We start from the raw sequence: 57671 nt of genomic DNA on the forward strand, positions 1-57671 counted from the left end.
TTACCGAAATATATGATTACCTGCGCTTAATGTATGCCCGTGTCGGTGAACCGCGTTGCCCTACTCACGATTTGCCACTCGCTGCACAAACTGTTAGCCAAATGGTCGACACTGTGCTGGCGTTCTCACCGAGTTCACCGAGAAGTAAATAAAAGTCCAAAAATTTTTACTCGGTGCAGCGCTAAGCGCCTTTGTGGTAAATAAAAAAGATAACTTGTACCTGTTAGGTAACAAGTAAATACAGATTGCGATTTTTCCGATAGCTTTATTCACCGTTGTTTTGTTGCAAAATTACAAGCCATAATTCCAGTTAGTTTAATTAACTGTTTACAAAAGCAGTTATTACTGGAATTATCACGATTTATAATAATTGCCGTTTTAGTGTATTATCAATTACTCAAATAGGAAGGCTGAGTCGCTATGCTATCTAAGGAATGGTGTTAAATTCAATTATGGTGTTAAATTCAATTATGGTGTTACCTCGAAATCGAGATTATTTTCAGATATTTTTAGCCTCTCTATCACCAATGATTTTTGTGGTACTTTTACTTGCAGAGCTTGGGTTGGAATGGGTGTATTCATTATCAATTATTACTCTTTGCTACTTAGCTTCATTCATATTTTGGTTTAAGAACGGAACTAAACCAGCTGCGTGGATTAGCAAAGGGAAACTACATATTCGAGATGGTGTGTTCGGTACTGATGTTATTTATAAAGACCGACTAGAATCCATGCGTTATGAAATTGGCCATAAGCGTGCTGTCGCAGGTAGTAATGCAGAGGAAGCTGAGATGCACATATTGGTTATTAAAATGAAAGGTTTTGATGAATGGACTTTACCTATTAAAGATTTAATAGAACATGGGCCAAATTTAAGGCTTTATAAGTTTATCAGAGATAATTTTTATAATTTGAAACTGGTGAAAAAGTAGTTATAACAAGCTTTTAAACACAACACAGAATAAATATAACGCTTATTAATTAATGCAGTTTTTTAGTTCAGGTTTACAGAGGATTTTTCGTTGGGTTTCGCTGCACTCTACCCAACCTACGCAGTCAAGTTTAACTCCGGACATACAACTTAAAGCCTACCGACCCTAGCAAGTTTATACATTTTTTACAAAGCAAAGCGCGAGATAAACTCGCGCTTTCTGTAAACGCCCTAGTACCTAATTACCTAGAGCCTAGCACCTAATTACTTATTAAATCGCTGGGTAACCAATGCGATCAGACAAGTAACCAACACTGGTGGCAAAGTAATATGAGCGATTCCAATGCATTAACGCTTTGTAATTATCATAAGCTAAATACATACGGCCATTCATATCATCAGGCATAACCAATGCCGCCGTTACATCTACGGCTGGTAAATCAGTACCATCCATTTTACGTACACCTAAAGCTTGCCAATCAGCTAACGAACGCTCTGAATCAGCCCAAAACTCTAACCATTGAGTACGTGTTTTAGTTCCACGTTGCAATACATAGCTAGGTTCGAAGCTCTGTGGTAACTTAATTTGACGACCCCAAGTAAGATCGCTATTCCAGCCAGCTTGCTTTAAATAGTTAGCTATTGATGCAAAGGCATCAACTTGGGTGGTCCAAATATCTTTTCGACCATCTTTATCATAATCTACCGCGTAGGCATTAAATGAGGTTGGCATAAATTGCGTTTGCCCCATTGCACCTGCCCATGAACCATTGAATTTATCTAAAGTAATGTGCCCTTCCTTTAAAATATCAAGCGCGGCCCATAGTTGGTTTTTATACATAGTTTCGCGACGGCCATCAAAAGCCAGCGTGACTACCGATGAAATAACGTTGTGACCACCTTGGATTTTACCAAAATTACTTTCAAGGCCCCATAACGCAACAATAAAGCGAGCTTGCACGCCGTACTCGGCTGCAATTTGTTCTAAAATATCTTTATTTTCAGCGTATAGTTTACGTGCGCGGTCAATTTTCCATTGTGGCACACGCTTTGGTAAGTAAGTCTCTAAGGTTTCTTTAACTTCAGGCTGATTTTTATCAGCAGAAATTACCTTTTCTTTAAAGTGTGCTGTAGCGAAGGCATCTTCAATTAATTGACTATCGTAGCCTTTTTGTGCTGCTTCTTGTTTTAAACCTGCAACATATTCATCAAATTGTGCTTGGGTCTTGGCCAGTGCCGATGTACTGATACAGGCACTACATAAAATTGCAGCCAATTTAGTCATTATATGTTTAGTCACTATCAACTCCATTTTGTTTTCTATGCTCAGCTAGTAAGTTAGCTTCAGGTGGCGGTAACTGGAGATAAAACCCGACATCAGTTAATGATTCCTCAACCAAACTTAAATCAGCCCCGCCTAAATGCGTTCGTTTTGCTAAATTAATTAACATTACGTAATGAGGTTGACCGAACATAGCCATTAAAGGTTCCGGTACCTTGCTAAAATCATCTCTTTTTTCTACGAAAAGGAAGGTATCCGCTTTTTTCTTACTTTTATATACCGCAGTCAGCATTATGACCCTATAAAATCTTGCTTAACAGTGCTGCACACTATAACATGAGAGTCATAATAAGTTAGAAAAATTAGATTAGAAATTTCACCTTATCCATATAAACACAGGCCTTATTCAGCCTGCGTTTATCTAAAATTGATTTCTGATCACACTATTCAATTGAGCGTGTATGTCGGACCAAACTTTTGAGCTAAAAGGGAATCTTTTTACGTTATCAGTTTTACATCTTTATAGTACTGATATAAACCTGTTAGCTGAGCAACTGTATATAAAAATTGCCCAAGCCCCTCGTTTTTTTGAGGGTGCTCCTATTGTTGTTAATTTAATTGAGATAAAAAATAATCTTGTTGATTTTGTTCATCTAAAGTCTTTATTAGAACGAATGAACTTTAATGCTGTTGGAGTCTGTAATGGCTCTGATGAGCAACATACGCAAGCCAAAGCCGCTGGGCTCTCAGTTTTAAATTATTCACAAGACGTTAAGAGTGAACCTATTACAAAGCAGAGTAATACTTCAATTGTTGAGAAAACAGTTTACTTACCTGCCCAAGTTATCAATGGCACAGTGCGCTCTGGTCAACAAGTGTATGCTAAAGACCGTGACTTAATCGTCATTGGTGCGGTAAGCCATGGTGCAGAAGTCATTGCTGATGGCAATGTACATATTTATGGCACGTTACGTGGTCGCGCAATAGCAGGCGCACAAGGTTACAACGAAGCACGTATTTTTTGCCAAAAATTAGAAGCAGAACTTGTTTCTATCAATGGCAACTACTGGATCAGCGATTCTCTGCAAGGTGAGTTCTGGGGCAACGCTGCACAAATCCAACAAAAAAATGAATCATTAGAAATTTCAGCTTTGGTTAAAGGATAAATCTTATGGCAAAAGTCATTGTCGTTACGTCAGGTAAAGGTGGTGTAGGTAAAACTACATCAAGTGCTGCAATTGGCACAGGTTTAGCACTTAAGGGCTATAAAACAGTCATTATAGATTTTGATATCGGTTTACGTAACCTTGATTTGATCATGGGCTGTGAACGTCGCGTTGTCTATGATTTTGTTAACGTTATAAACGGTGAAGCAAATTTAAATCAAGCACTTATCAAAGATAAACGGGTAGATAAATTATTTTTATTACCTGCTTCACAAACCCGAGATAAAGATGCTTTAACTCGCGAAGGTGTTGAACGCGTATTAAACGAGCTGAAAAAAGACTTTGATTATATCGTCTGTGATTCGCCAGCAGGGATTGAAGCCGGCGCTATGATGGCGATGTACTTTGCTGATGAAGCAATTGTTACAACGAACCCTGAAGTATCATCAGTTCGCGATTCAGACCGTATTTTAGGTATTTTGCATAGCAAATCTAAACGTGCTGAAGAAGGACTTGAAAACATAAAAGAACATTTATTACTGACTCGCTATAACCCAGAGCGAGTAGCTAAAGGTGAAATGCTGTCAGTTGAAGATGTGCAAGATATTCTTTCTATCGAATTGTTAGGTGTAATACCTGAATCACAAGCGGTATTAAGTGCATCAAACTCAGGCCAGCCAGTTATATTAGATACAGAGTCTGATGCTGGGCAAGCTTATGCCGATGCAATTAATCGCTTATTAGGTGAAACAGTCGAATTTCGCTTCTTAGATGTAGAAAAGAAAGGTTTGTTCAAACGGATATTTGGAGGTTAACGTGTCACTACTTGACTACTTCCGCTCAGAAAAGAAAAATACAGCGTCACTAGCAAAAGAGCGATTGCAGATCATTGTTGCGCATGAGCGCTCACAGCGTGGTACACCTGATTACTTACCACAATTAAAACAGGATATTCTTGATGTTATCCGTAAATACGTCAACATCAGTAATGACGCCGTTCAAGTCCAATTCGATCAAAACGAAGATGACTTAGCGGTATTAGAGCTCAACGTCACTTTACCTGACGAAGAGAAAGAAAAGAAATAACTAAAAGGGCGCTATTACAGCGCCCTTTTCACATTTTATTACTTTATTTAATGTTCAAATTACTCCTGTTCAACATCATTGCCTGTTACAAAAAGCTCAGTCGTTGATTGTTAGTCTAGCTATAGGTATCAATCAAAGGACATTATGATAAATAAAGTTCTATAGTTTGCTGCACATATTTAAAAAATACCACGCATTATTTAAACTCTTTAATTCGGCACTTAAAGAATACTCGCCGAATCAAGTAATTTACTTCCTGCCTTTGAGGTAACTGCATAATTAAAACCAGGTTGAATACAATAAGAGCCATATTCACCAGATTTACTCAAGGCTAAAAAACCGACTTGAAACTGTTTATAATCACCCAGCTTATGGGCAATTCGCTCAACTGCGGCCTTACACGCTTGAGTAGGTGTCATACCTTGGCGCATCATTTCAACTACTAAATGGCAGCCTACCGTTTTTATCATTAACTCGCCCATGCCCGTTGCCGTTGCAGCACCGACTTCATTATCAACGTACAAACCGGCACCTATAATGGGCGAATCACCTACTCTGCCTGACATTTTAAAGGCCGCGCCACTAGTGGTACACGCCCCAGATAAATCGCCATTACTATCAAGCGCTAACATGCCGATTGTGTCGTGGTTTTCAATATTGATCACGGGCGCATATTTTGATTCCACCAGCCAATCTTGCCAGGCCTTTTTGGCTTGCGGAGTTAATAAGTTTTCTTCTATAAACCCTTGTGATTTAGCAAATTGCAGCGCCCCCTCACCTACTAACATCACATGCGGGGTGTTATCCATCACTAACCGGGCAACCGAGATGGGATGCTTAATGTGTTGTAAAAATGCAACTGCGCCACAGTTTTGATTTTCATCCATAATGCAGGCATCGAGAGTAACGTTGCCTTCTCTGTCAGGGTAACCACCATATCCTACTGTCATCACATTTGGGTCTGCTTCAGGAATTCGCACACCGGCTTCCACAGCATCAATGGCTTTACCATGCTCAGCAAGTACCTGCCACGCGGCTTTATTAGCCGCTATACCATGTTGCCACGTTGAGACCACTATGGGTTTAAGTTGCGAATTTAAGCTTTTAATTGATTTATTAACGACCTGTTTTTGAGCCAATACTTTTGCCGTCAGTGTACTCGCTCCTACGGCTAGTACAGCGGTTATCGATTGTCTTAAAAATTGTCTTTTACTATTCATGACTAAATCCTAGTTATTCATTTTAGTAATATCGTTGCAGCTTTATTTAAAGTCCCACTCAGAATCATTAAAAATAAGGCCAGAGGGATAGCCCTCTGACCTGTAAGTAATTAAAATTATTTTTCTAATCCGAGTAACTCGATTTCGGCAATTTGTAGTAATCCGTCATTATTTGCATTTTTGCTAATGCTAAGACGATAGCTTAAAAAAGCAAAACCATTATTGAATTCAAATGAACGACGTTGTAAACGCTCATCCCAGCTTTCGCCTAACCATGATGAAACAACAGTCCAGGTTTGGCCTCCATCATTTGAACCTAATAAACTAAAGTTCTCAGGGTCTCGTTCAGGTGCATCATTGGCGCTGGTTATTGCAAGACCGCTGACCGTTTGCGGATCACTAAAATCAACTTGGATCCATGCTGGATTTTCTTCTGTTGGCGCTCCTTGCCAATCATTATGATCCAACCATTTGGTCTGTATATCACCATCAAATGCTTTATCTGCACTTTCTGCATCACCAATACTAAAGCGGGCACTAAATACACTACCGGTAAGTGAAGTTAGATCTTTAAAAGCATAGTCAGGACCAATTAAACCAACTTCGGCAATTTGAACTAAACCATCATTATTGGCATTTTTAGTTACAGCAAGTCGGTAGTGGCTATACGCGAGTGTATTTGCCACAGGAAACGTTCTTTTTTCTAGGCGCTGATCAAAACTTTCGCCGACCCATGCACCGATATCCAACCAGTTTTCACCATCCATCGATGCCATTAAAGTAAATGATTCAGGATCGCGCTCAGGGGCATCGCTTGCACTTGTGAGTGTCAGTGTATTAACTGCTTTTGCTTGCGGTAAAATAACTTGCAACCAAGCTGGATCAGCATTAGTTGGTGGTCCCTGCCAATCGTTATGATCAAGCCATTTGGTATTTACATTATTATCAAATGCTTGCGCTGCACCTTCACTATCACTGATACTATTACGTGCGCTGTAGCTTGCTCCTGCAACTTTACTATGATCTTCTCCTGGCAATTCAGGGCCAATTAAATCGATATCAGCTATTTGTAATAAACCATCATTATTCTTATTTTTGGTCACTTCTAAACGATAACTACTAAATGCTAGTTGATTAGAAAAAGAAAACGCTCTGCGCTGTGCTCTAGAGTCGAATGATTCTCCTACCCAAGTTGCAAGTTTTTGCCACGTGGTGCCATCATCGTTAGAAGCTAGTAAAGCAAAGTTTTCTGGGTCACGTTCAGGCGCATCATTAGCACTGACAATTACTAACTGATCCACGGCTACAGGACTTACAAAGTCCATCTGTATCCATGATGGCTTGTCTTCAGTTGGAGCCCCCTGCCAATCATTGTGATCTAACCACTTTGTTGTAGGGTCATTATCAAATGCTTTATCTGCATTTTCTGCATCCCCAATACTATTACTAGCACTGGTAGTACCGCTGGTAATATCAGTATGATCAACACTTGTAAAAACAGGGCCTACCATCTGAATGTCCGAAACTTGCACTAACCCATCATTGTTTTTATTTTTTGTAATATTAACTCGATAACTAAGGTACTTTTGTCCATTAACGAAGCTAAATTCTTGGCGAGAAAGCCGATCCTCGAATGATGCACCAATAATATTTGCAAGCTCAAACCAACTTTTTCCACCATCATTAGACCCCAATATGGTAAAATTCTCTGGGTCTCGCTCTGGCGCATCGTTAGCACTGGTAATGAATACACTATTTACAGCCTGTGGCTTTGCAAAATCAACTTGTATCCATGAAGGTGATGCTTCACTTGGTGCCCCCAACCAATCATTATGATCAAGCCATTTAGTATCTAGGTTATTATCAAAGGCTTTAGCTGCACTTTCAGCATCACTAATTGCGTTTCTAGCTGTAAATACTGCACCAGTTAAGTTCTCTTGTGTGGTGATTTCTTGAAGTGGGCCTGTTGATAATGCTTCATCAAAAAGCGGTAATGACAGATCAACTATCGAATCTGCAGTTAAGCCTAGTTCAGTGGTTAGAGGATGACTGCTAATGGCATCATAAATACGCTGACGAAAGGCAGCTAGCGCATCTGCGTCATCGTTTAGTGCAGCCCTAATATTCTGCTGCGCATTATCCATCACTGATTTTAAATTATCAGATTCACTAAACTGTGCAAAAGAAGCATTTAACAACGATAGTTTAATTATTGCCTCATCTGCATATTGCGTTGAGCATACTTGTTCTGCGCTATCATTTTCTTCACAACTTTCACCTAGTATGAAGTTGTCGAGCTTGTCAGCACTTATCACTGCCATGTTAAAAACATTAGTATTGCCCGTTTGCCAACCCATAGTTCGCAACAACAACGCAGACATTTGCGCCTGTGCTAATGCCATTAACTCTGCAGTTGATACATTTCGACCATCAGCAATTTGTTGCTCTACAAGTTGAGTCGCCAAAGTTGTTAATGCGTTGGCTTGCAAAGTTGTGTCTGCAACACCATCGGCATCATTGCCATAAGGTACCGTTAATTGCCCTAACGTTGAAAATACACTCCCAGCAATTGCTGCACCACTGGTTAATTGTGTAAATTCAGCATCACCACAGCGCAGCGCATCACATTGCATTGTAGAACTATCCGTGGTTGAAATATTAAGTTTTACGGTGGAATTGATCCCAAAACCTGCCTCACTGCTTAATTCAATAAAAAAGCGGCCCTCTTGATCGGTATTGCTGGCACTGTTTATTGTTAAATTACTACCATTGAGCGCAGTAACGGCGATATCTGCATTTGATAAAACACCTTTGATTATTGTCCCTGCAATTTCAGCATGTGTAACATCAGGTGTTACTGGTACATTATCTACTTTTGGGTCATTACTTGATCCACCACATGCGCTAAGTAAACTTGCAGTTAAAAGTGAGGTCCCTACAAGTTTAAATATATTTAGTGTATTCATAATTTTGCCTTTTAAAATCAGCTGTTGATAACACGCTAACTAACCGTATTCATTTTGTTTTATTAAACGGTTATAACTTGTCACTGAGTACGTAAAAACTCTTTTTAACAAGTGCTTAGTTAGCCTGTTGATAAAACGTTTTAGCCAAACCTTAACAATTAAAACCGATAGGTTAGTCCAGCATAATACCGGCGACCGCTATAGCTGCTACTGCGAAGTCGCGCTTTACTATCATCACCATAGAATGTTCGTGACTCTTCTTTTGTTAAATTAATAACCGATGCCGAGAGCACTAAATTTTCCATCACGCTGTATGACGCATTTAAATCAACTTGTTGATAAGGTTCTTGGGATACAGTTAAGCCATCAGCTAATCCTAAGGCCATTTTCCCACGGCGGTTATAAGATGCCCGAACACTGTAGTTATCGTCTTCAAAGTAAGCTGAAAAGTTGAATTGATCATCGGCACTGCCCACTAAGGCTGATTCACCTACTTTTTCACCATCAACACTGACATCAGCTTGATTAGTATCATTGAGGGTATAGTTAGCATTGATACCAAAACCATTATCAAAAGCATGTTGAGCAAATAATTCGATTCCGCGAGAAGTGGCATTAGTACCATTTGCAGTGGTGGTAAATGGTGTTACTGTGATGTCTCCAGCTGGAACAATTTCAACGCCAGTAAAAGGATTTGTAAAACCATCGAATGGACGTTCTGAAGTAATGATCAAAGGCACTATGAAATTATCAACGTCCTTATTAAATAATGCGATGCCAACCGCTGAACCATTTCCATAATAATATTCAGCTGATAAATCGAGTTGCACAGATTCAAATGGCTGTAATGCTTTATTACCACCCGATCCACTCCAACCTTGATCAACTGGGTTACCTCTAAATTCGAGTCGGTCGTCAGCCCACTCTTGTGATATGAAGGTTAATTGTTCCGGTGCACCTAAATCATTAAAAGGTGCGCGTGACATAGTTTTGGCAGCTGCGGCTCTGATAACCAGAGAATCACTCGCTTCCCAGACTAAATTTAAGCTAGGTAGGAATCTGTCATCTTTGACAGTGCGTAATGTGGTAGTTTCAACATCAACCAAACGCTCATCACCAAGAATATCTTCACCGGTCGCATCATTTATATCATCTAAAAAGTAGTTTATTTTGTCTGAAGACATAATTTGTGTTTGCGTTTCTACATAACGAACGCCGACATTGCCGCGAAAATCACCAAACGAAAAATCAGCTTGAAGATAAGCAGCTGTTATTTTTTCTTCAATATCAAAAACAAAATCGGGTTCACGGCGTGTATATTTAACATATTCATTAGTAACAATATCCCGATATTGCTGCCAATTAATACTCGGCATAGTATTAACTTCAAACCCACCCGCAATATTTTGTTCCGATTCTTTATTTAATACATCCTCAAGGTTTGGCATGCCACCAATCCACTGATAGGCAACTTCATCTATTGCACCTTGACTGAATGGATCAAGTTCCCCACTAGCAATGCGATCGGCACCATCTTGAGTAATAAAAAATGTATTATTGGTTTCCCGATGCAGACTTGCTTTTCGATGCTTAACTCCCACACGCAATGTATCAACTATGCCATAAGCAACATGGTAATCTAAATCAAGTTGACCATAGTCTTCTTTTAAGTCACTGACAATGAAACTTGAGCCTGTTGAACCTGGATCAGGATCACCTGCAATACCTGCTTGTAAATTCGCAAGTAATGCTGGATCTGCATATAAAGAAACACGTTCACCTAAGCGCCAACCTGCAAACGATGCCGCATTTTCATTTTTTCCTGAATCACTACGACTGCCAGGCTGACCGCTTTTATACGCTGCATTAAATGACTCCGATGGCCCACCGCTTGCCTTCGTACGACCAAATTTGCCTTTAAGGTCAAAGACATCACCTGCATATTCAAATGCAAAGTCATACGTATCTGAAGTATCTTTTTCTTTTGTATAACTACCTATGATCCAAGGAAACTCTAAATTGCCTTCACTACCGCCTGCACCACTGGTGAAATCCATTCCAGTAACAATAGAGCCCGTTTCATCAAGTATTACACCGGTTAAATAGTCAGGGTTATATTTCCATTCAGGGATCATCAGTTGTGAAGTAGTTCTATCTTGACCTAATTCAAAGTGAAAGTGATTAAATGTCAGCTCTAAATTATCTGTTGGTCGCCATTGCATTGTCGCTTGCACACCAACACGTTCGCGCTTTTCCTCAGTAATGCCCACACCGGCAACTTGCGGTGCCCATACACCATCATAGGAATTACCATACGCATCTTCTAACGCCCCAAAACGCCGAGTACTGTCAGTAATTTCATTGCCATTTACATCAGTTGCTGGCTGCTCGCTCCCCGTTGCCCATCGCCAACCACCTCCGCCTGACATATCTCCAGTCAGAGAGCGGTTAGTACGATCTTGCTTAGTATAACCGAGTAAAAAGCCAACGTTTTCATCTTCATTTTTCCAAGAATACACACCGCTAAAATTAGGCTCATACTCTTTTGTTACATCAGCATAAGTGTATTCAACATTAAATGCACCAGAGTTTGCATCCATATCCAATGGCGTACGACTATTTAGAATAACCGTACCACCTACACCGCCTTCATCTAAGCGAGCTTCTGATGATTTAAAAACTTCAACCGATTGCACCATAGTCGAAGGCAGTAAAGAATAGCTAAAAGAACGAGATGGAGAACCCGGTGATGAAGCAATAAAATTACCGTTAAGTTGAGTGAGGGTTAAATCAGATGACAACCCACGAATACTAACATTCTCGCCTTCACCACCACTGCGAGATATCACAACACCAGGTACTCGTTGTAAAGAATCGGCCACATTCTTATCTGGAAATTTACCTATATCTTCTGCGGTGATTGCATCAACAATCGAATTGGACAGTCGCTTAATCGCTAAATTTTCTGCCATCGAGGCGCGAATCCCCCTGACTTCTATTACTTCTAGATCGCTTTCTTGTTCATTTTGTTGATCTTGTGCGTATGCGCCATTACAGCTTGCCATCACCGCTAGAAGCAATGCAGATTTCTTAAATCGCCGAGCAAGACCCGCCGATTCACGACTGTTATTATTATTGGTCATGTTTATCTCCAGTATTATTGTGTGCTATTGATTGTATTTAGTAACTTAAAACCCACGATAATCCGTGCCAATAAACTTTAAGGCGTTTCATATCTGAGTTAATAGCTTGTTAAACTGCTTTTCAAGAATAGGGTTCTGTCGAAGAAAGTGATAATAGAAATTCGGTTGCCTCTAGAACAAAATCGGCGTTAAGGTTAAAAAAAGATCCAATTAGTGCTGAGCTAGTTTATAGTCGTCAACTTAAATTAATGGCATATAAAAACACTTCCCATATTCATGAAAAGTAAAAAAACAAAAATAAGAACATGATTTACAAATGAATTTTATTTATTCTATTATAATCTAATATAATTAAATATTTTATTGTTAACAACATCGCTGGTATTTTGGAACGAAACAATGCGTAAAAATTTAGAAGTCTGTTTAAACGCAGATAGTCATATTCAGTTAGCTGATAATGTAAAAACCGCATTTACAGCTGGCGCCTCTAGAATTGAACTTTGCAGCACAATGCAACTTGAAGGTCTCACTCCTAGTGAAACAGCAATGACTATTGCAGCTCATGCAATGCCCTCAGAAGGCGAGTTGCTTATCATGATACGACCTGTTGCGAATCAATTTATTGTTGATGCAACAATACTGAAGCTAATGCTTACACAAATAGCACACGCGGCGCACGCAGGTGCTACCGGTGTTGTTTTTGGTGCGCTAAACGCCAATGACGTTGATATCGCAGCTACCACAGCGCTTATTGCCTGCGCACATAAATATAATTTAGCAACGACATTTCATCGCGCTTTTGATTGTATAGAAGACAGCGAAAAGGCAATTGACCTATTAACTGAACTGGGCATTGATCGTATCCTCACAAATGGCACTAAATGGACTGATGATAAAGGTGTTATGCAAGGTCTTAATCATATACAAACAATCATTAGCCACGCCAATGATCATATAGAAATTGTTATTGGTGGTGGCGTAACCACTGATAATGCAAGTACACTTTGGCAACTTGCCAACAATAATTTAGTGTCACTACATGCCTACTCTGGTGTACACAACAAGGATGGCTGGGTGGATCCGTTATTAATTAACGCAATTTTAAATCAACGAACTAACGAGCAGGCTAAAAATGACTAACCACTCTCAACCTCCCCTGTATTTAGGTATTGATGGCGGCGGTACAAAATGCCGAGTCAGGCTTGAAAACGCACAAGGCACCCTACTTGCTGAGGCAGTAAGCGGTGCAGCAAATATTGCAACCTCCGTTGAAGTGGCGCAGCAATCCATTATTGATGCAACAAAACACGCATTACAACAGGCTGGTTTAGGGCTATCAACACTTGGGGCAATTTATGCCTATGCAGGACTCGCTGGCGCTGGCATTGCCGGTGCAAATAAAAAGATGGCACAGTGGCAGCATCCATTTGCACAATTTAACTTTTCAACTGACTTACACATAGCCTGTCAAGGTGCCCATGGTGATAACAGTGGTGCGATTATTATTTTAGGCACTGGCTTTTGTGCTGGAGCAATAAAAAACGGTAACGTTATTGAATTAGGAGGCCATGGATTATTATTAAGTGATGGCGCAAGCGGAGGCTGGATTGGTTTAACTTTATTTCGTTATGCATTAGAGGTTTTAGATGGCTTATCCCCCTCAAGCCCATTAATAAATACCTTATTGGCACAGCTTAGTTGTGATACAAGTAACCAGCTGACAGAATTAGCACTCAATGCCAAACCCGCTTTTTTTGCCGGTTTTGCGCCTTTAGTTTTCGCAATGCAAGATGATCCTTGGGCCATTATTATTTTAGAGCAAGCAGCGCGCTATATTACCCGTTATATCGATCATTTAGTTAGCCATGGCTATTACAACATTACATTAATGGGAGGCACAGCCGAGAAAATTACTCCTTGGTTATCTACCAAAGCACAAGGTTATCTATGTGATGCGCATTACCTGCCCGAGCAAGGCGCTATTCAATTAGCTAAACGGCTGGCTTAGGGCTCAATTTGGTCGCGCATTTGCGAAGGGATCTCACCAAATAAGCGTCTGAATTGTTTACTGAAATAGCTAGGCTCAGAAAAACCGCATTGATAGGCTATTTGTGAAATAGGTAAACGAGTTTCAACAAGTAGCTTACGTGCGTTTTCTAAACGTATTTCATTAATAAATTGATTAGGTGTTTTTGCTAAATGTTTTTTAAAACGCCGCTCTAACGCACTTACCGATAAATGAGCAAGCTCGGCAAGTTCTTCAATACAGATATTACGATGATAGTGTTCACGTATATAATTTACTGGCCCTTCAATCGCTCTTACATGCGACAAAGCCTTTGATGTTTTTTGTAAATGCCGTGTAACGCCATAGGTGCCCAGTATCTGACCATCGTCAGTTAAAATCGCTTTTTTGGACGTTGAAAACCAGGCCAATTCACCATTTGAGGTTTGGTTTAGCTCCAAACGATCAATAACCACATAGCCATTCATTACGCGTTTATCGTCATTGACATATTGAAATGCTAAGTGCTTGGATGAAAAGTCAAAATCAGTTTTAAGTAAAATCTGCTCTAATGACTTATACCCTTGATGCTCAATAAAGTGTTGATTTGCGTATAAAATTCGGCTATCAGAATCCTTAACCCAAAACAAAATATCAGGTAATAAATCAAATGCCGCGATCAGTTGATTTACGCCCGCTTTATTTATAATCCCTTGTACTTCCATAATAATATATTCTATAAATATCAATTCGCAATAATATATAAAACGCCGATTTTGTTGCATTGTCAACCGAATTTTTATTATCCCTTACGCTGTTCATTCCTTATTATCAATAACATGATATTAACTAAACTCAGTAGACGATTACTGACATGGAGCTTTTTCATGAATAATGCCAAAATCCGCATGGGGATGGTCGGTGGTGCACAAGGTGCATTTATCGGTGCAATCCATCGCATTGCTGCACGCTTAGATGGCTTAATTGAGTTAGTCGCAGGCTCCTTTAGTTCAGATCCATCACGCAGCCAAGCTACAGCTGCAATGCTAGGAATAAATCCAGATCGTTGCTATGACAGCTACCAACAAATGTTTAGCGAAGAAGCTAAGTTACCTGCCGATCAACGAATTGATTTTGTGGCAATAGTGACGCCAAATCATTTGCATTTCCCAATTGCAAAGTGTGCAATTGAAGCAGGTTTTCACGTTTTATCAGATAAGCCAGCCACCCTAAATTTAGAACAAGCGCTGTTATTAGAAAAAACTCTGCAAGCCAGTGATTGTTTATATGGATTAACTCATACCTACACTGGTTACCCGATGATTAAAGAAGCGCGCCAACGTATTACTGATGGCGAGCTGGGCGCTATTCGTAAAATTATTGTTGAGTACAGCCAAGGTTGGCTTGCCACCAGCGAAGATGAAAATGCCAAACAAGCCAAATGGCGTTTAGATGCTGATAAGGCCGGTATTAGTTGTTGTATAGCTGATATAGGAGTGCATGCTGCAAATCTAGCTGAATACGTGAGCGGCCTAGAAATCACCGCACTATGCGCTGACTTAAATCATGTTGTTGCAGGCAGAACACTCGATGATGATGGCACCGTTTTACTGCGCTTTAACAACGACTCTAAGGGAGTTCTTCTTGCTAGCCAAGTTGCATTAGGAGAAGAAAACAATCTTAATTTGCGTATTTATGGCGATCAAGCAAGTCTTGAGTGGTCACAAATGGAACCAAATAGTTTGTGGCTCAAAAGTCATAACGCGCCAACCACCCTATTACGTGCAGGTGTTGGCCTAAAAAGTACTGCGGCACAAAATTCACTGAGAACACCTGCAGGCCATCCAGAAGGATACCTTGAAGCATTTGCCAATATCTATGTCAATTTTGCAAAACAAATTCACGCAAAAAAAGCCGGATACTCAGCATCTAACAGTGACTTCGACGTGCCTGGTATTAAAGAAGCAATTCGCGGAATGGCATTTATAGAAAATGCTGTAGCAGCGTCGAGCAAAGACACTAAGTGGCAACCATTTAAAATTGGATAAAAAATGAAACAAATTAAAGGTCCAGCGATCTTCTTAGCACAATTCATCAGCGATGAAGCTCCTTTCAACAGCTTTGCCACTATTTGTCAGTGGGCAGCAAATTTAGGCTACAAAGCAATTCAGCTACCGACTGCAAATTCTCGTATTTTCGATTTAGAAAAAGCAGCCCAAAGCCAAGATTATTGCGATGAAGTGACTAGTATTGCTGCACAGGCAGGGCTTACAATTTCAGAGTTATCAACTCATTTACAAGGGCAGCTCGTAGCCGTTCATCCGGCTTATGATGAAATGTTTGACAATTTTGCCCCTCAAGCACTACGCGGTGACCCTATAGCCAGAACGAAATGGGCCATCAATCAGTTAATGATGGCCGCTAAAGCCAGTAAAAATTTGGGCTTGAAAAGCCATGTGACTTTTTCAGGAGCACTACTTTGGCATACTTTTTATCCTTGGCCGCAGCGTCCAAAAGGACTGGTAGAGCAAGGATTCCAAGAACTTGCGAAACGCTGGCTACCAATCCTCAACTACTTTGATGAAATGGATGTGGATGTTTGCTATGAACTTCACCCAGGGGAAGATTTACATGATGGCGTAACGTTTGAGCGCTTTTTAGCTGCGACAAATAATCATCCTCGGGTAAATATTCTTTATGATCCCAGCCATTTCATCTTACAACAACTTGATTACTTATCATTTATTGATATTTATCACCATCGTATTAAAGCATTTCACGTCAAAGATGCAGAGTTTAATCCAAATGGTCGCGGCGGTATTTATGGTGGCTATCAAGATTGGCAAGACCGCCCTGGTCGGTTTCGCTCCTTAGGTGATGGCCAAATTGATTTCAAAAGTATCTTCAGCAAATTAACGCAATATGGTTTTGATGGCTGGGCAGTTCTAGAGTGGGAGTGTTGCATTAAACATCCTGAAGATGGGGCGAAAGAAGGCGCACAATTTATAAAAGAGCATTTGATCCGCCCTACGGCTAAAGCATTTGATGACTTTAGCGCAATGGACACAAATGATCAGCGAAATAAGCGGATATTAGGTATTTAATAAACAGGGTCACACACAATGAATAACAACAATAATCGTATTATTTTTCGGCTTTGCTGCATTGCATTAATTGTCACATCAATGACTTTCGCAATAAGGGCTGGCGTTTTAGGACAACTAGGCGAGCAGTTCGGCCTCACTGGTACACAGCTAGGCTGGGTAAATGCCATGGCATTTTTAGGGTTTCCGGTTGCAACCATGCTCGGGGGCATCATTTATAACGCGATTGGTGCTAAAAAGTTGGTTGCATTAGCGTTTATTTGCCACCTAGGCGGACTTATTTTAACTATCACTGCAGATGGTTTTTGGGGATTATTGATCTCTACCTTTTTAATTGGCTTTGCCAATGGATCGGTTGAAGCCGGTTGTAATCCACTGATCGCCCAAATGTATCCTAAAAACACCACCACTATGTTAAACCGCTTTCATGTTTGGTTTCCTGGCGGGATCGTAATTGGTGCATTAGCTTCAAATGCAATGACATCCGCTGGCTTCAGCTGGCAATGGCAAGTTTCGCTGATCCTTGTGCCCACCATTATTTATGGTGTGATGATGCTTAAAGCGAAATTTCCACAGTTTGATACACAGCAAAATTCAACCACCAGCAACTTAAAACACTTACTCTCGCCGCTGTATTTGTTTCTCATTATTTGCATGACACTGACAGCAGTCACCGAATTTGGCACACAGCAATGGATTGAGCAAATCCTTGGCTCGTCAGGCGCTTCGCCTATGGTTATTTTAGCTTTGATCACCGGATTGATGGCATTAGGTCGGTTTTTTGCGGGCCCGATTGTGCACCGCTTTAGTCCATCGGGTGTCCTACTGGGCTCAGCCATTTTTTCAACACTAGGGATATTTTTAATGAGCCAAGCGCAAGGTAATACCATCTACCTTGCCGCAGCACTATTTGCCGTTGGCGTTACTTATTTTTGGCCAACCATGATCGGTTGTGTCGCTGAGTATGCCCCAAAAACAGGTGCACTTGGCATGTCGTTAATTGGTGGAGCTGGCATGTTTGCAATGAGTATCTGGAACCCCGTCATAGGCCATTGGATTGATAATGCGCGAACACAAGCACAAACAACTAGTGTCAGTGTAGAACAAGTTGAAGTGCTCGCAGGACAAGCTGTATTACAAAATCTACTGGTTTTTCCGATTGTACTGATCATTGTATTTATTGGTCTTCATCTGTTTATAACAAAAAATAAAAACGTTGAGAAATACGTTTAGTCATAACAAGTAACACACAAAAAATAAGGGGTATTATATGCTTAAATCAATCTCGATGTTGTCAATTGCACTGGCTTTTAGTAGCAGTGCTTTTGCTAAGACACCCGATAACCAACTTTCTAAAGAAGAACAATCAGCTGGCTGGCAATTACTGTTCGATGGCAAAGATATGTCGCACTGGCGCAATTTTAAAAGTGAGACACTCAGCCCAAAATGGACCATAGACAATGGCGCAATGTTACTCACTAAAGGCGGCGGCGACATACTCACGAAAAAAGTCTATCGCAATTTTGATTTACAAATAGATTGGAAAATTTCAACTAAAGGGAATAGCGGTATTTTTGTGCTGGCAGATGAAACTGGCAGTATGATTTATTCTCACGCCCCTGAAATTCAAATAATTGATAACGAAGAGCACCCAGATAACAAAATAGACTCACACTTGGCTGGCTCTCTTTACGATCTGTTTGCAGCCCCGACAACAGCGCATAAACCAGCCAATAATTGGAATAGTGTTCGTATTCGTATGCAAGATAAACACTTGCAGGTTTGGCAAAATGGCATAAGTACATTAAGCATAGTAATCGGCAGCACAACATGGAATACCCTTGTCGCAAATAGCAAATTTGCTACTTGGAGTAACTTTGCTGCGGCAGAGCAAGGACATATAGGTCTTCAAGACCATGGTGACAAAGTGTGGTTTAAAAATATAAAAATTAAGGAACTATAAGCATGTCTACATTTGATCATAAAGTACTGGTTGTTGGCTCCGGCGCAGGTGGCGCAATGGCCGCTTATACCTTAACTAAACTAGGCCATAAAGTATTATTACTTGAAGCGGGGCGTGATTACGATCCAAAAAAAGAAAGCCCAATGTTTCGCCGTAACAGTGAAGCTCCTTTAATGGGCGCAGGAAATAAAGACAAAAACTTTGGCTTTTACGATGCAACCGTCGATGGTGGCTGGCAAGTTCCTGATGAGCCTTACAGTAACGCCAAAGGCACTGATTTTTACTGGTGGCGTGCGCGCATGCTAGGTGGAAGAACTAATCACTGGGGACGTTACTCATTACGCTTTAGTGAACATGATTTTAAAGGTAAGAGCCAAGATGGCAACGGCGCAGATTGGCCTTTCACTTATGATGATATCGCACCATGGTACGACATCACGGAAGAACTAGTGGGTATTTGCGGCACCAATACCGGCCTTGATGATATGCCGCCATCTGCACCTGGGGTATTACAGCCACCACCAACGCCGCGAATTCCTGAGTTACTTATTGCTGCCAGTGCGAAAAAACTGGGTATCGCAGCCGTGCCTATGCACAGAGCAGTATTAACTCGGCCAAAAGATGATCGTATGGCATGCTTTTATGCAACACCTTGTGGCCATGGTTGCTCAATCGGCGCGGCGTTTCAAACTACAACCTCATTATTACCTATGGCAAAAGCAACTGGGAATTTAGAAATAATTACTGATGCAATGGTTAAATCAGTGGCTGTTAATGATGACGGTAAAGTAACGGGTGTTACTTATATAGATAAGCAAACCGTAGCTGAAAAAACACTAACAGCAGATATCGTGATCCTTGCCGCTAGTGCCTGCGAATCCGCACGTATTTTGCTAAATTCAAAACACGCCAAGCATCCCAAAGGTTTAGCTAACTCAAGTGGCCAAGTAGGTCGTAACTTAATGGATTCAACCGGTGCTTGGCTTGGTGCGCAAGTTCCAGCATTAAAAGGTCGCCCACGTTATAACGAAGATGGCCACACTGGGAACCATTTATTTATTCCTTGGTGGGGACACAAAGCACATGCCAAAGGTGAGCTTGATTTTCCTCGTGGTTATCACTTTGAGATCAGTAGCGGTTTTAATCAACCTGGCTCTGGAGTCTCTGGCGATAAACGTGGTTATGGTATTGAACTAAAACAACAAGTTCGTGATGCCTATGGATCTTATGTTGGCTTTGCGCTGCGCGGAGAAATGCTCCCCAACGATGATACCTACATGGAAATTGATGAAAATGTTAAAGATAAATGGGGCATTCCGGTTTCGAAATTTCATTTCAAATGGTCAGATCGTGAGCTAAAACAAATTGAGCACGGCTTAAAAACAGCGAAACAGATCCTTGAAAATCTAGGAGCTACTGTGGGCAAATTACCTGCTGCTGAAAAAGCAATTTCAAAAGGTGGCGAGATCATTCATGAAGTAGGCACCACTCGCATGGGTAGCTCAGCAAAGGATTCAGTGACCAATCAATGGGGCCAAACATGGGATTGCGACAACTTATTTGTGATGGATGCAGGGGTATTTGCCTCTAATCCACATAAAAATTGCACATTAACCATCATGACATTGGCAATGCGTAATTCAACCTGGATAGCCAAACAAATAGAACAAGGAGCGCTGTAACATGCATAATGAAGATCGTGTTGACTCATACAAATATATTTCCGGCATGACACGTCGTGAATCGTTAAAGTGGCTTGGTTTATTAGCCGCAGGTTCCGCCGTATCACTTTCAGCAGGGTGTAGTAAAGCGTTAGAAGAGAAAATTAGTGATAAAGGACATTGGCCTGACTTAGATTTACAACCTATAACAGCTAAAGGTTATGGCACTGATCCCAATATGGTTATGCCACCACAATCACCTTGGCCATTGACATTAACTCAAGCACAATTAAATTTAGTTGCGGTGTTAGCCGATTATATCGTGCCTAGCGAAGGTAACAACCCAAGTGCAACTGAGGTAAATGTACCGAGTGTGATTGATGAGTGGGTAAGCTCACCTTATAACGGTCAACAAAAAGACCGCGTTACTATTTTACACGGATTAGCATGGATCGATGATGAGGCTGTGCTGCGTTATAAAGCACCATTTGTCGCATTGAAAAAAGAGCAACAAACAGCCATCTTAAATGATATTGCTTATTTTGATGATGAAACCCCTGCGCAGTTTCAACGCATTGGTAATGCTTTTTTACGCTTTAAAAACCTTGTACTTGGTGCCTACTTTTGTACACCGCAAGGTTGTAAAGATATTGGCTATTTAGGCAATGTGCCTATTGCAGGCGATTACCCAGGACCTACTGACGAAGCAAAAGCCCATTTAGATAGCGTTTTAGCTGAACTGGGTTTGACCGAGTATGCTTATCAAGATTCAGTTGCCAGTTAACGCTAAGTTATTTTTTTAGCTAGCCCAGCCCTAAGCAGGGAGCAATTCCCTGCTTTTCCTCCTAGGTGTTTTTTATGTTCAAAATCAAATCATTATTTAATTATGTTATTTCAATTCTGTTTATTTTTTGTGTTTTAAACTCGCTGTCTATCTATGCAAAAACAAGCAAACAACTACTCCCCGTTAGTGTTCAGCTTTGGTCTGTTAAAGATGCCTTAAAAGCGGATTTTGATGGCACCCTTTCATCTATTGCTGATATGGGCTTTCAAGGTGTGGAATTTGCAGGTGACTTTGGGCCTTATAAGAACAATCCAAGTGCACTGAAGGACAAACTCGCGAAGCTAAATTTAGTCGCTAGTAGCGCACATATCGGCTTTGATTCCTTAACGGATGACACCTTAGCAGACACATTATTGTTTTATAAAACCCTTGGTGTTTCGATTTTATTTGTACCTTGGGATGAAAGAGCTTGGCAGCCACAAGGAATCATTTCTCTGACCGAACAACTCACTCAGGTTAATGAAATCGCTCAGCGCTATGCTATGCACATCGGTTTTCACAACCATAATAAGGAGTTTAATCAATTCCAAAACGCGACATACTGGGACGCTATTGCCAGTAATACGCCATATACCCTGCCACTGCAGCTTGATATAGGTTGGGTACATTATGCAGGAAAAGATCCTGAATATTTCATTAAAAAATACCCAGGACGAACCCTGGCAACCCACTTAAAAGTTCGCACCCATCCTAACGATGGCTTAAGTCCTATATTAGGTGAAAATGATTATCCATGGCAAAAAATAATAGAAACATTGATTGTTGATGGCGCCACTCAATGGCTAGTCGTAGAGCAAGAAGAATACCCGAATGGGTTAACACCAATGCAAAGCGTGGCTAAATCTAAAGTTAATTTAGATAAGATCCTCGCTAAAATGGGCGAATAAAGTAAACCTACATCATTGATAAAATAACTTATTATACCAATCGTGTTAAGTTACTGACCATTTATAGCGACAGATAAATACAGTGATAACAAGGCATAAATTTTGACATGTAATTGTTCTAATTGAAAAATTATAACGCAGTTAGCGCTTTATTTAGCTCGCTAGAATGGTTAAATATTTAAGTCGATTAGTATTACACCCTCTGACACAAACAGTAGGGACTAACAATAGTACATTAGCTATCTTAGTCCCTATGAACTCTTAATAATTATACATCCCACTCTTTCAGTGTGTCTTTTAAGTATTCATAACGCCATGAGTTAAGTAAATCGGGCTTTGGAGTCTGTTCACGCTCAGCGCTGGTTAACTTCCAATTCCAACTGATCAACTGGTTAATTTGCTTTTTAGATGCAAACACATCTTCTGGAATGGCCTGTTTTTTAGCAACTGCAGTGATTTTTTGTTTAATTTCTTTGGCTACTTTTTTATAACTTGGAAAGTCAATAAGTCGTCTTAGTGGCTCAGGAAAATCTGCAACAGGGATCACTTTAGCTTTTTCAATACACTTTAAGATTTCAACGCCCGAGCGGTTAACTTCGATGCTATCGACTTCTGGCACATTACGCATTGCAGTTAAACTCATTGGTTTGCGTTTTGCCAATTCAACCAAGCAATGCTCTTTTAATACAAAGTTAAGCGCTAAATTTTTGCGTATCGCTTTGTTACGACGCCAAGCCGCAAGCTCTCTTAATACAGCAAGATCCGCAGGTTTTAATTGCCAAGCATTTTTAATGTCTCGATACAGATGTTCATCCGGTGTTTGATAAGCCCGTTTTTGTGCAATCAACTCACTTTCATTGATTACAATATCAAAGAAACCAGCGTCGTTGATTTGTTCAATAATAATTTTAAAGCACGGTAATAAATGAAATACATCAGCAGCAGCGTAATCGAGTTGTTTAATTGTTAGCGGACGCTGTAACCAATTGGTCCGTGATTCGCTTTTGTCGATTTCAATATCGAGTAAATTTTTTACCATATGAGCAAAGCCCATGCAGTTGCCATTGCCTAATAATTGCAAGGCAAACTGGCTATCAAATAAGGGAGCTGGTACGAAGCCTGCGTATTTTTGAAATACTTCAATATCTTCCGACGGTGAATGCAAGACTTTTAACACCGCAGGATCACGTAAAATCTGCCAAAAATCAAACAATGATAGCTCGGCTAGCGGATCGATTAATGCTAAATGTTCGCCGTCATAAACTTGAATAAGGGCAACTTCAGGATACAAAGTACGACGACGCATAAATTCTGTATCAATTGCTAAGATGGGTTTGTTACGGATCTGCTCTACAAACTCATTTAATTGATTTTGGGTTTGGATCAATTGATATTGCACTTAATCTCCTACAATAAAAAAGCCGACATATGTCGGCTTTTTTAGCTTGCTAATCTTTCAAGGCTCGTCTGAGTATTTTGCCAACGTTTGTTTTTGGCAATTCATCCCTAAACTCAACCAGTTTTGGGACCTTGTAATTAGTTAAATTATCACGACAGTGTTTTATTATATCTTTTTCAGTCAAAGATGGGTCTTTTTTAACAATAAAAACTTTAACTTGTTCGCCGCTAACATCATGAGGGATACCAATTGCTGCTGCTTCTAAAACACCTTCATGCATTGCAATCACTTCTTCGATCTCATTTGGGAACACATTAAAGCCAGATACGATGATCATATCTTTTTTACGGTCAACAATATAAAAGAATCCTTCATCGTCATAAGTGGCTATATCCCCTGTGGCAAACCAACCATCTTGCAAACACTCAGCCGTTGCATCAGGACGATTATAATAACCAACCATCACTTGTGGACCTTTAACCCATAATTCGCCCGGCTCACCTTTGGCTGCTTCTTCACCATTATCTAACATCAACTTGATCTCAGTATTAGGTGCAGGTAAACCAATCGAACCATTGTATGAATCTAGATCATAAGGACTGACAGTAACTAATGGCGAACACTCAGTTAAACCATACCCTTCCATTAATTTGCTACTGGTGATCTTTTGCCATTTTTCAGCAACAGGTCGCTGTACAGCCATACCACCACCAAGGGACATTTTCAAACTTGAAAAATCAAGCTCGGCAAAACCCGGTGTGTTCAACAAACCATTAAATAATGTATTTACACCCGTGATCGCGGTGAATTTATGTTGGCCTAATTCTTTCACAAAGCCTTTCATATCACGCGGATTAGTGATCAATAAATTTAATCCGCCATACTTCATAAACGTTAAGCAGTTCGCTGTTAGTGCAAAGATATGATAAAGCGGTAAAGCAGTGACAACAACTTCTTTGCCACGTTCTAACACTTGATCTAAGCAACCAGAAACCTGCTCTAAGTTACCTACCATATTGCCATGGGTCAGCATCGCACCTTTAGAGACACCCGTTGTGCCACCGGTATATTGTAAAAAAGCAATATCAGATAAACACACTTCAGGTTTAATGTAATCTTTTTCGTTCGCTGCAAGTAAGGCTTCAAACTTAATGGGGTTAGGCAATGAATAGCTTGGCACCATTTTTTTAATATGCTTAACAACAAAGTTAACCAAGTGCTTTTTAAAGCCACCCACCATATCACCCACTTGGGTAACAACGATGTGCTTTACTTTAGTGTGCGGCAATGCTTTTTCAAGCGTGTCTGCAAAGTTAGCCAGTATAAAAATCGCTGATGTTTCTGAATCATTTAATTGATGTTCAAGCTCACGTACAGTGTAAAGCGGATTAACGTTAACTACGACACAACCGGCACGTAAAATACCGAGTATTGAAACAGGTGTTTGTAATAAATTTGGCATCATTACAGCCACTTTATCGCCTTTTTTCAATCCCAGCTCTTTTTGAATATACACAGCAACACGTTTTGTTGCTTGGTCTATTTCATCATAGCTCAATGTTTTACCCATATTGGTAAAAGCAGGCAAGTCTTTGTAGTCAGTGAAGCTTTTTTCAAACACTTCTAACAACGAGTTGTAGTGCTCAGGATCGATTGTTTCAGGCATACCCTCTGGGTAGCGCTTCAGCCAAATTTTGTCCACTCTTAGCTCCTGTTCTATTTATAATTTATTTTTATTAAACCTTAAACTAAGTAAGGCAATTTCACAATTGAGCAATCACTCTAATTCGCAAATATTCCCACATTTTGTGCAAATATACAATTAACATGCACCAGTTTGCAGCATAAAGGCATGAATCTGCTGTAAACACTGCTCAGGGCTTTGCATATGACAGTGGTGGCCACCTTCAACTTCATTTACTATTAAGCTTTTGTAATAATTAGCATATTTATCTAAATTATCACTAATAAATTGATACCCTTCACTGCCTAGAATTAATTGGCACGGCACATTTATTTCGCTTATTACCGCTATGCATTGTTGCTCATCAAATCTAAAACCTGAATGATTTTTAAGCTTTGGATCAGTTCTTAGCAGCCATCCTTGTTCAGTTTCTCGTATATTTCTGTCCATCAAAAGTGCTATTAAATCCAAAGGTAAGTCACTTTGTACCGCCCGTGCTTGGTGTATTATTTGTTTTGACTCGTACTGTCGGGGTGCTTTTTTATTTACACGACGTCGATTCAAAATTGCATTTCTAAGCTGCTCAACCACTTTTTCACTGGGTGTTGTGACAACTCCCAGTCCTTCTATCATAGTGACCGTATTTACTTTATCAGGAAAACAGCTGGCAAAAAGACCAGCGGCCATTGCGCCCATAGAATGACCAACCAAGTGTACTTTATTAACCCCAAGTTGCTCGATTAAGTTATAAATATCATCAATGTAATCAATGAAATAATAGTGTGCATCGCTTCCACGCCAATCTGATAAACCATGTCCAGGAAAGTCCACACAATACCAAGTTGCAGTTAAGGTGTTATGTTCTAACATGGGTAAAAAACTATGACAATTATCAAGCCAACCATGTAATGCAATGACAACCTCTTTTCCTTGCCCAAATGTTAGGCCATGAAGTGTTAATGCGCCACTTTGAACTGAAAATGGATGCACTGCGTAATTCCCCTTTGTTTTTAGTTTGTTTAACGTAAAAGACATTTATTTATACTACATTGCGTATACAATGGCACTACATAATAAACAGGGTACAAAGATGAAGAAACAAATAAGCCTCTTGGCATTATTATGCTCAGCAAGTGCATACGCAGAGCAAGCACCAAAAAACATAATTTATATGATTGGTGATGGCATGGGCCCCGCTTATACTACAGCATATCGCTACTTTAAAGATGATCCGTCTACCAAAGAAATAGAAGGCACGGTGTTTGATACAATCCTTAAAGGCATGGCACATACTTACCCTGACGACCATACTTATGTAACTGACAGTGCTGCTGGCGCAACTGCTTTGAGCTCAGGCCATAAAAGCTATAATGGTGCAATTGCAGTTGATACCGATAAAAAACCGGTAAAAACAATGCTCGAAATTGCCAAACAAAAAGGCATGATCACCGCATTAGTTGCAACCTCACAAATCAATCATGCCACGCCTGCAAGCTTCGCTGCACATAATGAATCTCGTCGTAATTACGATGAAATTGCCAATGATTATATTGATAATAAAATTGCCGGAAAACTTCCCGTTGATTTAATGCTCGGTGGCGGTACTAAATATTACATCCGCGAAGACCGTAATTTAGTTGCAGAATTTAAGCAAGCGGGCTATCAATACAGTGATGACTTTAGTGCGTTAAAAGATATTAAGCAAATTCCTGCGCTGGGATTATTTGCTCCAGTTGGGCTTGACTTTGCGTTAGATAATAACCCAACACGCTTAGCACAAATGACCAATAAAGCGCTTGAGTTACTTGATGAAAATAACAAAAATGGCTTTTTTGTGATGATCGAAGGTAGCCAAATTGATTGGTGTGGCCATGCCAATGATATTGCCTGTGCAATGGCGGAAATGGATGATTTTGCTAAATCAATCGAGCAAGCAAAAGCGTACGTTGATAAAAACCCGGATACCTTATTGGTGATCACCGCAGATCACTCAACAGGTGGTTTAACATTAGGTGCGCATGGGCAATATAAATGGGAAACCGAGGTAGTAAAAGGCGTGAAAGCCACAGCCGTTAAATTAACTAAATTAATGTCTGAGTCTAATGATTTAAAAGCCATTTGGACTGCTAACACGAATATAGAATACACTCCCGAAAACCAGATCAAGCTTGAACAAGCAAAAAAACTAGGCGATAAACCACTTAATCTTGCCATTAAAGATATTATCAGTAGAGCCAGCTTCACTGGTTGGACTACCGGCGGTCACACTGCTATTGATGTACAAGTATTTGCCTATGGTAAAGGTGCTGATAAATTTATCGGCTCACAAAACAATACTGATATTGCAGATAAACTGATCGGCTTTATTGAACAGCAGTAACGTTTAACTGGCATGTTGCTTTTCCTTAGGGTAGAGGCTAACTGCAACATTAAAGGTTAATTATAAAAAGCCCAGTCATAATGTATCTGGGCTTTTTTAATCACAGCTGGAGGTAAACTTTTGCCAAATACTGGCACATCAACACAGAGTTAAATTACTGTCTAATTGTTAAGCGTAGATGTCCACACCAATTAAGTTTTGTACTTCAGCTCGGCGTTCTAAATTAGCAAACTCGGTGTAGGTTGAAATAGCACGACTTACTTTGGCTGTCGGCTGGTCATAAATCGTTTGTCGGTAACTAGGTTGGGCAGTGTCACTTTGTAACTTATCAGCCAGCGCAATACCTGCTTGGCTTGATTTAACAAACTCCGCAGACTGTTTATTATCAGCAGCAGATTGCTCCAATAACCCCTGAGGTTTATTAGTGTTGATCTGTCTTGAGGTAATTTTACCGGGTATGTCTCCCGAGTAAAACCCTGAGCCAATAGGTAGATTCAAAGTTGCGTCTCGTTACTTAGGTTATTAAATTATGTGCCAAATTTAATAACCTTGCAAGTTGCTTTATTAATCAGTTTATTCGCGTCCAGGTAATTTTTTCCAGGTTACTGTATCACGTACATATTTAGGTTGAGCTTGCGCAGCACTGACCGTACGTTGCGCACTGAAATCATCGCTAATTGTAGCCAACATAAAACCGGCATCAGGTAATATGATGTCGTTATTGATAGCAATTTGTGGGTTATCTGCCAGTGCCTCAGGGTATGTTTGCCAGCCAGTGCCCACTGCAATCCCTGGTTCGTCTGCAAGAGATAATAATGCTGGTTTTAATACTTGTTCGTCACCTTGTAAGGTCATCACACCATTATCACTGATTCTGTAATGGGCAAAATATATTTCTCCCATACGCGCATCAATAGCACTAAATACACTTTTTTCACCGGTTTGTTGATAAGCTTGCTGCGCCATCATTTGCAGCGTTGACACACCAACTAGTGGCAGTTTACATGCATAAGCTAAGCCTTGCGCAATGGCGACACTAATACGCACGCCAGTGAAACTACCTGGGCCTTGGCCAAAACCAATAACATCTAAATCAGTTAAACGGCAATTTGCCTTAGCTAACAACTGATCAACCAACGGTAAGATTTTTTGACTATGCTGTTGCGGGCATACTTCAAAATGGTGAAATAACTGACCATTATAATTGAGCACTAAAGACAATGCTTCGGTAGAAGCGTCAAATGCTAATAGATTAATATCACTAGTACTGATTGCGTTATTCATGGTAATTATTTCTCTAGTTAATGTGTTCTAAAAATTTACTGGCCACTTGAAGGCTACGTGTGCGGCGCATCGGCGGCAAGCTTTTTAAAAAGACTTGGCCGTATTGGCGTGTCACTAAACGGTTATCGCAAATCACCAACACCCCTTTATCCTTACTATCGCGGATCAGTCGTCCAACGCCTTGTTTTAGTGCAATCACCGCTTGTGGCAGTTGAATATAAGCAAAGGGATCATGTCCTTGTAATTGCGCATCTTGCATTTTAGCTTGGAGCAGTGGATCATCGGGTGCTGCAAAGGGTAACTTATCAATAATAACACAACTGAGTGTGCTACCTCTGACATCAACTCCTTCCCAAAACGACGCAGTACCTAATAATACGGCATTACCATGGCGGGTAAATTTTTCTAAAATAATACGTTTAGACATTTGCCCTTGCATATAAATAGGATAATCAATCTGCGTACTTAGCCCTTCGGCGACTAAATGCATCATCCGATAGCTGGTAAACAATACAAAGCAGCGCCCTTTTGCTGCTTTAATTAAATCGAGGGTAAGCTTAACAATCGCATGAGGCATATTCGCTGCATGTGTTTCAGGTAAATAACGCGGTAAACATAATAAGGCTTGCTGATAATAATCAAACGGACTATCAACCATCATACTTTTGGCAGGCTTAAGGCCTAGGCTTGCGTTAAAATGATCAAGTGCATTATCGACAGATAGAGTCGCTGAGGTGAATACAAAGCCAGCCCCCGTGTCTGCCATCATTTGCGCAAATTTAACTGATACGTTAAGCGGAGTTATATGTACGGTTAAATAGCGGCGTGTTGTTTCATACCAATAACTGTTACCTGTTTGGCTTATATCAAACACCCGCTCTAATTGCCCTTTAAAAGCTAAGGTACGCTCAAATGGGTGTTCTATTTTATCGCTACGGTCTAAACAATGTTTGAGTACTTGATACAAAAAGTCTAAATCGCTGATCACCCTATGTAACGCGGCGCAAATTTCTTTACTTGCCAGCATTTGTCGCCAATCACCTCGGCTACCATCTAAGCCAAATTGTAAGCGCAAGTCTGCAACACTGGTTTCAAGCTTATTTAAGGTTTTACCAAGTTGCAACATATCCGGAATGTCAGAGCGATAAATTGCTCGTAAATCATTAATTAAGTCCACCAGCTTTTTAGTGCTGATACTCTCACCAAAGTAATCACTGGCAATTTCACTTAATTGGTGTGCTTCATCAAATATATAGGCATCAGCTGTGGGAATGAGTTCAGCAAAGCCGGTATCTTTTACCGCCATGTCTGCAAAAAACAAATGATGGTTAACCACTACTATATCGGCATCCATCGCTTTTAAGCGGGCTTTGCGAATATAGCAATCTTGAAAATCAGGACACTCTTTACCTAAGCAGTTATCCGCAGTGGAGCTTACATAAGGTAATACTTTGGCATCTTCTTCGATACCAATACAATCAGCCAGATCACCGGTGTGCGTTTCACTGGCAAATTTAGCCACCATGGCCAATTGATGCATCACATCAGAATCATCGGTCGGTACATGGGCAACATGCTGATTAAGCCGATAAGTACATAGATAGTTACTGCGCCCTTTTAGCAGCGCGGTTTTTTTACTCGCACTAAGCGCTTTGACTAATTGTGGTAAATCACGGTGATATAATTGTTCTTGCAGCGCTTTCGTGCCGGTTGAAATTATTGTTTTACCTTTAGACTTTAGCGCGGGGGCTAAATAAGCGTAGGTTTTACCTGTACCAGTGCCCGCTTCAACCACTAATTGCGAGCGGTTTTTTAATGCATCACTCACCGCAACCGCCATATCGATCTGCGGTTGGCGAGGCGTATAACCATCTAAAGATTGCGCTAACGGACCTGCTGCACTAAAAAGCTGTTTGATAATAACGATCGCTTTGCTAAAAATAATAGCGGGATTTTACGTAAGCATAGCCCCAAGGGCAAGTGAATACGCAAAGCAAATAGCAAAGGAGCAATGCCCCTTTGCTATTGTTATTATTGTGCGTTGATCGTTAAAGTAATACCACTTGCCGCAGTATAACCTTGTAAATCAATATACCAAGCACCAGCTTGGGGATTGCTAATAGTACAGCTTTCATTATTACCATTTTTATAAGGTCGACATTGATATGTTGACGTTGATGACGGCGAACCGAAATTCACATACAGATCAGCATCCCCGCTACCACCTAAAATAGAAATATTTAACGACGCGTAACCCGCACTGATATTTTGACTAAAGCGAGTCCAACCTCCTGTTGCCACACTGACATTCGTCTCGGTACGATTAATCGGTGTCGGTACATTATTGTCACCATCATAACTACCCGTTAAGGAAACACCGGTAATAGCGCTCCATGCTTCAACCATGACATGATATGTACCTGATTGTATATTACTAATAGCGCATGCTTCATTACTGCTTGAATTAGTGCTGTTACAGTCAAAGTCTTGTAAAGTAGGCGATGCGCCAAACTTAACGTATAGATCAGCATCGCCACTGCCACCTGCTGTAGTAAAGTTTAAATTACTACTTCCTGCAGGGACTGCTAAGGTATAAAAAACTTGCTCTTTAGCAAGCGCATTAATTCCAGACACTGTGACACCATTTTCCAGTTCATTGTCAGTGGGTGGTACTTCATAGCCGGCATTTTTAGCCAGTTCAGCTAAGTAGCTCACCGCAAGTTTGGCAAATTTACTCGCATGATCAGCATCAAAATTACTGTCGTTTGCAGTATGGATTAGCGGGTTAATATCAGCCATGCGCGACTCAAATGGCATTGAGGCGGCAAAGCCCTGCTGATACCACGAAGCATGATCTGAACAGCCATATCCACACTGATCAAAACCATAACTTAGGGTGGGTAAATAAGTGTCGATCAATTGTCCCAAAAACTGATTTTGGCCGCTGTTAGTATAATCTGTCATCATCACAATATCATCGCTACTGCCATGATTACCGGTCATATCAAATTGCACCATACCTACCACATTTTTGCCCTGTGATTTATACGCCGTTGCAATCGCTTTTGAACCTCGCAGCCCTACTTCTTCAGCTGCAAAACCCATAATTTGGATTGTTCTTTGTGGTTGATAGTTATTATCTACGATTGCCCGAAGCACTTCTGACAAGACCGCAATACCGGAGGCATTATCATCCGCACCGGGCGCTCTACCATTACTAGGATTTGATTGATTAATTGAATCTAAATGACCGCCAACAATTACTATTTCATCCGCTTTTTCGCTGCCTTGAATAGTCACAATTACAGATGATTGCGACCAACTATGGCTAAAGTAATCAACACTAATATCAGCGCGGTTGCTCGCTAACTGTTGCCAATAATCTTTTAACCATTGAGATGCATCAACTCCACTTTGTACTGAGTAATAGCGATTATTAAAAGCACTCAACGAATTAACGGTATTGGTTAGATCATTAGGACTAATGTTATTGATCAGTGTCTGTACCGTTTGCGCATTATCTATTGTGTAGTTAATAGCCAAACTGTTGATTGACTGATTCTGTACTTTAGCTAATTGCTCAGTATAAAGCTGCGCCTCAAGCAATGATTCATGTGCTACAAAGCCACCGCAACGATGGTAATTGTCGTGCATAAATTCACTTAAATTAGCCACTTCAGCCTGTTTAATACGCATAAAATCAACAGAAGATAAGCTGGATGCTTGTGGAGCGAGGAGCTCTGTACTGTGTTTATGAGCTGTTTGGTTTAATTTGTAATGTTTAGCTGCTACAGGGTCAATACTTACCCAAATACTGTCAGGCTCTTGTGCTATTACCAGCTGACTTACCAATAATGACACAGTGCCAAGCAGGACGCTTGGTGCAAAGATATTCATAACAGTTTCCTTTTTTTCTGTGTTTACCCAAATTCAGACTCTGAAAATATAAGGGGAAAAAAGGGAGCGAATGCTCCCTTAGGTGAGGGATTAGTTAGCCGTTATTGTTAACGTTACGTCACTTGCCGCGCTGTAGCCTTGTAAATCAATATACCAAGTGCCCGCTTGTGGAGCAGTAATTTCGCAACTTTCGTTGTTACCATTTTTATATGGTCGACATTGATAAGACGATGTTGATGATGGCGAGCCAAAATTAACATACAAGTCTGCATCACCAGAACCACCCGCTATAGCGACATTCAATGTTGAATAACCTGCGCTTAGTTCTTGACTAAAACGAGTCCAACCACCTGAGCTAACACTTACATTGGTTTCAGTACGGTTTATTGGTGTACTACCCGTATCACCGCCATCAAAACTCCCCGTGAGTGAAACGCCCGATATTTGGTTCCAGGCTTCAACCATTACATAGTAAGTACCTGCTTGAACATTGCTGATAGCACAGCTTTCAGTGCTGGTTGAAGTCGTGCTGTTACAGTCAAAACTATTTAGTGTTGGTCTTTGCGCAAATTTTACATACAAGTCCGCATCACCACTGCCACCTACCGTATTAAACTGCAAATTAGTGGCATTAGCTGGTACTTCTAAGGTAAAGAACAGTTGCTGTTTTTCTGTACCACTGATCCCAGTGCGTGGCACGCCATTGCTAAGTGGCTCGTCAATTGGTGGCTCTACTCCTCCACAACTACTGCCAGGGCTTAAATTTGACGTTACACCCACTGCCGCAAGTGCGCTTTGTACATCACCTGGGCTGTAATCTAAATCACATGCCGCATCCATTACGCCATTCCCTGCCAAGTCCCAATTGGTACTAGCGGTCCAATATAATTGGTTTGCACGCGCCATAACCTCAAAAGCTTTTCTAGTATCCCAACCAGCTTTAGTTGCTAAGTTATAGAATGCTTTATTAAATACACCGGAGCTGTAATGTACATCCATCCCAGAATAATAACTCGATTGGTTATCAATTGAACTACCATCTTGGGTCGGGTTATTCATGTAACGCAATGCACCATTGCCTTTGAAAATTTCTTGGCCAACTAACCAATCATTAGTGCCTAGCATATAAAACTCGGCAGCTTCACCAGCCATATCAGAAAACGCTTCATTCAAGCCGCCCGATTTCCCACTGTATACAAGCCCTGAATTTTGCTCAGTAAAACCATGGCTAACTTCATGAGCAGAAACATCTAAACTAACTAATGGATAAAAGGTATTTTGACCATCACCAAAAGTCATTGCTGATCCGTCCCAAAAAGCATTTTCATAATTACTGCCGTAATGAACACGCATTTGCAATTGAAAAGACAGCGGAGGAGAACCAATCCAGTCGTTATACATATTAAAAATGACATTACCAAAGTAGTGCGCGTCATTTAATGGCGAATAAGCGCCATTTATTTCCTTAAAGGTGTTTTCGGGGCAAGTAAAGGAATACGCTGAAGAGCCACTGGTGCCACCATTTAAATTAATGGTTTTAACATTTGCGTTATTCATGGTGCAAGTGTTGCCTGATTGCGACACATCTAAACTACTAAAATCAGTTCCGTAAATGTACTTTCCTGTTTTTAAATTTCCACCAGGGCCTGTAGCATTGGCATGTTGAAGGTTATCAAAGCTATGCAAAACCTCACCAGAATTCGCATCAATGATCTGATAAGGTCGAGAAGGATTAGCACCATAAGTAACATACGATACTTCATACACTAAATGTGCGACATGTTGCGCATCAAGCCAAATCGCTAAACGCGATTGTTCATTGTGTTTTTTAAGGCTTACTGATTTAGCCGCTGCGGGGGAGTTTTTTAACCCCTGTGTAATAGCCATTTTTTTACTGAGTTTTGGCATCACTGAGCTTATATCGCTACTAATATCATATACAGCAGCACCATGAGCGCGTTTTAATTGGCCATTATTATCAAACGTTAAACTCACAGTATCACCAATGACTGGTAATCCTTGATACTGTTGTTGATAACGCCGAGTCGTATCACCATTATTACTTTTTACTTCTTTTAATACGACTAACTCATTACCTGCATCCAAACCAACTAACTGGATTGGGCTTGCCATAAGTACCGATGACGCACTATTTTGCAAAGCTGTAGTTAGGGCTGCTTGCTCATTCAGATATTGTTTATTTGCAGCTACTGCACTTGATACTTGCGTTACCGCAAAAGCAGCAAGAGTTGCTAATGTGATTTTAGATAAATTCACGTTTACGCTCCATTTAAATTGTTATTTATTTAATATTTTTGTATTAAACCGGCACTACCCGTTCCCGATTCAGATTCAGCCTAGACTGTTTTTACTGAAATTGAAAATTAAACAAAAAATTAACAAATGCGAAAGCTGAAACACTCTAAAACAATGACTTAACCTTAAATTGTTAATTAAAAAACAAAAGAAACCCAGCAAATGTAAATATATGGATACATAAAATTAACATTTACTTGCATTTCATTTGTCTTTATTATTGGTAATGTATTAAATGTCATTTCTGCTCAGACCTATAACTGCAGTGATTATGTTGATTGACAACAGAGCTATATATGTAGATAGCAAACTGCAAATATTGACGATTAGCAAAGAAGCTATTGCGGTTTAAAAGCAGTAATGTCGATAAAGTCTCAAACAAAACCATCAATTAATTTCGTTGTTGCTACCTGAGTAGCAAAAACGCCTCTTAAAAGTGTAATTATCAGCATTGTCGCGGTGACATTTCAAAGTCTCAGGAGTAACATACCCGCGCGAAAGTACATTCCCTTTTGCTCATTCCAATATATTATTTAAGGTCAAACAATGAATGCTTGGTACCTCATTTGTTTTTTATCTGCATTAGCGATTTTTATCGCATTTGCTAACCAGTATATCCTCAAAATGCAAACCACTATTGCCATAACAACTGGCTCAGTAGTGATTTCATTGTTATTAATACTCGCGGTAAAATTATTGGGCGATTCAACCGCACTGGAGATTACACAAATAGTCTCAAGTATCGATTTTAATCAATTATTACTCAAAGGCATGCTCGGCTTTTTACTGTTTGCAGGCGCACTGGAAATTAACCTTGCGGCACTCAAAAAACAACGTTTTGAAATTACCGTACTGGTGTTATTTTCGACCTTAGCCTCCACCTTTATCATTGGCTTTTTAAGCTTTTACTTATTTGCCGCGTTAGGCTTTGCGGTGCCTTTTATCTATTGTTTATTGTTTGGTGCATTAATAAGTCCAACCGATCCAATTGCAGTGCTTGCAATTATTAAACAAATGCGTGCCCCTGAAGGCATTTCTGTGCAAGTTGAAGGTGAATCATTATTTAATGACGGTATTGGTTTAGTTATTTTTACCACTATTTTTGCCGTGGCTTTTCTCGACACTGAAGCCAGTGCAGCAGGCATTGCAGAGCTATTCTTTGTCGACGCACTGGGAGGGATTGCATTTGGTTTAGTGATTGCGTTAGTGGGTCATTATCTGATCATCAACAGTCGTGATGTAAATATTCGCTTGTTACTAACCTTAACTATACCGACAGCAGGATTCGCCGCTGCCAATATATGGGAAATATCTGGCGCACTGGCGATGGTAACTAGCGGTATATTGTTAGGTAATATAACCCGTACTAAAGCGACAGAGCGCACCGGGCCTGAAGACACTCGCTACGTAAAAGACTTTTGGCACGCCACCGATAGCTTTTTAAATGCGTTGTTGTTTTTGATTATCGGTATGCTAATTGTCACTATGCCCATCAGCCTAGCTGAAATTGGTTTAGGACTACTAATGGTGCCTGTAGTATTACTTGCTCGCTTTATCAGTGTTGGCGCACCGTTTGTGGTATTTAAGAAATTTAGAAAATACGACAAACACTCAGTTAAAATTTTAACCTGGGGCGGCCTGCGCGGTGGCCTTGCTTTAGCAATGGCTGCGGCAATTCCTCGTGATCAAGTATTTGTGGGCGGCTCTGATTTACATAACCTGCTTGTTATTGTTACCTACGTTGTGGTGATATTTTCGATTATTGTGCAAGGGCTCACTATTTCGCCGTTAATTCACAGTAGCATTAGTGCCAAACAACAAAACTAACATTTAAACTTACTTCTGGCGCCGCGAGCTAATGCTTACGGTGCTAGAATTAGTTATGCATTTCCTATGCATAAGATCCTATAAATATTACGCCCATGTGTCTAAATGGGTTTCGTCTTCCTCGTCTGTTTTGCGCTCTTTCTTAGCTGTTTCAAGCTTTTCTTTAGGCAGTAGTTCTTTGCGCTCCAACTGACGTTTTTGCCGCTTTTCACGTTCAATTCGCTGCGCGTTCGAATCTTTTAGCCCCGCAATATGAAAAGCGCCTTTCGACTCAAGTTGCAAACGAGTGATCTGCCCTAAATAAGGGATCATAATATCCATACGTTCCTCCTTTGGTTACTCTTATCATCGGCCGTTATAGCTTATTCTTTAATTTATGCAAAAAAAACTTGCCAGCTTCCCCACAAATGTGTTTTTCTATATGTGAAATTTACTTAAACAGATTAAACACTTTTGTTTACATGAAGCAATGATAAAACGAAAGTTATTTAGGATATATTATAATGCGCTTAAACCTGACAACAGTACATCATCACCACCATTCACCGGAATAACCTGTCAGGTCTTTCGCTGAGAGGTTATTCCTAAAAGGAACCTCTGGCGAGTCAACATACAATGATTCATTTTTCGCCCTGAGGTTCCCTCGGGGTTTTTAGTTTTTAAATTAAAGGAAAAATGAATAATGAGTAATAGCAACCGTCTACGTATCGCCATCCAAAAAGGTGGCCGCCTTTCTAAAGATTGCCAAGACTTACTAAAACAGCTAGGTGTTAAACTTAACTTGCGTGAGCAACGTTTGATTGCCCACTCAACCAATATGCCGATTGACGTACTACGTGTGCGCGATGACGATATACCCGGTCTGGTAATGGACGGCGTGTGTGATTTAGGCATAGTAGGCGAAAACGTACTCGTTGAAGTACAAGCTGAGCGCCAGCGCCAAGGCGTACCAAGTGAAGTAACTAAACTGTCTAAACTTGATTTTGGCTACTGTCGCCTTGCACTTGCATGGCCGTCAGAACTTGGCAAGCAAGATAAAAGCTGGTTTGAAGGCAAACGCATTGCTACCACCTACCCTGAAATCTTAACTCAATACTTAAAGCGTGAAGGCATAAATGCCAGCACAGTAATGCTGACTGGATCTGTAGAAGTCGCACCACGTGCAGGACTTGCTGATGCAATTTGTGATTTAGTATCTACCGGTGCCACACTTGAAGCCAACGGCCTTATGCAAGGCGATACTATTTTAGAATCAAACGCCTGCCTTATCCAAAATAAAGATTTACAAGATGCTGACAAACTAGCGCTTATCAACAAACTTATGCCACGCTTACGCGGCGTGAGACAAGCCAAAGAAAGCAAATACATCATGCTGCACGCGCCAAAAGATAAACTGGATGAAATTTGCGATATTTTACCAGGCTCTGGCCAACCAACGGTATTAGCTCTTGCTGGCTCTGATGAGTACGTAGCCCTGCACATGGTGAGCAGTGAAACATTATTTTGGGAAACAATGGAGCAATTAAAAGCGCTAGGCGCCAACTCTATCCTCGTTATGCCAATTGAAAAAATGATGGAGTAGATCAATGTTGCGCTGGAATGAGGTTTCCAAAGATGCACAAGCAGCGGCGCTAATGCGCCCTGCTGTTAGTGCAAGTGTGGAAGTAGAAGCTATTTGCCAAGCAATTATGGCAAACGTAAAAGAGCAAGGCGACACAGCCTTACTCGACATGGCTAAGCAATATGATAACCGCGAAAATCCGCGCTTATTAGTGCCGCAAAGTGAGATCAATGCCGCTGAGCAGCAGTTAAGCGCTGAGCTTAAATACGCGATAGACACAGCCTACGCTAATGTAAAACGTTTTCACCAAGCACAGCTACCCAAAGATATTAAATTGTCGACTCAGCCCGGTGTGTTATGTGAACTAAAATACCAAGCCATTGAAGCTGTTGGAATATATGTGCCAGGTGGCAGTGCGCCATTGCCTTCATCAGTGATCATGCAAGGTGTACTGGCGCAGCTAAGTGGTGCGACAACCGTAGTGTTAGCAACACCGGTGCAAGGTGATTTACCGATAAACCCAGCAATTTTATATGCGGCTAAACTATGCGGTATCAAAACAATCGTAGAAAGTGGCGGCGCAGGTGCAATCGCCGCAATGGCTTATGGTACAGACTCAGTGCCCAAGGTGAATAAAATTTTTGGCCCGGGTAACAGTTTTGTGACTATGGCTAAACAACTAGTAGCTCAGACCATTCCAGGCATGGCGATCGATATGCCTGCGGGCCCATCTGAAGTGTTAGTGATTGCCGATGAACGCGCAAACCCTGAATTTATTGCCGCTGATTTATTATCTCAAGCTGAGCACGGCGCTGATTCGCAAGTAATTTTACTGTGTAACAGTGAACGTATGATTGCCCGCACCGAGCAAGCTATTGAACGCCAATTAGCCAAACTATCGCGTCAAGATATTGCCGCAAAAGCATTGGCTAATTCATCGCTTATTTTGGTTGATTCAATCGAGCAAGCATTTGCTGTATCAGCACAATACGGCCCTGAACACTTAATACTGCAACTGGCTGATGCCAACCCGTATTTAAACAAAGTTAAAAATGCAGGATCTGTATTTGTGGGTGACTACACGCCAGAATCTGCTGGTGATTATGCCTCTGGTACTAATCACGTATTACCAACCTATGGCTACAGTGCCACTTATTCAAGCTTAAATTTACTTGATTTTTTTCGCACTTATACCGTACAAACCATTACTCAAAATGGTTTAAAAAACTTATCAAAAGCAATTTTACCATTGGCTGATGCAGAAGGACTTGATGCCCACGCAAATGCCGTTAAGGTGCGTTTAGAGGCGATGAACAATGAGCAATAATCCTTTATTACCGGCCAATATTGATGCATTAGCAGCATATAGCTCGGCAAAAAGTGAGAAACTAACCGGCACAACGTGGCTTAATGCAAATGAAAGCCCGTATGTTAAAAGTATCGATATCAGCATTAATGATTTAAATCGCTACCCTGATCCGCAGCCTATGAATGTTATTAACCGCTATGCTGATTACGCAGGACTCACTGCTGAACAAGTACTTATGACCCGTGGTGCGGATGAAGGTATTGAGCTACTGGTACGCACCTATTGCCAACCAGAGCAAGATTCGGTTGCTTTATTTTTACCTACGTACGGCATGTACAAAGTCACCGCCGACACTCACAACGTAGCAATAAATGGCTTAAGCCAAGCATTATTACTCAATGGTACTGTTGATGAAATAATCAACGCTGTTGGTAATAGCAAATTAGTGTTTATTTGTAATCCAAATAACCCAACAGGCAGCTTAACACCGCTTGAAAAAATAAAGGCTATTGCAACAGCACTTGCCGATAAAGCACTGGTCGTTGTGGATGAAGCTTATATTGAATTTTGCCCAGAGCAAAGTGCAAGCAAACTCATCAACGAATTTGCCAACATAGTAGTACTTAGAACGCTCTCTAAAGCATTTGCGTTAGCAGGCCTGCGTACAGGCTTTACTCTTGCCCAATCGTCAGTACTAGCGCCAATCCGTAAAGTGATTGCACCGTATCCGGTATCAACGGTAGTGGCAAGCATTGCTGCAAATGCACTCAGCCCAGATGCCATTACTTCAATGCGTCGCCAAGTAAGTATTTTAAATGCACTAAGGGCAAAGCTAAAGCTGTGGCTCGAAGCCTCCCCTGCCGTATTACAAGTGCTCAGTGGCGAAGGAAACTTTGTCACCCTAAAGCTCGCCGATAAAAACAGCTTTAATATCGCACTTGAGCAAGGCTTAGTTATGCGTGCTTTTACTTTATACGGCGAAAACGATTGGCTACGTATTTCAATCGGCAGTGAGCAAGAACTAGAACAAGTAAAAATATGGTTAGATGGCCTAAGCCAATCAGCCACTTTTAAAGAGCAGGAAGTATCATGAGCAACCCGTATTTATTTATCGACCGTGATGGCACTATTATTGAAGAGCCAATCACCGACAAGCAAGTAGACAGTCTTGAAAAGTTAGCGTTTTTACCAAACGTGATCCCTGCTCTTTTGCAATTACAAGGCGCAGGCTATCGTTTAGTGATGGTGTCAAACCAAGATGGCTTAGGCACTGACAGCTTTCCAACGGCTGATTTTGATATTGCCCAAGATAAGATGATGGCTATTTTATCAAGCCAAGGCATTAAATTTGACGACGTATTAATTTGCCCACACTTTAATGAGCAAAATTGTGATTGTCGTAAGCCAAAAACAGGGTTGCTTACCGAGTTAATGCGCTCAGGTAAAGTCGATTTAGCACGCTCATTTGTGATTGGCGATCGCCAAACAGATATTGGCCTTGCACAAAACTTGTGTTGTGAAGGTATTTTGTATGACGGTGATTGGAATGCAATTGTCACTAAACTTACCACCGCTGATCGACAAGGCCGCGTGACTCGCAACACTAAAGAAACGCAAATTGATGTAAAACTCAATTTAGATCAAAGTAAAAATGGCGAGATCAGCACTGGCCTAGGCTTTTTTGATCACATGCTTGATCAAATTCGCACCCATGCCAATATTGGCCTTGATATTCAAGCCAGCGGCGACTTGCACATTGACGAGCACCACCTTGTTGAAGATATCGGCATTGCCCTTGGTTTAGCGCTTAAACAAGCCCTTGGTACTAAATCACAAATTGCTCGCTATGGTTTTGCCCTACCGATGGATGAATGCAAAGCAGAGGCACAAATTGACTTGTCAGGTCGTGCTTCGTTTGTATTAAACGCTAACTTTAGCCGTGAAAAAGCCGGTGATTTAGACGTACAAATGGTTGAACACTTTTTCAAAAGCTTAAGCGACAATGCAGCGATCAGCTTAATATTGTCGGTTAGCGACGGTAACTGTCATCACCAAGTTGAAGGTTTATTTAAAGCGTTTTCTCGCGCTTTACGTATGGCCATTGCCGCTGACGCCAGCCAACAAACAGCAAGCTCTAAGGGGTGTTTATGATTGCCATAATTAACACCGGTTGTGCCAACATAAACTCTGTACGCTTTGCTTTTGAGCGCTTAGGGCAAACGCCAGAAGTGATCACCTCGCCAGAGCAACTTAAAAACTTTGAACGCGCCATTTTACCAGGTGTTGGCCATGCATCTGTTGCTATGAAGCGCTTGGTAGAAGGCGGTTGGCAACAGGCAATCAATGAATACCAACGCCCTCTGATGGGAATTTGTTTAGGCATGCAGTTACTGTGCGAAAGCACTGAAGAAGGTAATGTGCAATGCCTTGGCAAAATACCTGGGCACGTTAAAGCACTTGATGTGGGTAGTTTAACGTCTCCGCACATGGGTTGGAATAACCTCACCGTTAATCGTGAACATGCTTTAACCAAAGGCCTTAATGCAAACAAGCAAGTATATTTTGTGCATAGTTTTGCTCATACCGTGAATGATGCAACATTGGTTAGTGGCGAATACGGGCAAACCTTCTCAGCGATTGTTGCCAACGATAACTACGCGGGTATGCAATTTCACCCTGAACGTAGCGCTAAAGTCGGCACTCAGTTATTGCAGAACTTTTTAGACTGGCAGCTATAAATAAAGCGTATCAACACAAATTAATAAAGAGAATTCAAGTGATTATTCCAGCATTAGATGTATTACAAAATCAAATTGTGCGCTTATATCAAGGTAAATACGATACCGCACAGTTTTACCCGTTTGAGCTTGGTGCGCGCTTACAAGAGTACGCACAAAGCGGCGCAGGTAAATTACACCTTGTTGATTTAGAAGGCGCACGCGATCCTAATAAAAAACAATGGCAACACATTCAAGCAGCCACCAAAGCACTAAACGTACCGTATCAAGTTGGTGGCGGTATTCGGACAGAACAAGACGTAAGCGACTGGCTTAAAGCCGGTGCTAACCAAGTAGTAATTGGCTCTATGGCGGTTGAAAAACGCGATGAAGTAAAAAACTGGATTGAAAAATTCGGTGCCAAGCACTTTGTTATCGCCCTCGACGTTAATAAAGCCGATAATGGCTGGGCCCCTGCCACTCACGGTTGGTTAAGTGAATCAGAATTCGGCTTATTTGAATTAGTAGATTTTTATGTAGCACTGGGTGTAATTGACTTTCTATGCACGGACATCAGTAAAGACGGCACCATGACTGGTCCTTCGTTTGCATTGTATGAAGACTTAATAAAACACAACAGCAATATTAAAGTACAAGCGTCTGGGGGTGTAAGCTCGCTTGATGACATTAAAAAGCTCAAAGAGCTTGGCGTAGGCGGTGTTATTTTAGGTAAGTCACTGCTTGATGGCGCATTTAATGTAGAGGAGGCGTTGGCATGTTATCAAAGCGCATAATCCCGTGTTTAGACGTTAAAGACGGCCAAGTAGTCAAAGGCGTTAAATTTAAAGGCCACGAAGTGGTTGGCGACATATTAACAATGGCTAAAGCGTATAGCGAAGCCGGTGCTGACGAACTGGTATTTTATGAAATTAGCGCCAGTGTTGAAAAACGCCTTCTCGATGTAAACTGGGTAGAGAGCATAGCACGTCATATTGATATTCCATTTTGTGTTGCAGGTGGTATTAAATCAGTGGCTGATGCAGCGCGCGTATTAGAACGCGGCGCTGATAAAATCAGTATAAACAGCCCTGCTATTGCCCGTCCTGAGCTTATCAAAGAACTACATGATGAGTTTGGCAAACAATGTGTCGTTGTCGGCATTGATAGCTTTTACGATGAAGTAACTGGCGAATATTTAGTGTATCAGCTTACTGGCGATCCTAATGCGTCAAGTCGCACCCGTTATAAAACCGAAGAGTGGGTAAAACGCGTGCAAGACTTAGGCGCAGGCGAAATCGTACTCAACTGCATGAACCAAGATGGCGTACGTAATGGCTACGATAACCAGCAGCTGTCTAAAATGCGTGCTTTGTGTGATATTCCACTTATCGCCTCAGGCGGTGCTGGCACCATGCAAGATTTTGTCGATGTATTTAAACAAAGCCACGTTGATGGCGCACTGGCAGCCAGCGTATTTCACAAAAATGTGATCAATATCGGCGAATTAAAACAATATTTAATAGATAACCAAGTGGCGGCGCGACTATGCAACTAACCAAACAAAACCTTACCCAAGTTGATTTTACTAAAAGCGAATTGATCCCTGCCATCGTGCAAGATGCCCGTACTGGGGTTATTTTAATGCAAGGCTTTATGAATCAAGAATCGCTGGAAGTCACCTTTGAAAAGCAAAAAGTGACGTTTTACTCGCGTTCAAAAAACCGTTTATGGACCAAAGGCGAAACCTCTGAGAATTACTTAGAAGTGGTGTCTGTTCATACTGATTGCGACTATGACTCTATTTTAGTGCTGGCTAACCCACTTGGGCCAACTTGTCATTTAGGCACACAAAGTTGTTTTGGTGATGCTGCAAAACCAAGCCTAAGCTTCTTAGCGCAGCTTGAGCAAGTGATTGTATCGCGTAAAAACGACGACCCTGAAAAAAGCTACACCGCCTCTTTGTTTGCTAAAGATTTAAGCCGCAGTTGTCAAAAAGTGGGTGAAGAAGGCGTTGAGGTCGCTTTAGCTGCAATGAAACATGATAACGAAGAGCTAACAAATGAATCCGCTGATTTGATATATCACTTAATCGTATTGCTACAGCGCCAAGGTCTAGAGCTACAAGACGTAGTAGCGTGTTTGCAAGGAAGACATAAGTAACTATTAAAATACTAATTAAGCGCTGAGTTATACTTAGCGCTTTTTAAATATACTTAAGGAATGAATTCAAAAACATTGCTTAGTGCCATGTCCAGTTTTAGTGCAGAGGATCATCCGCCTCACGCCCGTTACTTACATTCAAGTCATAGGTAAGATCTTAAGAAATTGAGTTGAAGCTCAATTCATGATCAAATGGTTGTTACCACACAAACCACAGAATCAAGAAAAGAGCTTCAAATGAATGCTAACATTTTTATTAATAAGTTAAAAAGTATCCTAAGTGAAAAAAAACTGAACCGACTTGGTAAACAAGTAGCATTTACTAAAAGAGAAAGAAATATTACGGCATTTCATATGGTTGTTAGTCTTGTTGCTGCGCTTGGGGATAAAAAAACGATCTATTTATCCGAAATATTAAGAGTTTATAATCAGCTAACAGGGCAGTCTATTAAGTATAAGCCTTTTCATAACCAGTTAGTTAAACCTGAACTAGCTGAACTAATGCGAGAGGTAACAAATAGAGTTTTTAATTGTTGGATAAATGATGCGCTTAAGTACACGAAAAAAGATTTGTTCAAGTTTGAGAATATTTTAATTCAGGACGGTAGCTCTATTATGCTTCATCGTTCTTTAAAAGATGTTTTTCCTGGGCGATTTTCAAATACGTGTCCAGCAGCTATTGAATTGCATGCTACTTTAAATTTAACGCAAGGTTGCTTTGAAAAAGCAGGTATAACACCAGACAGTTACTCTGAACGTGAAGAACTTCCAAAATTTAAAGAGTTGACAGGACAGTTGTTACTTGCTGATAGAGGATATTATTCAGGTAGTTATATTCATGAATTAGATAAAGCAGGAGGATTTTACATATTAAGAGCGAAGGGATTAAAAGCAGTCAGAGTACATAATGCTTTTAAGCAAAATGGACAGGAATTAACAGGAAGTCATTCCCCAAAGTTATGTGAGTTGCTCCCCGAATTACCTAAAAATGATCTTATTGATATGAATGTTAGCATAAAAAACAAGCTAACAAGAGTCGTTGGGTATTGGTCAAAAAAAGAAAAACAATATACATTTTTAGTCACTAATTTATCTATTGATGAATTTACAGCGACTGAAATAGGCAAATTATATAGGTTACGCTGGCAGGTTGAATTACTTTTTAAGGAGTGTAAGTCTTATAATAATTTACGCGGCTTTCAAACATCAAACGCAACCTTACAAGAGGCGCTAATTTATGTAAGTTTAATAGTAACCACGCTTAAAAGGTTTTTAACTGGCTGTATTGAAAAGATATTCAAAACTGAAATGTCTACAATGACAGTAGCAAAAACAACGGGGGGTTGGTGGATTGGCATATTAACAGCGATTATTAGGAAGCATAGGAAAGGATTGTTAAATGCAGTTAATGGAGCATTTGACTTTCTGAGGAAAAATGCAGCTAGGGCGCACCCCAAACGCGATCGAAAAACAGGAGTATTTCAGTATGGGGTAGAGCCAAATTTTTAAGGCTGTACTTAATATTTTTCTTAAGTACCTACCTATGACATTCAAGTAAGTAACAAATGGTTAATTGCCCCTAGATAGAACCCTTCGGGCAGCGCATGATTGGCATTTATACTGCGTTATTTCCTATTTATGGGGAACAACCACACTACATAGGCTCTGCCTTGCCTGAATATCAAACATACTGCTGCAAAATAAAACACGAAAGGTCAACACGTCCTAATGTTATGGTCATCGCATAGTTTGGTATTTTTGTCTCGCAAAGTACTAAAAACACACCCATTTTAAGCTTTAAAACAAGACATTATAAAATTAACACGCTGTATTACTTTACCTCAGTGTTTGTTGAAAATTCAAATAATCACTTGACTCTGCGACCGCAGGTAGCTTTATTCTCCAATGCTTAGGTTACTTAGCTCAATTTAATTAAAACACTTCTTTAACGAATCTATAGCTTTATATAACTATATAAGGGGATAACTGTTGCTTTAGCATTTATTTTTCGACTTTTTCTTAGCCATACTTATATGACTTTCTTGTTGTAGCAATGTCAAAATCGGTTCATTTATTGCGCTAAAGCAATTAGTAAGTAATTTGATACAATACAAATTATAAGATGGATGCCATTTTATTTTTGTTAGCTAAAACAGCGTTAATGTTAATGGCATTCCAACATGTTTAATTTCGGCTTAAATATAGTTGTTGCTATAAAAAGTACTATTGCGTATGTTAAATAAATGATCTAATTTGTAAAAATTAACACTGGTAATATAACAATCAGTTTATCACTGCTATTCAATTTTTACAGGAGATTTATCTTGCTTGATATCGTCGCACTTTTTATTAAGACTAATCAATATAAAACATTTCATGAAGCATCTGTGAAGTTAAATATTCCTTTACCAACCTTACAAAGAAGAATAAAGAAATTAGAAGAAGATTTATCTTTAGCATTATTTTATCGTGAAAAAGGCTGTTTGCGATTAACAGAACCAGGAAAGAACTTTTATAGTCAATGCCTTATTCATGTTGAAGGTTTACAAAGCATTCTAAGTAACTTTAAAAGTACTAGTGAACATAAAGTAAGTACAATAAAGCTTGTAGCGCCACAAAATTTTATAAAAAGTGTGTATTTTTCAGGTGTTATAAATCAATTCATTGCATTATATCCAAATATTAAAATTCATATGATGCTATCTGACGAACGTTTGGACTTAAAAAAAACTGAATTTGACCTCGCAATCAGAATAGGACAGTTAGAAAGTTCGCAAAATATAGGTAAAGTAATCAATCAAATGAGTTTTGTTTTAGCCTGCTCTGCAAGTTTAATCGAAAATTATGGCGGCCCTACTAACCTAAACGATTTAGCTAAATTACCCCACATATCCTGCTCACCTTTCGAAAACTGGTCTTTTAGATCGAATAATAACGAAAAGATTATTTTTAAACCTCAACCCAACTTTATCTCTAACGACATAGAAATGTGTGCCTTAGCAGCTATTGAAGGAAGAGGTGTTTATTATGGCCCTAAATATTGTTTGTTACCTCATATTAAAGACAGTAGCTTAGTTGAGGTATTAGCACACTTAAAGCCAATAAAACGCGATATTAACTTAATTTGGCCTGATAAATTAATCCCAAAAAGCACACGTTATTTAATTGATTTCTTAGAGCACTCACTGAACGGATTAAAGATATAACACTATTATTTTTTGTTATTTGAACGCTAAAAAATTAATTTATGGCTGCTAAAGCAACTAATATTTTTGAAAAATCAACTTTCATTTATGCCCCTATTAATAAGTTTGTAGATATTTAAAATCAAAATTGGTCCAACGCTATATACGTTTAAATTAATAAATGGACCTAGACTATATCTAACTTTTAAAGGACATAACTATATGAAAAAAACATTACCACTCTTACTATTTGGGTTAAGCAGTGCTGCAAGTGCCAACACCACCGTAATTTACCCAGACCAACTAGAATATGAAAATTTAGGGATGGGTGTTTGCTCCACAAACAATCGCTTAATAACTCACTCTGAAGCACAGATTTACAGAAGCGACATTGTTAATAAAATGGGCAAATGGCAAATAACAGGATTGGCTGATGGTTGGGTAATTATGGGCTCTGGATATGCAGGGGAGATAAAACGAGGTTCTGCCTCTAATTCGTGGTGTTACCCTAAAAATCCAGTCAATGAAATTCCATCACTAAGCGCCCTTAAAATTGCACCTGGTAGCCAAAGCCAAATAGAATGGGATTTAGTTAACCAAAAAGAATCGTTTATTAAACCTCTTTCATACCTTGCACATTATATGGGCTTTGCATGGGTAGGCGGTAATCGATCTAATTACGTTGGTGAAGATATGGAGGTAACTAAATCAGGTTCAGGCTGGACAATTCAAGGTTACAACGGCGGGAGTTGTTCTGGATATCGGTGCGGCGAAAAAACGGCAATCACTGTATCTAACTTCGAATATGTCATGGATATCGAATCATATAGAATAACTGGCGACATTGTATCGGCTGATAAAGAGCTTGTTAAAACGCTCACAGTACCTGCTATTAACGACACCTCCGTAGATCAAATGTCAGTAGTTACCATAGAATATGATGCATCAACTAATTGGTCAAAAACAAATGACTATAGTATTTCTGAATCGGTTACCTTAGCAAACACATGGAAGTCTCCTTCTGTTACAGGAGGTTCAGACACCTCGCTTTCGGTCACTATTTCTGCAGGTCAAGCATGGGGAACAAGTAATGGCGGCTCAGAAAGCCAGCGTGTTGCTGTTCAAGCTAGAACAAATATTCCTGCCAATACTAGCGTAAACGCTAAAGTTGATTTATTTAAATCCTCGATATCTTACCCTTATGAGTTTGATGCTGATATTACCTACAACGTATCAATAAATGGCTTTATGCGCTGGGGCGGCAATGCTTTGTTAAGTCACCCTGAAAATAGACCGACCGAAAATGCAAGTTTTGTTATTGGCCGCTGGGCTGGACAAGAAAAAAGCATCCCTTACCAATGGGAGCATAGATACATACCAGGTGAAAATAAAAAATGGGATTGGCCATGGATGATAGAACAAACCAGCTTATCAACAATGCAATATCATTTAAGTCATATTTTGAGGCCTAAAAAAACCACGTTAACGGGTCACTTTTATGCACAAAGCCAATTTGCTGGTAATGTATATTTTGGCGATGAAACTCCGCTGCCAAGTAACCTACGCGTTAAGCCCAGTACTTCTCATGTAGATTACTCCAGTGCTGACAAGCTCAAACAAGAACTAGAAGACGCTGGTTTTAAAAATGTCGTTGTTAACATTGAAATGATTGATTTATAAATAAACTAAAATGCTGGGCTCTTAGTAAAGTAAGATCCCAGCTATGTATTACTTAATTCAAAAAGTAAACCAAGCCTTAAGCACTGAGCATTTAAGTGATAGTAAGAGGTTAATACCTAGTCAAACCAGGCATTTTTTTGCTCTCGTCATGAAAAGTGAATCACCATAAAATCATACAATAACAGTGGGTTGGGTTTACAAAAACATTTATTATTGTCTTATTATTTTTAGCGACTAAAAATAATTCCCCCTCTTTAAACCTTTTTAGTCGCTCTATGCGACTAAACTTAAAACAGCAAAAAAATGAAAGGGAATAATAATGATTAACGCATTCACACGAGTGACTCTGATTGGCGCTGCACTGCTATCAGCTCAAGCTTTGGCTTGGAATAACGAGATGACGCTACAAGACACAAAAAAGCTTACCCTTGATGCTCAATCACTATCAGCATTAAATGTTGAAGCCGGTTCGGGTTTTTTACATATCGTAGGCAGTAATACCGACACTGTGACGGTAAAGGCTGAAATTTATCAATATGAAGCGCATGACAACTACTGCCTTACTTTAGATAATAGTGGCAACACAGCAAAATTAACTGCGAATAATTGTGATAACCACAGTGAAGATCATACGCGCATAGATCTAACGGTGTCGCTACCAGCAACATTCTTACTTGATATTACCGATGGATCAGGCGAGATCTCGATTGAAAATGCAGCTGCTACTAGCATTCATGATGGTTCTGGCGCAATTATAATCAATAATATTTCGGGTCAATTAACCATTGAAGATGGCTCAGGCGCAATCACTGCGAGCAATATTACTGACAGTGTAAACATCCATGACGGCTCTGGCAGTATTGAACTGGCAAACACTCAAGGTGATGTAATCATTCATGATGGGTCGGGTAATATCGATGTGCAAAACATTGTCGGCAAAGTAACAGTAACCGATGGATCTGGTGGTATTTATGTTAACAAAGCAGGCGATTTTACTTTACTTGCTGATGGTTCAGGTAGCGTTACAATAAAAAATGTGCCTATTCAAAATCTATAAGTGGCTGCGTTTGCTTAAAGAAATACTTAGTTTTGGGGCAAAAAAATTTAAAAAATTGCGCTAAAACGTTTGATATAAGTCATGCAATAATTTTATTTTCACGTCTTTAATGGCATTTTTTCAAGCCCTTAGGTATCCTTTAAGCAACTACGAAGGATTAGCTATCATAAAAGGATAGTCCACTATGAAAAAGTATTTATCGGTATTATTAACAGGCCTTATTTTATCGGGTTGTAGCAGCTTAACAACAGAGCAAAAAGCAAGTATTGATAACCTCACGCCTTGTGAAAAAATCAATGGTTTATTAGCCGCCTACGACTCACGTTTTGAAGTGTTAAAGCGCACCCGCGTGAATACAAAGTACGCAGAAACTTGGACAGCTAAATACAATCTCGTTGGTGAAGCATGCCAAATCAGTGCTTTGGATGCCGATACAGTGACTTATCGTTGCCAAGATAATTACCAAGAACAAACGCAAGCGGTGGCCATTCATCAAAAGGCTGTTGATTTCACCCGAGCTTGTTTAGCGCAAAATAACTGGCACGAACAACAAAAAGAATCTGCTGATTCATTACGCACTACCTTTGTACTTGATGAAAAAAACCCAGCTATTTCAATTCATACCGGAAAAACATTATCTCGCTCGACGCCTTGGTCTACCTCATTTGAAGTAGGTAAATCGGTAGCAAATAAATAGCATTAAAACCATAAAACAGGTCAGCAAATGTTGGCCTGCTTGGCTAAGGATTTATGAATTCAACACCCCAAAAAAGTTCATCGCTATTAAAAACCGACTGCATTGGGAAATGCCACCGCCTCAAAGGCTATTGCAGCGGCTGCGGCCGAACTAGCGACGAAATATTTGATTGGATCATTTTATCAGACCAAGAGAAACAAGCTATTTTAGATACTCCTAGAGAGGATGCTAATACCCCATAGCTTATTACGGTGCATTGCGTTGCGACGGGTCGCGTTTAAAGTCTTTAATTAATTGCTTAGGGTCAACCTGCTCGCGTTGCTTACTTGCTGCCTCAGCCCACCACAGTAACTGATTAAACGACCGCGAAAAATATTCGCGCCATGATGCTTGCTCTGCCTCATTGTTTGTTTCACCACTTTCAATAAATACATCCTGTGCTTTTGGCACATGGATCATAGCCGACACCGGCAAACACCCAAGTTCACTTAAAAAACTGCGCATCCCAACAGCGGCACGAACGCCACCCCACTGCCCCGCAGAATACGTAACAATAACGCTGGGTTTGTAAGCAAATAAAGAGCTACCAAAATGGTTTAATAGATTAGCCAATGCTGGACTCATTGAATGATTGTACTCAGGGCTGACCATAATAAAACCATCACAGGCTTTAATTTTTTCCGCTAGGTCATCGAGTTTTTTAGGCACCTCGGCTTGTGAATAAGCAAAGTGCGGTTTGAATATAGGGTCCAGCTCATAGTCTAGCGGATCTATCAGTTCAATATCGTGATCATTGTATTGCTCAAGCAAACAGCGTTGGCATGCCTTGGCAACTCTTTCACCGAGACGTGCCGGCTTAGGTGGCGAACTTTTTCGAACTGAACCTAAAAAAATTAATAGTTTCATGTACTGGCACTCCATTTTATTTAAATCAACATACGAATATAAACGTAGATTTGTGCGGTAGGTCATAAATAAAACCTACCTTACAAGCAAAACATAAAATGCATGTTTAAACATTAATGTGGATCACGCTTTACCCCTGTAGCTAACATTACTAAGCTTTATCGAGCGCTTGGCTTACATCAGCAATGATATCGTCGATGTTTTCAATACCCACTGATAAACGAATTAAATCGCGGCTAACCCCTGCGTTCGCCAATTCTTCATCATTTAATTGTCGATGCGTGGTTGATGCTGGGTGGCAAGCCAATGACTTTGCATCACCAATATTTACTAAACGTAAAATCATATTGAGTGCATCAATAAAGCGAGTGCCAGCTTCAAGGCCACCCGCTATCCCAAAGCTTAAAATACCAGACGCTTTGCCACTAGTGGTTGTTTTACTCATTGCGTTATAGGGACTTGACGCTAACCCCGCGTAATTAACCCAAAGCACCTTAGGGTGATTATCTAGGTATTCAGCAAGCTGTTGCGCGTTTTCACAGTGGCGCTGCATTCTTAGCCCTAAAGTTTCAAGACCAATTAAAATGTCAGAGGCGTTTTTAGGCGCAAGTGCCGCACCGGTATTTCTAAGTGGAACAACGCGGCAGCGACCAATAAACGCCGCTTCAGCAAAAGCATCGGTATAAACCACATTATGATACGACGGATCAGGCTCATTCATCATCGCAAAACGAGTGGCATTGGCTTTCCAGTCAAACTTACCCGAATCAACAATCATGCCGCCTATAGCAGTACCATGACCGTTAATATATTTAGTAAGCGAATGCACCACAATATCGGCACCCAACTCAAATGGCCGGCATAAATAGGGCGTTGCCACTGTGTTATCTACAATCAGCGGCACGCCTTTGCTATGGGCTATTTTAGCTAATCGAGCGATATCAACAATATTCCCTGCAGGGTTACCAATCGACTCACAAAAAACCGCGCGGGTATTCTCATCAATCGCGTTTTCAAAACCGGCAAAGTCATCCGCTTTAATCATCCGCGCTTCAATACCTTGGCGAGGTAGACTATGGGCAAATAAGTTATAAGTACCACCATACACTTGGCTGGTACTGACAATATTAGTGCCCACTTCACACAAACATTGAATTGCGTAAGTGATGGCCGCCATACCAGAGGCCACAGCAAGCGCACCAATGCCCCCTTCCATGGCCGCAATACGCTGTTCAAGCACCGCATTGGTCGGATTCATAATGCGGGTATAAATATTCCCAGGTACTTTTAAATCAAATAAATCAGCACCATGTTGAGTATTATCAAACGTATACGATGAGGTATTATAAATCGGCACCGCCGCCGATTTAGTTGTAGGTTCAGATTCATAACCGTGATGCAGCGCTAAAGACTCAAGTTTCATAATTATTTCCTTCAATAGGGTTACCCTTAAGCTAGCATTTATCGCTCACAAAGTGCACATGAAATATATTAAAGGATGTTGAAGTAATTAGATTTAAGTTAAATTCTGCTAAGAGCGAATTATGTTAGTTCGTTCCACCTTAAACGAACACCTGCTTTTCTTAAGAAAGTGGACATAGCTGTTTATTATGGTTTAGTCTGCTAAGGCTGTGAAGCGTGCGTAGACTGATTGAACGTTTCTTAACTCCAGAGCGTCCTCTGGACTCATTCACTATAAAAAATAAAAAGAACAATAATCTGTTGTATTTTTCACTTATCATTACAGCCAACTATAATTATCTTCTCGTAGTTTGTAGCTATTTGAAAAAATATTGATTCTCGTCAAACGGTACTATAAGGAAATAGCCACTCAATACTCTCTATTTAAAACTTCTGTTTTTACAAAAAATGGACTATAGCTATTGTTATATATAGGAAAAGAAAAAACACAATTAACAGTGAGTTCTTATGAGTAATCCCACAAACGATCTCGAAGCGGAGATTGACCAGCTTAAAGTTCAGCTTGCAAACGCTAGAGCTGAAAATATAAAGTATAAGAAGTTGTTTGAAGTATCTGGGGACGCACTATCAATAATCGACCTGAAATCTGGTAAATTCACAGAATGTAACCAAGCTGCAATCAATATGCACGGCGTGGAAAGTAAAGACAACTTTATTAATTTAAAGCCTTCTGATATCTCACCTGAGTATCAACCATGTGGCAGACGTTCAGAGGAAATAGCCGCAGAACACATTGAAAATACTCTGACTAAAGGGCCACAGCTGTTTCAGTGGGTTCACTCTCGATTAGACGGCTCATCTTTTCCATGCCTTGTATCTCTGACTGTATTAAATGTGGATGGTGATGCTTTTATTTTAGCCATAGGTAGAGATATTAGTGAATTAGTTGAGACGCAAAACAAATTGCATAGTGCTTCAACAGACATAGAACGAATTAGCTACGCTTTCAATGAGGAAAAAGAAAAATTTGAACAGTTTTTTAGCTTAGCGCCGGTAGGCATTGCAATTAATAGGTTAGATAATGGTTTATTTGAGTATGTTAACAAGGAACTGAGTCGTTTTAGTGGTTATGACAAAGACGAACTAAATCAAATGGACTATTGGAAGTTGACACCAAAAAAGTACGAAGAACAAGAAAAAGAACAACTAAAATCCCTCTCAGAAACAGGCCGTTACGGACCTTACTATAAAGAATATATTCATAAAAAGGGTTATGAATACCCCGTACAATTGTCGGGCGTTATAATTAAGAGTGCAAATGGCGATGAGCTGATTTGCTCTGTCATCCAAGATACTTCCCATCAGAAACAGATAGAAACCGAATTACAAATAGCAAAAAACCAAGCTGAAACCAGTTCTCTGAGAATGAAATTGGCAAATGACTCAGCTCAAATTGGTGTGTGGGAGTGGGATGTCATTTCGGGAGAATTAATCTGGGATGAATGGATGTACAAGCTGTATGGCATTACAGAGAATTGTTTTTCTGGTGCTTATGAAGCTTGGACTCATAGTCTTCACCCTGATGATATGGAAGAGTCTAACAAACAATTAGAGGATGCCGTATCAGGTTTAGGTGCTTTTAATCCAGAGTTTAGAGTAGTACATCCAAACGGGCAGGTAAGAACAATCAAAGCTAGCGCAGAAGTTATTAGAGATAATGATGGCAACGCTCTAAAAGTCATCGGTGTAAATTACGACATTACAGATAAAATAAATGCGATAAATGAGCTAGAAGTAGCTAAGCAAAAAGCTGAGCAGGCAACCCAAACGAAAAGTGAATTTTTGTCAAATATGAGCCATGAGATACGTACGCCCATGAATGCAATTTTAGGCGGACTGCAGATGGTCAATACTGAGTATCTCGATGCCAAGTCCAAAGTAATGCTTAAAAATGCAGTATCGTCTTCTAAATCGCTGTTAACCATTATCAACGATATTTTGGATTACTCAAAGATAGAGAGCAATAAACTAAGCCTAGAGCAAGAGCCTTTCTCGATTAGCGATATAATTAAATCTGTGAAATTTGAAGTGGACAGCATAGTCAGTAATAAGGGTATTAAACTTGTCAGTAATATTGATGAAAATTTTAATGATCACTGGTTAGGAGACATTGTCCGTGTTAAGCAAATATTACTCAATCTTGTGTCGAATGCTGTTAAGTTTACTGAAAAGGGTAGCGTAAACATTCACTTGAGCGAAACTCTTTACCAAGAAAAGCAGGCTATTAGTCTTGAAGTGGCTGATACAGGAGTTGGAATGAGTGAGGAAGCTCAAGCTCGTATATTTGATCGTTTTTCACAGGCAGACAACTCAACAACACGTAAATTTGGTGGAACTGGGCTGGGTATGTCGATTACCCTCAGTCTTATTCTTATGATGAGAGGCACTATCGATGTAAAAAGCAATGTGGGTAGAGGCACCACTATAAGAGTCATATTACCATTAACTATAACCAATAAGAGTGTCAGCTCTTTCGTACAAAAATCTATGACTCCGCCGCCGTTGAGGGGAAAGAAAATACTAATTGCTGAGGATAACGAAATCAATCAAATTGTCATTCAGTCAATGCTCGAAGGCACTAATGCATCATTAACTATTGTAGATAACGGTAAACAGGCAGTAGAAGCAGCTAAAGAAAAGGACTTTGATTTGATACTTATGGATATACAAATGCCTGAAATGGATGGTGTTGAAGCAATGAAAAATATCATTAATTTCAATAAGCATATACCGATAATTGCACTAACCGCAAATGTAATGATTGATGACGTTGCTGATTATTTAAGCCAAGGATTTGATGCACATATAGCAAAACCAATTGATATTGCTACCCTATACGGTGTTCTGAGCTCATTTATAAAGTAAGTACTTGCTTTGTTTGTGCTTTATTGCCAGTTCGGCTTCGGCAAATCAACTTCCGCTCATAGCAAAAAGTAGACATAAGTCATTACAAATTATACTTATTAAAAAAGGCGCTTACCGTTATGGTAAGCGCCCTACTATTTTACTCATTACTTATTTTACGATTTTCATTTCGTCTAATAGGTTTTGTGCGTTATCTACTTTATCCATCACCCACAGCATGTAACGTGAATCAACGTGGATTGAACGATTAAGTGCTGGGTTATAATCCCAATCGCCAATAATACTTTCGTACACACCATCAAACAGTAAGCCTACCAGTTCGGCTTTACCGTTAAGTGTTGGTGAACCTGAGTTACCTCCAGTCGTGTCTACGTTTGATAAAAAGTTAACTGGTACGGTATTCATGCCACCGGTGTAATCACCAAATATTTTAGCCTTGATTTGCTGTTGCAGTTTTTCAGGCGCGTTAAATGGATCAACATCGGTGTTTTTTGCAAGTAGCCCTTCAAGTGATGTAAACGGTGTTGCTATCAAACCGTCTTGCGGTGAATAGCCTCCAACAGTGCCATACGTTACACGTAATGTGCTATTCGCATCTGCATACACAGGTTTATTTTGTGCTTCATTAAACGCTATGATGGCACTCATTAGCTGTGGACGCGCCGCTTGTAGTTTACCTGCAAGTGCTTTATCTTTGTCTTCTTCAGCTTTCATTACGGCAAAGATGGCCTTCGCATATTGAATGAATGGGTCTTGATTTTGTTCAAGTTCAGCAAATGATTGCTGAGATAATGCAATGCGCACCTCTTCATTATTAAGTGTTGAATTAGCATACATTTTCGAAAGCAATGCACTGTGTTTTACTGCATCAAAGCCATTTTCTAATTCAAAAACTTTATCTACTTCTGCAAAACGCTCTTCTTTAGGTAACGCGGCATACAGCTCTAAAAAATGTAATAAAATGGCTTTATCAACTGTTGCATCAAAACGTCTGCTCATGCGCTTTA

The 57671-nt window shown here is 40.2% G+C and carries 48 protein-coding genes (1 of these 48 running past the window's edge); 30 read left to right on the forward strand and 18 right to left on the reverse strand.

The features are described 5' to 3' along the window. Positions 1–452 precede the first annotated feature (452 nt). Complete coding sequence (locus H5162_RS09900; protein ID WP_259398204.1) at positions 453–932, forward strand: hypothetical protein; 480 nt, start codon at positions 453–455, stop codon at positions 930–932. A 270-nt stretch (positions 933–1202) separates the two neighbouring features. Here H5162_RS09900 and H5162_RS09905 read toward each other — a convergent pair whose 3' ends face one another. Together H5162_RS09905 and H5162_RS09910 are read right to left on the reverse strand one after the other, a co-directional pair. After that, positions 1203–2219 (reverse strand): lytic transglycosylase domain-containing protein, encoded by a 1017-nt coding sequence (locus H5162_RS09905; protein ID WP_149980391.1) that lies wholly within the window; start codon positions 2217–2219, stop codon positions 1203–1205. A gap of 4 nt (positions 2220–2223) precedes the next feature. Then, positions 2224–2505, reverse strand: a complete 282-nt coding sequence (locus H5162_RS09910; protein WP_182778401.1) for a YcgL domain-containing protein — start codon at positions 2503–2505, stop codon at positions 2224–2226. 169 nt (positions 2506–2674) lie between these two features. On the opposite strand from H5162_RS09910, the gene minC reads away from it, so the two are divergent. The 3 genes from minC to minE are packed head-to-tail and all read left to right on the forward strand — an operon-like array spanning position 2675 to position 4465. Continuing rightward, positions 2675–3379 (forward strand): septum site-determining protein MinC, encoded by a 705-nt coding sequence (gene minC, locus H5162_RS09915; protein WP_182778403.1) that lies wholly within the window; start codon positions 2675–2677, stop codon positions 3377–3379. Positions 3380–3384: 5 nt separating this feature from the next. Then, entirely contained in the window at positions 3385–4194 is an 810-nt protein-coding gene (gene minD / locus H5162_RS09920) for a septum site-determining protein MinD (protein WP_145235643.1), read from the forward strand. A 1-nt stretch (position 4195) separates the two neighbouring features. Further along, positions 4196–4465, forward strand: coding sequence for a cell division topological specificity factor MinE (gene minE, locus H5162_RS09925; RefSeq protein WP_145235646.1), 270 nt, complete (start codon positions 4196–4198; stop codon positions 4463–4465). A 221-nt stretch (positions 4466–4686) separates the two neighbouring features. On the opposite strand, the gene H5162_RS09930 is transcribed toward minE, so the two are convergent. From H5162_RS09930 to H5162_RS09940, 3 genes are all read right to left on the reverse strand, one after another. Further along, positions 4687–5685: an isoaspartyl peptidase/L-asparaginase family protein gene (locus H5162_RS09930; protein ID WP_145235649.1), complete on the reverse strand. Its 999-nt coding sequence runs from the start codon at positions 5683–5685 to the stop codon at positions 4687–4689. 116 nt (positions 5686–5801) lie between these two features. Next, positions 5802–8651 (reverse strand): discoidin domain-containing protein, encoded by a 2850-nt coding sequence (locus H5162_RS09935; RefSeq protein ID WP_182732275.1) that lies wholly within the window; start codon positions 8649–8651, stop codon positions 5802–5804. Between the two features lie 158 nt (positions 8652–8809). After that, complete coding sequence (locus H5162_RS09940; RefSeq protein WP_182758287.1) at positions 8810–11794, reverse strand: TonB-dependent receptor; 2985 nt, start codon at positions 11792–11794, stop codon at positions 8810–8812. A 399-nt stretch (positions 11795–12193) separates the two neighbouring features. Here H5162_RS09940 and H5162_RS09945 point away from each other — a divergent pair, with 399 nt between their 5' ends. Together H5162_RS09945 and H5162_RS09950 are read left to right on the forward strand one after the other, a co-directional pair. Next, positions 12194–12934: a copper homeostasis protein CutC gene (locus H5162_RS09945; RefSeq protein WP_182760402.1), complete on the forward strand. Its 741-nt coding sequence runs from the start codon at positions 12194–12196 to the stop codon at positions 12932–12934. Continuing rightward, positions 12927–13802 (forward strand): BadF/BadG/BcrA/BcrD ATPase family protein, encoded by an 876-nt coding sequence (locus H5162_RS09950; RefSeq protein ID WP_182734191.1) that lies wholly within the window; start codon positions 12927–12929, stop codon positions 13800–13802. Before H5162_RS09945 ends, H5162_RS09950 begins: the two co-directional genes overlap by 8 nt. On the opposite strand, the gene H5162_RS09955 is transcribed toward H5162_RS09950, so the two are convergent. Next, the gene (locus H5162_RS09955; RefSeq protein ID WP_145236298.1) at positions 13799–14524 is read right to left on the reverse strand and encodes an AraC family transcriptional regulator; all 726 of its coding nucleotides are present in this window, start codon (positions 14522–14524) and stop codon (positions 13799–13801) included. The two genes, H5162_RS09950 and H5162_RS09955, sit on opposite strands and share 4 nt — an antisense overlap. 162 nt (positions 14525–14686) lie before the next feature. On the opposite strand from H5162_RS09955, the gene H5162_RS09960 reads away from it, so the two are divergent. From H5162_RS09960 to H5162_RS09990, 7 genes are all read left to right on the forward strand, one after another. Beyond that, positions 14687–15847 carry a Gfo/Idh/MocA family protein gene (locus H5162_RS09960; RefSeq protein ID WP_182732277.1) on the forward strand — a complete coding sequence of 387 codons (1161 nt, stop codon included), beginning with the start codon at positions 14687–14689 and terminating at the stop codon, positions 15845–15847. 3 nt (positions 15848–15850) lie between these two features. Further along, complete coding sequence (locus H5162_RS09965) at positions 15851–16903, forward strand: sugar phosphate isomerase/epimerase (protein ID WP_182778406.1); 1053 nt, start codon at positions 15851–15853, stop codon at positions 16901–16903. An 18-nt stretch (positions 16904–16921) separates the two neighbouring features. After that, complete coding sequence (locus H5162_RS09970) at positions 16922–18136, forward strand: sugar MFS transporter (protein WP_145235670.1); 1215 nt, start codon at positions 16922–16924, stop codon at positions 18134–18136. A gap of 37 nt (positions 18137–18173) precedes the next feature. After that, a complete protein-coding gene (locus H5162_RS09975; RefSeq protein ID WP_145235673.1) occupies positions 18174–18866 on the forward strand; it encodes a DUF1080 domain-containing protein in 693 nt (230 codons plus the stop codon). Positions 18867–18868: 2 nt separating this feature from the next. Beyond that, positions 18869–20548 carry a GMC family oxidoreductase gene (locus tag H5162_RS09980; protein ID WP_145235678.1) on the forward strand — a complete coding sequence of 560 codons (1680 nt, stop codon included), beginning with the start codon at positions 18869–18871 and terminating at the stop codon, positions 20546–20548. 1 nt (position 20549) lies between these two features. Beyond that, complete coding sequence (locus H5162_RS09985; RefSeq protein WP_145235681.1) at positions 20550–21311, forward strand: gluconate 2-dehydrogenase subunit 3 family protein; 762 nt, start codon at positions 20550–20552, stop codon at positions 21309–21311. A gap of 74 nt (positions 21312–21385) precedes the next feature. Next, entirely contained in the window at positions 21386–22258 is an 873-nt protein-coding gene (locus H5162_RS09990) for a sugar phosphate isomerase/epimerase (protein ID WP_182760404.1), read from the forward strand. Between the two features lie 268 nt (positions 22259–22526). On the opposite strand, the gene rnd is transcribed toward H5162_RS09990, so the two are convergent. The 3 genes from rnd to H5162_RS10005 all read right to left on the reverse strand — a co-directional run bounded on the left by rnd (position 22527) and on the right by H5162_RS10005 (position 26331). Continuing rightward, positions 22527–23657 carry a ribonuclease D gene (rnd, locus tag H5162_RS09995; protein WP_182760405.1) on the reverse strand — a complete coding sequence of 377 codons (1131 nt, stop codon included), beginning with the start codon at positions 23655–23657 and terminating at the stop codon, positions 22527–22529. A 49-nt stretch (positions 23658–23706) separates the two neighbouring features. After that, on the reverse strand, positions 23707–25359 hold the full coding sequence (gene fadD, locus H5162_RS10000; protein ID WP_145235691.1) for a long-chain-fatty-acid--CoA ligase FadD: 1653 nt from the start codon (positions 25357–25359) through the stop codon (positions 23707–23709). Between the two features lie 120 nt (positions 25360–25479). Continuing rightward, on the reverse strand, positions 25480–26331 hold the full coding sequence (locus tag H5162_RS10005) for an alpha/beta fold hydrolase (RefSeq protein WP_182778408.1): 852 nt from the start codon (positions 26329–26331) through the stop codon (positions 25480–25482). A 100-nt stretch (positions 26332–26431) separates the two neighbouring features. On the opposite strand from H5162_RS10005, the gene H5162_RS10010 reads away from it, so the two are divergent. Further along, positions 26432–27721 (forward strand): alkaline phosphatase, encoded by a 1290-nt coding sequence (locus H5162_RS10010; RefSeq protein WP_182734183.1) that lies wholly within the window; start codon positions 26432–26434, stop codon positions 27719–27721. A 168-nt stretch (positions 27722–27889) separates the two neighbouring features. Here the strand turns inward: H5162_RS10010 and H5162_RS10015 are convergent, their stop codons facing one another. The 5 genes from H5162_RS10015 to H5162_RS10035 form a co-directional block, all read right to left on the reverse strand. Next, complete coding sequence (locus H5162_RS10015; RefSeq protein ID WP_149980212.1) at positions 27890–28219, reverse strand: hypothetical protein; 330 nt, start codon at positions 28217–28219, stop codon at positions 27890–27892. Between the two features lie 75 nt (positions 28220–28294). Next, complete coding sequence (gene tsaB, locus H5162_RS10020; RefSeq protein WP_182732282.1) at positions 28295–29005, reverse strand: tRNA (adenosine(37)-N6)-threonylcarbamoyltransferase complex dimerization subunit type 1 TsaB; 711 nt, start codon at positions 29003–29005, stop codon at positions 28295–28297. A 13-nt stretch (positions 29006–29018) separates the two neighbouring features. Then, positions 29019–30845 carry an ATP-dependent DNA helicase gene (locus H5162_RS10025; protein WP_220493580.1) on the reverse strand — a complete coding sequence of 609 codons (1827 nt, stop codon included), beginning with the start codon at positions 30843–30845 and terminating at the stop codon, positions 29019–29021. Between the two features lie 191 nt (positions 30846–31036). Next, positions 31037–32902: a M28 family metallopeptidase gene (locus H5162_RS10030; protein WP_182778410.1), complete on the reverse strand. Its 1866-nt coding sequence runs from the start codon at positions 32900–32902 to the stop codon at positions 31037–31039. A gap of 90 nt (positions 32903–32992) precedes the next feature. After that, complete coding sequence (locus H5162_RS10035) at positions 32993–35179, reverse strand: pre-peptidase C-terminal domain-containing protein (protein WP_182778412.1); 2187 nt, start codon at positions 35177–35179, stop codon at positions 32993–32995. Between the two features lie 585 nt (positions 35180–35764). Between H5162_RS10035 and H5162_RS10040 the strand changes: the two genes are divergently transcribed. Then, positions 35765–37045, forward strand: coding sequence for a sodium:proton antiporter (locus H5162_RS10040; RefSeq protein WP_145235717.1), 1281 nt, complete (start codon positions 35765–35767; stop codon positions 37043–37045). An 87-nt stretch (positions 37046–37132) separates the two neighbouring features. Here H5162_RS10040 and H5162_RS10045 read toward each other — a convergent pair whose 3' ends face one another. Beyond that, entirely contained in the window at positions 37133–37366 is a 234-nt protein-coding gene (locus H5162_RS10045) for a hypothetical protein (RefSeq protein ID WP_149980207.1), read from the reverse strand. Positions 37367–37727: 361 nt separating this feature from the next. Here H5162_RS10045 and hisG point away from each other — a divergent pair, with 361 nt between their 5' ends. The 14 genes from hisG (at position 37728) to H5162_RS10115 (ending at position 51653) form a co-directional block, all read left to right on the forward strand. Further along, a complete protein-coding gene (gene hisG / locus H5162_RS10050; protein WP_145235723.1) occupies positions 37728–38627 on the forward strand; it encodes an ATP phosphoribosyltransferase in 900 nt (299 codons plus the stop codon). A gap of 4 nt (positions 38628–38631) precedes the next feature. Then, complete coding sequence (hisD, locus tag H5162_RS10055; RefSeq protein ID WP_149980206.1) at positions 38632–39933, forward strand: histidinol dehydrogenase; 1302 nt, start codon at positions 38632–38634, stop codon at positions 39931–39933. Further along, complete coding sequence (gene hisC, locus H5162_RS10060) at positions 39923–41008, forward strand: histidinol-phosphate transaminase (RefSeq protein WP_182778414.1); 1086 nt, start codon at positions 39923–39925, stop codon at positions 41006–41008. Before hisD ends, hisC begins: the two co-directional genes overlap by 11 nt. Further along, entirely contained in the window at positions 41005–42066 is a 1062-nt protein-coding gene (gene hisB / locus H5162_RS10065) for a bifunctional histidinol-phosphatase/imidazoleglycerol-phosphate dehydratase HisB (protein ID WP_145235732.1), read from the forward strand. Before hisC ends, hisB begins: the two co-directional genes overlap by 4 nt. Then, entirely contained in the window at positions 42063–42653 is a 591-nt protein-coding gene (hisH, locus tag H5162_RS10070) for an imidazole glycerol phosphate synthase subunit HisH (protein WP_182760407.1), read from the forward strand. Before hisB ends, hisH begins: the two co-directional genes overlap by 4 nt. 38 nt (positions 42654–42691) lie before the next feature. Further along, a complete protein-coding gene (locus tag H5162_RS10075; protein WP_182734177.1) occupies positions 42692–43426 on the forward strand; it encodes a 1-(5-phosphoribosyl)-5-[(5-phosphoribosylamino)methylideneamino] imidazole-4-carboxamide isomerase in 735 nt (244 codons plus the stop codon). Next, complete coding sequence (gene hisF, locus H5162_RS10080; protein ID WP_182732287.1) at positions 43408–44187, forward strand: imidazole glycerol phosphate synthase subunit HisF; 780 nt, start codon at positions 43408–43410, stop codon at positions 44185–44187. Before H5162_RS10075 ends, hisF begins: the two co-directional genes overlap by 19 nt. After that, complete coding sequence (hisIE, locus tag H5162_RS10085) at positions 44178–44792, forward strand: bifunctional phosphoribosyl-AMP cyclohydrolase/phosphoribosyl-ATP diphosphatase HisIE (RefSeq protein WP_182734175.1); 615 nt, start codon at positions 44178–44180, stop codon at positions 44790–44792. The genes hisF and hisIE overlap by 10 nt, the downstream gene beginning before the upstream one ends. Before the next feature lie 237 nt (positions 44793–45029). Next, positions 45030–46301 carry an IS4 family transposase gene (locus H5162_RS10090; protein WP_182778416.1) on the forward strand — a complete coding sequence of 424 codons (1272 nt, stop codon included), beginning with the start codon at positions 45030–45032 and terminating at the stop codon, positions 46299–46301. 815 nt (positions 46302–47116) lie between these two features. After that, positions 47117–47998: a LysR family transcriptional regulator gene (locus H5162_RS10095; RefSeq protein WP_182734173.1), complete on the forward strand. Its 882-nt coding sequence runs from the start codon at positions 47117–47119 to the stop codon at positions 47996–47998. Between the two features lie 201 nt (positions 47999–48199). Beyond that, positions 48200–49657, forward strand: a complete 1458-nt coding sequence (locus H5162_RS10100; RefSeq protein WP_182778418.1) for an aerolysin family beta-barrel pore-forming toxin — start codon at positions 48200–48202, stop codon at positions 49655–49657. A 319-nt stretch (positions 49658–49976) separates the two neighbouring features. Next, a complete protein-coding gene (locus H5162_RS10105) occupies positions 49977–50714 on the forward strand; it encodes a hypothetical protein (protein WP_182731608.1) in 738 nt (245 codons plus the stop codon). 184 nt (positions 50715–50898) lie between these two features. Continuing rightward, on the forward strand, positions 50899–51411 hold the full coding sequence (locus H5162_RS10110; RefSeq protein ID WP_145235753.1) for a hypothetical protein: 513 nt from the start codon (positions 50899–50901) through the stop codon (positions 51409–51411). 53 nt (positions 51412–51464) lie between these two features. Then, complete coding sequence (locus H5162_RS10115) at positions 51465–51653, forward strand: DUF1289 domain-containing protein (RefSeq protein ID WP_149980198.1); 189 nt, start codon at positions 51465–51467, stop codon at positions 51651–51653. A 4-nt stretch (positions 51654–51657) separates the two neighbouring features. On the opposite strand, the gene H5162_RS10120 is transcribed toward H5162_RS10115, so the two are convergent. After that, positions 51658–52317, reverse strand: coding sequence for an NADPH-dependent FMN reductase (locus tag H5162_RS10120; RefSeq protein ID WP_182731606.1), 660 nt, complete (start codon positions 52315–52317; stop codon positions 51658–51660). Between the two features lie 151 nt (positions 52318–52468). Beyond that, positions 52469–53740, reverse strand: a complete 1272-nt coding sequence (locus H5162_RS10125; RefSeq protein WP_182758275.1) for an O-acetylhomoserine aminocarboxypropyltransferase/cysteine synthase family protein — start codon at positions 53738–53740, stop codon at positions 52469–52471. A 506-nt stretch (positions 53741–54246) separates the two neighbouring features. Here H5162_RS10125 and H5162_RS10130 point away from each other — a divergent pair. Next, positions 54247–56664: a PAS domain S-box protein gene (locus tag H5162_RS10130; protein ID WP_182731604.1), complete on the forward strand. Its 2418-nt coding sequence runs from the start codon at positions 54247–54249 to the stop codon at positions 56662–56664. Positions 56665–56814: 150 nt separating this feature from the next. Here H5162_RS10130 and H5162_RS10135 read toward each other — a convergent pair whose 3' ends face one another. Continuing rightward, positions 56815–57671, reverse strand: the 3' portion of a protein-coding gene (locus H5162_RS10135) for a S46 family peptidase (protein WP_182778420.1). The gene runs 1303 nt beyond the window's last position; only the last 857 of its 2160 coding nucleotides appear in the window; its start codon lies beyond the right edge, outside the window; its stop codon occupies positions 56815–56817.

Origin of the sequence: Pseudoalteromonas sp. SR41-8 (genome assembly GCF_014163915.1) — a bacterium.
Lineage (GTDB): Bacteria > Pseudomonadota > Gammaproteobacteria > Enterobacterales > Alteromonadaceae > Pseudoalteromonas > Pseudoalteromonas rhizosphaerae.

Bases quoted from the DNA above. Each gene is read 5' to 3' on its own strand.
- H5162_RS09970 (WP_145235670.1), top strand. From the start codon at position 16,922: ATGAATAACAACAATAATCGTATTATTTTTCGGCTTTGCTGCATTGCA.
- H5162_RS09910 (WP_182778401.1), bottom strand. From the start codon at position 2,505: ATGCTGACTGCGGTATATAAAAGTAAGAAAAAAGCGGATACCTTCCTT.
- H5162_RS09930 (WP_145235649.1), bottom strand. From the start codon at position 5,685: ATGAATAGTAAAAGACAATTTTTAAGACAATCGATAACCGCTGTACTA.
- hisC (WP_182778414.1), top strand. From the start codon at position 39,923: ATGAGCAATAATCCTTTATTACCGGCCAATATTGATGCATTAGCAGCA.
- H5162_RS10090 (WP_182778416.1), top strand. From the start codon at position 45,030: ATGAATGCTAACATTTTTATTAATAAGTTAAAAAGTATCCTAAGTGAA.
- H5162_RS09990 (WP_182760404.1), top strand. From the start codon at position 21,386: ATGTTCAAAATCAAATCATTATTTAATTATGTTATTTCAATTCTGTTT.
- H5162_RS09960 (WP_182732277.1), top strand. From the start codon at position 14,687: ATGAATAATGCCAAAATCCGCATGGGGATGGTCGGTGGTGCACAAGGT.
- H5162_RS09935 (WP_182732275.1), bottom strand. From the start codon at position 8,651: ATGAATACACTAAATATATTTAAACTTGTAGGGACCTCACTTTTAACT.
- H5162_RS10130 (WP_182731604.1), top strand. From the start codon at position 54,247: ATGAGTAATCCCACAAACGATCTCGAAGCGGAGATTGACCAGCTTAAA.
- minD (WP_145235643.1), top strand. From the start codon at position 3,385: ATGGCAAAAGTCATTGTCGTTACGTCAGGTAAAGGTGGTGTAGGTAAA.
- H5162_RS10010 (WP_182734183.1), top strand. From the start codon at position 26,432: ATGAAGAAACAAATAAGCCTCTTGGCATTATTATGCTCAGCAAGTGCA.
- H5162_RS10100 (WP_182778418.1), top strand. From the start codon at position 48,200: ATGAAAAAAACATTACCACTCTTACTATTTGGGTTAAGCAGTGCTGCA.
- hisIE (WP_182734175.1), top strand. From the start codon at position 44,178: ATGCAACTAACCAAACAAAACCTTACCCAAGTTGATTTTACTAAAAGC.
- hisF (WP_182732287.1), top strand. From the start codon at position 43,408: ATGTTATCAAAGCGCATAATCCCGTGTTTAGACGTTAAAGACGGCCAA.
- H5162_RS09900 (WP_259398204.1), top strand. From the start codon at position 453: ATGGTGTTAAATTCAATTATGGTGTTACCTCGAAATCGAGATTATTTT.
- H5162_RS10105 (WP_182731608.1), top strand. From the start codon at position 49,977: ATGATTAACGCATTCACACGAGTGACTCTGATTGGCGCTGCACTGCTA.
- minC (WP_182778403.1), top strand. From the start codon at position 2,675: ATGTCGGACCAAACTTTTGAGCTAAAAGGGAATCTTTTTACGTTATCA.
- hisH (WP_182760407.1), top strand. From the start codon at position 42,063: ATGATTGCCATAATTAACACCGGTTGTGCCAACATAAACTCTGTACGC.
- H5162_RS09955 (WP_145236298.1), bottom strand. From the start codon at position 14,524: ATGGAAGTACAAGGGATTATAAATAAAGCGGGCGTAAATCAACTGATC.
- H5162_RS09985 (WP_145235681.1), top strand. From the start codon at position 20,550: ATGCATAATGAAGATCGTGTTGACTCATACAAATATATTTCCGGCATG.
- H5162_RS09945 (WP_182760402.1), top strand. From the start codon at position 12,194: ATGCGTAAAAATTTAGAAGTCTGTTTAAACGCAGATAGTCATATTCAG.
- H5162_RS09965 (WP_182778406.1), top strand. From the start codon at position 15,851: ATGAAACAAATTAAAGGTCCAGCGATCTTCTTAGCACAATTCATCAGC.
- H5162_RS09980 (WP_145235678.1), top strand. From the start codon at position 18,869: ATGTCTACATTTGATCATAAAGTACTGGTTGTTGGCTCCGGCGCAGGT.
- H5162_RS10110 (WP_145235753.1), top strand. From the start codon at position 50,899: ATGAAAAAGTATTTATCGGTATTATTAACAGGCCTTATTTTATCGGGT.
- H5162_RS09950 (WP_182734191.1), top strand. From the start codon at position 12,927: ATGACTAACCACTCTCAACCTCCCCTGTATTTAGGTATTGATGGCGGC.
- tsaB (WP_182732282.1), bottom strand. From the start codon at position 29,005: ATGAATAACGCAATCAGTACTAGTGATATTAATCTATTAGCATTTGAC.
- hisD (WP_149980206.1), top strand. From the start codon at position 38,632: ATGTTGCGCTGGAATGAGGTTTCCAAAGATGCACAAGCAGCGGCGCTA.
- H5162_RS10045 (WP_149980207.1), bottom strand. From the start codon at position 37,366: ATGGATATTATGATCCCTTATTTAGGGCAGATCACTCGTTTGCAACTT.
- hisG (WP_145235723.1), top strand. From the start codon at position 37,728: ATGAGTAATAGCAACCGTCTACGTATCGCCATCCAAAAAGGTGGCCGC.
- H5162_RS10120 (WP_182731606.1), bottom strand. From the start codon at position 52,317: ATGAAACTATTAATTTTTTTAGGTTCAGTTCGAAAAAGTTCGCCACCT.
- H5162_RS09940 (WP_182758287.1), bottom strand. From the start codon at position 11,794: ATGACCAATAATAATAACAGTCGTGAATCGGCGGGTCTTGCTCGGCGA.
- hisB (WP_145235732.1), top strand. From the start codon at position 41,005: ATGAGCAACCCGTATTTATTTATCGACCGTGATGGCACTATTATTGAA.
- H5162_RS10030 (WP_182778410.1), bottom strand. From the start codon at position 32,902: ATGAATATCTTTGCACCAAGCGTCCTGCTTGGCACTGTGTCATTATTG.
- H5162_RS10040 (WP_145235717.1), top strand. From the start codon at position 35,765: ATGAATGCTTGGTACCTCATTTGTTTTTTATCTGCATTAGCGATTTTT.
- H5162_RS10125 (WP_182758275.1), bottom strand. From the start codon at position 53,740: ATGAAACTTGAGTCTTTAGCGCTGCATCACGGTTATGAATCTGAACCT.
- H5162_RS09975 (WP_145235673.1), top strand. From the start codon at position 18,174: ATGCTTAAATCAATCTCGATGTTGTCAATTGCACTGGCTTTTAGTAGC.
- H5162_RS10115 (WP_149980198.1), top strand. From the start codon at position 51,465: ATGAATTCAACACCCCAAAAAAGTTCATCGCTATTAAAAACCGACTGC.
- H5162_RS10025 (WP_220493580.1), bottom strand. From the start codon at position 30,845: ATGGCGGTTGCGGTGAGTGATGCATTAAAAAACCGCTCGCAATTAGTG.